This is a genomic window from Bythopirellula polymerisocia (assembly GCF_007860015.1).
In the GTDB taxonomy this organism is placed as follows: Bacteria; Planctomycetota; Planctomycetia; order Pirellulales; family Lacipirellulaceae; genus Bythopirellula; species Bythopirellula polymerisocia.
In genome coordinates this window covers 57,672-115,342 of sequence record NZ_SJPS01000008.1, presented here as the reverse complement: position 1 = coordinate 115,342, position 57,671 = coordinate 57,672, and the positions used below count along the sequence as shown (strand labels likewise).

Here is a 57,671-nt window from a genome sequence, read left to right as displayed (position 1 = left end):
CGATTACTCTCTCGCGGCCCTCGCTTCCGCATGGATGCCGAGATGGTCCGCGACTATGCCTTGGAAGCGAGCGGTTTGTTAGTCGAAAAGATCGGTGGTCCTAGTGTGCGGCCTTATCAACCGCCTGGAGTGTGGGAGGCCGTTGCGATGATCGGCAGCAACACGCGAGACTACCAGCAAGATGAGGGAGACGCTCTCTATCGTCGCAGTATGTACACCTTTTGGAAGCGCTCAGCCCCACCAGCCTCGATGGATATTTTCAATGCCCCTGCGCGAGAGCAGTGCACAACCCTCCGCGAGCGTACAAACACACCGCTGCAAGCACTGGTGACCTTGAACGATCCACAGTTTGTCGAAGCGGCCCGAATTCTTGCCAGCCAAGCTTTGCACCAGGCTGGCCAGCAGTTTAACGAGCGTGTCCAGTGGATCGCCGAGAAATTGCTGAGCCGCCATTTTCGCGATGAGGAACTTGCAGTGGTTCAGGCTTCTTACGATCAGTTGTCAACTCACTACGAGTCTCATGCGGAGGAAGCGAAAGAACTGATCGCCGTTGGTGAGTCACCGACTGATGAAACCATGCCCGCAACGGAATTGGCAGCCTGGACTATGACTGTCAACCAGTTGATGAATCTCGATGAAGTGCTGAATAAGTGAAATAGTGAGTAATTCACCATGACCAGTTTTAACGAATATCGCACCCAAGTTACCCGTCGCCATTTTTTCTCTCAAGGTGCCAATCTCTTGGGTACCGCTGCGATGGCTTCCCTGGGAGGAAGCATTTTGAGCAACAGGGCTGAAGGAGCCAGCACCTCGGCGAGCGCCTTGGCAGGTAAGTTCCATCTCCCGCCCCGTGCTAAACACGTGATCTACTTGCACATGGTGGGTGGCCCACCCCAAATGGATATGTTTGACTACAAGCCCGTCATGAAACAGTGGTTCGACAAGGACTTGCCTGAATCGGTCCGTATGGGGCAGAGGCTCACGACCATGACGTCTGGTCAAGCCCGGTTTCCTGTCGCACCTTCCAAGTACCAGTTTGAACGAGTCGGACAAGCGGGAATGTGGATGGGGGAACTCCTTCCTTGGCTCAAGCAGTCAGTCGACGACATGACGTTCGTCCGCAGCATGCACACCGAGGCGATCAACCACGAGCCCGCCATCACTCTCATGCAGACGGGCAATCAGGTCACCGGTCGCCCCTGTCTGGGTGCCTGGAGTTCCTATGGACTGGGGTCACTCAATGAGAATTTGCCGACATTCGTGGTGATGGTTGCTCGGCCCACGAATGTTGAGCAGGTACAAGCCATTTCGGCGCGGTTGTGGTCGTCGGGTTTCTTGCCAGGACAACATGCCGGAGTGAGCCTACGCTCGGCGGGGGACCCGATTCTCTACATCAACAATCCCCCTGGTGTCTCGCGCGAGGTGCGGCGCACCACACTTGACGGCATCGAAGCCCTCAACGAAATGAACTTTCAGCAACTCGGGGATCCGCAAACCGAGACCCGCATCCAACAATACGAAATGGCCTTCCGCATGCAAGCCAGCGTGCCGGAGTTGACCAATATCACCAGCGAATCAGAGTCCACCTTCCAGCTCTACGGCGAGGCCGCCCGCGAGCCAGGCACCTTTGCCTACACGGCCCTGATGGCCCGGCGCATGGTCGAGCGCGGTGTCCGTTTCGTGCAGATCTACCACAACAATTGGGACACCCATGGAAACGTCGCCGGTCGGCTTCCAGATCAGTGCCGCGATGTCGATCAACCTTGCCATGCCTTGATTCAGGATCTCAAACAGCGAGGCATGCTCGATGACACGATCGTTATCTGGGGCGGCGAGTTCGGCCGCACCATTTATTCGCAAGGGGGACTCACCGCCGACAACTATGGTCGCGATCATCACCCCCGCTGCTTCACAATGTGGATGGCCGGCGGTGGATTCAAGCCTGGCACGATCCATGGCGAGACGTGTGATTTTTCCTACAACATTGTCAAAGACCCGGTCCACATTCGCGACTTCCACGCCACGGTGCTGCACCAACTCGGCTTCGACCACGAACGATTCACATTCAAGAGCCAGGGCCTCGACCAAAAACTAACCGGCGTCCTCCCCGCAAGCGTTGTCACCAAGCTACTCAGTTAGTCCCATTAGAGCACCTAACACTTGCGTGTTCCGTATCCGTTATGCGTGAACCATCCGGCGAGATCCTGTAGAGTGACCGCTTGGAGTGCTTTACCGATGGCGGTGACCAACGTCCGCTTGGTGCGTGCAGCGAAACTGCGTAGTTGGCTTTTTACTTTGGACCACATCAGTTCGATCGGATTACAGTCGGGTGAGTAAGGCGGCAAGTACCTAACTTCGGCACCGACTGCTTCAATCGCTTCGACCACACAGCCCGCCTTGTGGCTGGAGAGGTTGTCCATCACGACGATGTCTCCGGGACGCAGTACTGGTGCAAGAAACTGCTCGACAAAGCCATGAAACACCAACGTGTTAGTCGCCCCCTCGGTCACCATCGCGGTAGCGACGCCTTCCAGACGAATCGCAGAAATCATCGTTGTGGTATTCCAGTGACCGCCTGGAACGGCATCGAAGAGTCGTTGCCCCTGAGGGGCGCGTCCATATTGCCGTGTCATGTTGGTCTTGGCTCCACTTTCGTCCAAGAAAACCAGGCGATTAGGATCGACCTGGCGGATCTTTTTCTTCCAAGCCTTGCGCTGCTTTTTCACCTCGGGGCGATCTTGCTCACTGGCACGTAGCGTCTTTTTTTTCGCGTGAATCCCAATTGCTTCAGCGCTCGTGACACCGTCATGTTACAGCACCGAATACGGCTGCACTTGCGAAGCTCGTCGAGCGTGGCGGCAGGTTTCTTTTCCACCAAAGTCTTCAGTCGCTCCAGGCGTTCCGGTGTGAATTTTGGGTCCCAGCCACCCGCATGCGGCAACGGCTCGATCGAGCCGGTCTTACGACGATGTTGCACGAGCAGGCGAATCCAACGTGTAGTCACGCCAAATGTTTCAGCTATTTCTCTACGCGTATCGATACCTTCATCTACCGCCAGCAGAACACGAGCACGCAAATCGATCGAATAGGCTTCCATTGCCAGCACTCCATAACAAATACGCCTCCCTGCAAAACGCCAAGTAAGATAGCCTAGGCACAGCGGAAAAAGCGAGAGTGATTTGCTCTAGCCGCGATGCGTAGCGCTCACGTTAGCCGCGATGCGGAGCGCCAGCGCAGCAGAGCGAGTCTTCCCTCAATCACCGCACAACCCGCGCCCCGCCGCCGCCCATCAACTTCTCGACTTCCTTGACCGTCGCCATCGAGGTATCCCCCGGCGTGGTCATCGCCAATGCCCCGTGGGCTGCCCCATAATCGACAGCTTTTTGGCCATCCCCCGTCGTGAGAAAGCCGTAAATGAGCCCGCTGGCAAAACTATCTCCTCCGCCGACGCGATCCATGATCTCTAGCCTGGGATAGGCCCGCGATTCATAGAATTTGCTGTCGTACCAGACGATCGCGCTCCAGTCATTCACTGTCGCGGTATGAACTTCCCGCAGGGTGGTGGCGGTCGCGACAAAGTTGGGGAACTCCGCGACCGCCTTTTCGATCATCCGCTTGAAATTCTCGACGTCGATGTTGCTGATATTTTCATCCACCCCCTCGACTTCCAAACCCAGACAGGCCGTAAAGTCTTCTTCGTTGCCGATCATAACGTCGACCGACTTGGCAATTCTGCGATTCACCTCTTGCGCCTTCGCTTGACCACCAATTCCTTCCCACAAGGAAGGGCGGTAATTGAGGTCGTAGCTCACGATCGTGCCATGTTTCTTGGCGGACTCGACCGCCGCGATGACCGTCTCCGGCGTCGTGGCACTAAGCGAGGCGAAGATACCCCCCGTGTGCAACCACTGCACGCCAAGCTTGCCGAATAGATGGTCCCAATCGATGTCCTCGGGCTTAAGTTGACTCGCGGCCGTGATTCCTCGATCGCTGCACCCCACCGCGCCACGGACACCGAATCCACGCTCGGTAAAGTTAAGTCCGTTGCGAACCGTGCGACCAATCCCATCGTACTTCACCCAGCGAATCAGTGAGGTATCGACCCCCCCTTGCAAGATGCAGTCCTCGACCAACCGCCCGACATCGTTGTCAGCAAACGCCGTAATAACTCCGGTCCGCATGCCAAAACACTTGCGCAACCCACGGGCGACATTGTATTCCCCGCCCCCTTCCCAAGCACGAAACTGTCGTGTGGTCCGAATACGTCCTTCACCCGGATCCAGTCGCAACATGACTTCGCCGAGTGAGACGAGATCATAACGGCAATCTTCCGCGGGTTTGATTTTTAGCTGCATGGATTTCCCCCTCACCATTCTCTCTCAGTGTCTTAATTGGAAGCTGCGATTTGCAACAGAGTGATTATTCGCACAATTTAACCTGAATGCATTCAGTCTCAAAGCCTTGAATTCGTAGCAAAACTGAGAAGGTAAGTAAATGGCTTTTGCAGTGGAAAGAAATGATAGTGTATAGGTCAACTTTCCTCAGTATGCAATCATAGAGTTATCCCTCACCTTACCTTTGATAATTGGAAATAGAAGTCAAGTAACATTCGATCTGCGTAATTCTCAAGTCCATAGGCTTTGCAAACATCCGTGCAGATTGGCTGGCAGAGTTCGAGGCTGCCCGCGCCCGGACTCTGGAAGAGCGATTTCGCTACAGTTTTATTCGCACCTATAAGCCTGTGCTGGACGATGGCACTTATCGCTCCTTCGACACGATGGCAGAGTATCGCCAATAGTGCGAAGAAAACCTTCCTGATTGGTTAGGCTATGGGCGCGTTTGAATATCGGCAAGATTTGCGTATATCCTTGGGGAAGGTATAATCCGATGAGGGCGACATTCATAGCGACCTCGAATATCTTCATCTTGATTTCCCAAATAACAGGGACTTTTTCTAATTTGGAGCGGACTATGGAAATCCAACTACCCACAGATCAACAAGCGATTGTCGAGGACATGGTGGCATCGGGTCGATTTTCTTCCGTGAACGAAGCTATCTCGGCAGGTGTTCGCTTGCTGGCATCGACCGAAGCACTACGACAAGAGGTGCAATTAGGAATTGAGCAGGCAGACCGAGGAGAAGTGATTGACCACGATACGGTATTCTCCCGACTAAGGACGGTGGCAGCCTCAGCCCAAGGCTAAATCGATAAGTGAGTAAACCATACTACACATCGGGTGCCGTTAGTGATTTGTAAGGCATCCTGACCTATATCTCGCGCGATAAGCCTAATGCTGCGTTGGCGTGGGTTGAGAAGATCGAGGCCAAGTGCCTTTTGATCGCATCTTCGCCAGACCTGGGAGTATCACAACCAGAACTCGGTGCTGGAATTCGAGCCAATGTTGTGGGCCGATATGTCATTTTCCACCGGAAAACCAATGAGCGGATAGAAACCTACGAGTCATCCCAGGCGATCGCAATATCACCAAGTTATAGCCCGGCTTTTTGCAAACATCTCCTTAGGGAATATCAGGAACCTCCGGCACAAACACGCCATTCTCATACGCATCCTTGTCCTCGGCATCCATCGGTTTCAGTAAGTCAAGACTGAGTGCTTGAGGCTCTGCCTGGCCTTCTTTCATGACAAAGAGAAGTTCCTTCTCTTGACCCTCCACGAGATTCACCTGCTGTGGCGTCGTATGAAACCCGCGCTTCTCCACGGTAACGACGAGCGGCTCATCGGGCAAGAGTTGCCACGAGCGCCAACGTCCATCGGGTTGCGATTCAAAGCGAGTGGGGCTTTCTGTTGAAGTAATGACAAGCGTACCGTCTCTAGCTAGCCGGCCATACCGCACGATGGGTGTGCAATATTCAACCGCTTTCCCCTCTTGGTCGACAGGCTTTACAAGTAAAATTGGAGCCACATATTGGATCACTTCTATTCCTGAGATATCATCCTTAACCGCCCCCAAACGAACTATGCGTCCAAGTTGAAGCGGGGCATCGTGTGATTTTCGCCAGCGAATCGAACTATGCTCGTTCGTGATGAAATCAATTAGAACATCCTGCAGTCCATACGGAACCTTAATTTCAAACTTGCCATCTTTCTCCAGCCTTGAACTCTGATCTGTGAAATTCTTGCCATCCAGATTTCCTCTCACAAACATTACATAGCCAGATCTTGGCACTCCAGCACTGCTTAAGTAGGTTCCCTTAATTCGTACCGAAGGTACGGCTCGAATCGTCAATTCCTCAGGAGTTGAGTCACCTGCAATCGAAATCGTGTGTTGTAGAAATATCTGTTCCAAAGGTGCTGGGTCGTAGCCGTCAGCGTTCGACTGAACCCCCAAAGTGTACTCACCATCTGGAAGCGAAACTAAATCAAATTCTCCAGATGTACCGGTTGCCGCTTTGCGTTTGATGTGGTTGGCAACCCCGATGTGCTTGAGAAAATCATCAACTTCTTCGCCATCTCTTTTTTTGCGTGCCTCCACTCGAGCTCCTATCACTGGTTCACCTTCGGTGTCCATTACGCGACCGGTCAGCGATGTACCTCGATGCATAGTCAATAGGCCCCAGTCCTCCTGTCGGTCGCCTATTCGGAAAGCCTGTGGAGAATACTGCTCAGGTTCGATCCACACGACCCCGTCACCAGAGTTGGGAAGGACGAGACGAAATTTGCCATTGGCATCGGTCGATGTTTTGTCGAAGGTACCCCGACCGTAAGAGTAGGAATCTGCTAGGTAAGGCGCCGAGCACATTGATATTGTTACGTCTGCGAGCGGTTCTCCTGCAGGCGAAACCACCGTACCGGTTATCGCCTTGCCTGGCCAGAGTTTTATGTGTGAGTAGAACGGAGGCTCACCAAGCGATAGGTTCTTCAAAATCATGGAGTAGGTATATCCTGACCGCCCAAAAGACGCGTAATCCGGATGATGAGCCTCGACCTCCAGATAGAGACTGCTCTCGCTCGCCTGTTCGGGAGAGAGCACAAAGCTATATTTGCCTTCGGAGTTGGTAGTATGCTCCGTCTTTTCCAGAGTTCGCCGCCCCCCCGTTTCAGGATCGCGGCTCAACTTACGATACACAGTGACTTTCACTCCAGGGATTGGCTCACCAGTGACAGCGTCAGTTACTACGCCGGTGAAGGTGGTGCCTTTTGATGCATCAGTGGTTACAGTTGGATATTCTGAATGAGACTTTTGCAACTCCGCCGGCGTCAGCGTCACCAGCGATAATCCCCCCGCCAATCCCAACAGCGTCACCAGCGACCCCACCCGCCACCTCCGTGAACAACTTCGCAGGATCGTGAGTTTTTCATCTAAGAGTAGCGCCAACCGGCGCTTGAGTTGCGAGCGGGTTTCCCACAAGCCGATCGAGGACGCCAGCCGCGGCACTCGGGTTTCACTTGCGTATCGGGCCAACTCGACCAACTCCTCGGCGTACACCGTGCGGCTGGTCAATTCCGCCGCAGCCGTGTCGGCCAGTACTTCTTGATCCAGTCGCACCCGGCGGCGCCAGAGCCAGAACAGCGGGTGTGCCCACAGCAGCACCATGAGTACCCGCAGCGCGGCCATCAGCCACAAGTCGCGGTGTCGCAGATGGGCCAGTTCATGGGCCAAGACGGTCCGCATTTGCTCGGTGCGGGCGTGTTTAACCAAATTGCGAGGCAGCAAGATGGCGGGCTTCCGCAGTCCCACCGCGACTGCCACGGGTAGATGGTCGAGCACTCCGACCGTGGGGAGCGGCATTCCTGTCGGAGTCAACTCTGAGAGCATTGCCAAGATGTTCTCGGCTGCGGGCTCGGCTTTTCTGCGTAACCGTCGCACTTGCCACGCCCCCAATGTCAGCCACACGACGACGATCACCGAGCAAGTTGCGAAAAGATACAGCACGAGGACTCCCCAATCGATCACTGAGATGGACTCACTGGGCTCAACTCGAAGAGGAGGTGCTGGCATCGACGAGCCTTCAGAAATCCGAGGTACCACCGGCATTGACTGTCGAATTGCTTGGCCGGCGATCGGCTGCAGGTTTTCAGCCCACACTGGAATCTCCGGGGCAGGGGAGAGCAAATGCACACTCGACCAACCAGGTAGCGCACACAACATTGCCAACACAATCAGTCCCCCAGCCGTCGCCCAAGCGAGGGCAATGCGCCGCGCGGGTTGGCCCGCAAAGAGGCACACCAAGAATTCGCCGCCCAGTAGCAAGGTCGCCAACAGGTAGAAATCTCCAAGCCACCGCGAACCATCGAGCGTGTTCATGGTTGTTTCCCTTTCTTCTTGCCGGGAGATTTTTCTTTGGCTTCAGCGAGCATTGCTTCAAGCTGCGCAATCTCGTCTGCCGTGATTCTTCGTTTACCCAGTGCGTGAACCAGATATTCATCCAGGGCTCCATCAAACACCCGGTCGAGAAAACCAGTGGCAAGTTGGCGGAGCGTGTTTTCCCGAGCGATCGCGGGGAGATAAATATAAGCTTTCCCTTCACTGCGATGCGTGACCAGGCCTTTTTGCTCCATCACCTGCAACAACGACAGCACCGTGGTATAGGCCAGACTCTCGCCCCCCTTGTTTAGTGCGTCGCACACCTCGCGCACTGATGCTTCGCCGCATTCCCACAACACCTTGAGGGCTTCTAATTCACGCTCGGTCGGTTGCACTTCGGGCACAATGAATCTCCTCGGAAAAGTGATTTCTACTGGTCGTCCAGTAGGTTCTACCCGCATTCTACTGGTTGACCAGTAGTTGTCAAGAAAAAATCGAGGAGGTGTTCAGAATCGGTGGCGCCTGGAGATTCAATAACGCTTCTGGCTCGCCCTGTAACAATGCCGCGGAATCTCCGCTTAATCGGGTAACAAACAACTCGCGCTCCCCCTCGTTTAGGAGATATCCCGATGAACCTGTCTGCCGTACTTAATTCGCCGTTCTTGCCCGCTGCCAGTCCTCGCTTTACCTGGTCGCAGCTGACCATGGCACCCTCCTCGGCGAGCGTCCATGCCGTGACCACTCGGCGTGACGTGGCCGAATTCATTGATCTCCCCAAGCGGATCTACCAATTCGACCCCAACTGGGTCGCACCTCTCGATATGCAGGTCCGCGAATTTCTCGACCCGCGTCGCCATCCGTTCTTCCGCCACGGCTCAGCGCAGGCCTTTCTCGCCCGCCGTGATGGGCATACCGTCGGACGCATCGTCGTGAGCGACGACCCCGCCTACAATCAGGTTCACGGCACCAACGTCGGGTGCTTTGGTATGTTTGAGTCAATCGACGACGTCCGCACCAGCCGGGCCCTCCTGGACCGGGCGAGTGCCTGGTTGCGATCCCGTGGCCGCACCCAAATGATGGGCCCCATCGATTTCTCCACCAACTATCCTTGCGGCCTGTTGGTTGATGGGTTCGATACACCACCCGCCGTGATGATGAACCACCATCCGCATTACTACGAGCGATTGCTCGCACGTTATGGACTCGAAAAAGCCAAGGACCTGTATGCCTGGTGGTTCAATCGCCACAACAACATGGACGCCCACTGGAGCGGCCGGGTACAAAGACTGTCAGAGCGTTACGGCGTGACGGTGCGCCCGATGGACTTCACAGACTTCGACGCCGAGATTGCCCGCTGTAAAACTCTCTACCACGAGTCGCTCGATCAGAACTGGGGCTTCGTGCGGATGAGTGATGCCGAGTTCGACCATTTGGCCCGCGATTTGAAGCGACTGGCTGTGCCAGAGTTGGTGCAACTAGCCGAAGTGGCGGGCCGCCCGGTTGGCGTTTCGATTATGCTCCCCAATCTCAACGAAGCGATCCAACCCCTGGGCGGTCGTCTCACTACGGCAGGAGTTCCTCTCGGTCTGATGCGACTTGCATGCAGAATGCGAAAGATTCGCACCGGTCGGTTGGCAGTGCTGGGCGTGATTCCCGGCTACCGCAAACGGGGCGTCGCCGAATCTCTGATTCAGCAATCATTCCTCAACAGCATCGAAAAGCTCGACTACCACGGCGCAGAACTAAGCTGGACCCTTGAAGATAATGCCTTAGTAAACCGCATGATCGAGCGCGTCGGTGGCCGGCGGTATAAGACTTACCGCATCTTTCAGAAGGAATTGTTTCCGGGCGGGAGGATTGGGACGCGGAGATAGGTGTGGGAAGTCCAGGTATAAGGCTGGGCACCTCTATAGCTTCCCAACCAATATCGAAGCATTGTGCCCACCAAAGCCGAAGCTGTTGTTCATCGCGCGGCGGATCGGGCGTTCTTGAGGAGTTTTCGGCGTGTAGTTGAGGTCGCAGTCCGGGTCGGGGGTGTCGAGATTGATTGTCGGCGGGGCGACCTGATCGCGGATAGCCAACAGGCACATCACCATCTCTACACCACCGCTGGCGCCCAAAGTGTGTCCCAGTTGGCTCTTAGTGCTGGAGACGTTCAGCTTGTAGGCGTGATCCTCGAAGACCCGCTTGATGGCGATCGTCTCGGCCTTGTCTCCCAACGGAGTGCTGGTGCCATGGGCGCTGATGTAGTCGACCTCCGATGGGTTCAGTCCCGCATATTCCAGGGCGTTGCTCATTGCCCTGGCGGCGCCGGTCCCTTGCGCGTCTGGCTGAGTGATATGCCCCGCGTCGGCACTGGCTCCGAAGCCGAGCACCTCGCCATAAATGTGCGCCCCGCGGGCCTTGGCAAATTCCATCTCCTCGAAGACCAGAATGCCTGCTCCTTCGGCGAGCACGAACCCATCGCGGTCGGCGTCAAAGGGCCGACTGGCACCCTGGGGGTCGTCATTCCGCATGGAGAGCGCCTTCATGTTAGAAAATCCGGCAAGCCCCATCGGGGCAACGGCGGCCTCGGAGCCGCCTGTGACCATCACCTCGGCCTCGCCGTAACGAATTGCCTTGAAAGCATCCCCCATGGCATTGGTGGCGCTGGCGCAGGCAGTGGCAACGGCACAATTGGGCCCGCGTAGTCCAAATCGGATCGAGATATGCCCACTCGCGGCATTGAGCATCAACTTCGGAATCGTGAAGACCGATACCTTGTCGGGGCCCTTCTTAATAAGACGGGCTTCTTGTTCTTCGATTTCGTTGAGCCCACCGATCCCCGAACCGACTATTGCGCCTAATCGAAAGGGGTCGTACTTTGTGAAGTCGATGCCAGAATCTTTTACGGCATCAACGGCGGCCACGAGCGCGAACTGAGAGAAGCGATCAAGCCGCTTCTCTTCTTTCGAGTCGATGTAACCCTCTACGGACCAGTCGGCGACATCGCCGCCGAATTTGACCTTATAGTCAGCCACATCGAAGAGGCTGATCTCGTGAATGCCACTCTGGCTATCAAGAATCTTCTTCCAAAGATCGGTAACCTCGCAAGAGAGCGAAGTGACGGCACCAAGTCCTGTTACGACAACACGTCGATTCATCGTTCTGACCCAATCGCTGAGGTGTCGAGAGAATGATGTTCAAATAAATCCTGTAGAACAGCCCCTGCTGTGAACTCAGCGCAGGGGACAACACGTTGAGGGAACCCAACCTCGCGGCAGTTGCCTGAAGCAATCGACCACGGTGGTCCCTGACTACTTATTCTGTTCAATAAACTCTACCGCCTGACCAACGGTTTGAATTTTCTCGGCAGCGTCGTCGGGAATATTGATATCGAACTCTTCTTCCAACTCCATGACCAATTCAACTGTGTCCAGTGAATCGGCACCCAAGTCGTTTACGAAGGAGGTTTCCGGAGTGATCTTGTCTTTATCAACTCCGAGTTGCTCCGCCACGATGTCAGTCACACGCTCTAGTATTGAGGCCACTTAGATGGTCCTCCATTATCCCGGTAAAAAAATATGCCCATGCGTCGCAAGGCTTGAGATGAGGCTTTCGCCCAACCCGATATTCTCGCGACAACAACTATGTAAGTTTGAATTCGCCCAGACTAGCACTAGTCTCCGAGTCCTAGAAGAGACGACTCGGAAAGGCGTGCTACCGTTGCCGAAGCTTCACAATAGACCGTCCAAGTAAAGTTGGTCAAGATTACCGTTTCTCCAGATGATTGTCTAGGTCGCCTCGGGTGATTCGTATCGGTGGCAACCTCAATCAGGCTAAGCAGTTAGGCCTCCATCTATCACGAGAGTTTGGCCCGTCAGATAGGCTGCCGAGGCACTGGCGAGGTAAAGTACGGCGTCTGCAATCTCCTCGACTTCACCCAGACGCTTCGCAGGAACTCGCTTCTTAACTTCATCCTGCACAACCGGACCCATCGCGTCGGTCATTTCGGAGGAAATAAACCCAGGGCAAATCGCATTGACTGTCACCTTGCGACCGGCGATTTCGCGGGCCACAGTCTGGGTGAGCCCAATGATTCCCGCTTTTGAGGCTGAATAATTCGCCTGCCCCGGATTGCCCATAATGCCCGACACGCTGGAGATGTTGATAATCCGTCCAGAGCGTTTCCGCATCATTTCTTGAATCGCCCCGCGAGTGAATATAAAGACGCTCCGTAGATTCGTGGCGATTACGTCGTCCCATTCTTCGTCGCTCATGCGCGGGATCAGCGTATCGCGGGTGATGCCGGCGTTATTGACCAGAATATCAAGTTGCCCCCATTCGGCGACAACCGCTTCGATTACCTTCTGCGAAGCCGCCGAGTCAGTTACATCACACGGGTAGACCGCTGCCGTGCCACCAGCGTCGCTGATAGCTTTTGCCGTTTCAGCGAGTTTTTCTTTGCTACGGGCAATGCAGGCGACCTTCGCACCGGCCGCAGCCAACGTGAGGGCGATCGACTTGCCGATGCCCTGGGAGGCGCCCGTGACGATTGCCGACTGGCCAGAGAGATCGACTTGAATTCTACGATTTGGTGTTTCACTCATAATTTGGTTATCCCTAAATTTCTTCTTAGGCTTCGACACTTTCAAACGGCAGCTTGCGGGAAATACGTTTCATGAGTCCACGCAACACACGCCCAGGACCGATTTCATAGCAGCTTTCGATGCCGAATTCACCGATGAGCCACTGTATGGAATTTTCCCACAACACTGGCTCAAGCACTTGTCGTTCGAGCAGGCTACGGATTTCTGCCGGGTCTTCATGGGGACGGGCATCGACGTTGGAAACCACGGGGATTCTAGGGGTCACAATATCCACATCTGCCAAGGCTGCCTGCAATCGTTCCACAGCTGGCTGCATCAGCGGCGTATGGAATGCACCAGCAACGGCGAGAGGTATCACTTTCATCGCACCGGCCTCCTCGGCGAGCGGTGTGATCCGTTCACAAGCAGACTTACTACCTGAAACCACGATGTTCCCAGGGCAGAGAAAATTCGCCAACTGCAAGACATCCGCACCCCGCGCCTGGTCAACGAGTTCTTCGACTTGAGCTCGATCGAGCCCCAGCACACTGACCATGCCGCTCGGTGCAGCATCCGAGGCGTCTTGCATCGCCTGTCCGCGCACTTGCACCACACGTAGTGCCGCATCAAATTTCATGGCACCGGCAAAGACCATTGCCGTGTATTCTCCCAAACTCAAGCCCGCAGAAGCAGAACAGGCCTCGACGACCTCCGGCGAATCTTGTTTGAGTTTTTCGAGTGCAGCCAGACTACAAACGAACAGCGCGGGTTGGCTATGGACGGTCGAGTTGAGTTTCTCTGGAGGGCCGGAGGTGCATAGCTCCAGGAGGTCGTAGCCTAAGATGTCGGCTGCTCGGTCGAAGAGACCCCTAGCCTTGGGTAGGGAACTTGCCAGCGCTGCCCCCATTCCCACCGATTGGGCACCTTGACCAGGAAACAGAAACGCGGTTTTTGTCACGACGGCGCTCAATCAGAGTTTTCGTGCAAGCAAGTCGCACAAGGTGAGTAGAAACGCGGGAACTAGTCCTCGGTTTCGACCATCACCCGGCCCATATACTGCCCACAGTTGGCACAGACGGTGTGGGTGGGTCCTGGAGTGCCGCACTTGGGACAAGACTGCAACTGCCGGGCGGTTAGTGCATTGTGCGAGCGACGCTTGCCACTGCGAGAATTAGAATGTTTGCGTTTGGGTACGGCCATGACTCACGGCTCCAACGAACCTGTTAATACTGACGGGGATCACTATGTGGGAAGCCCCCCAGGATACCGGCTTTTAGATTGACACGCAATGGTCGGAAAGTGGAAAAACCATAGCAAAAATAGGGGATTAGTACGAAATAATGCCCTGGTAGCTGCGACAAGACACCCCCCCAGAGGAGCACGTCCCTCGGACTCCTGCGTCGAAGGGATGCTAAGCTGTTACCTACTTACTCAGAAAACCAAGCGATATTTCCGATGTGCGATCCCGTAACCCTCCGTCGCTACCAATTGTCCGATGTCGATGCAATTTGGGAGGCCGTCCAGGAGTCTAGAGCAGAACTTTCTCGCTGGATGACCTGGTGCCATGAGGATTACTCCCTCGAAGACAATCGGAAGTGGGTGGAAGGGAGGCCGATGGCTTGGGATTCCAACGAGGAATGGGGTTTCGTGATCGTTGGCGAAAATGACCGCGTTCTTGGCACATGCGGAATCCATCGCATTGATCTCATGCATCATGTCGGCGAACTCGGTTATTGGGTTCGCACTTCAGCTGCTGGCCAAGGTGTTGCCACACAAGCAACCCAACAACTTTGTAATTGGGCATTTCGCGAAAAGTCACTGCGACGAATCGAGATTCTCACCGACGTCGAAAACCTGGCTAGTCAAAGCGTGGCTATCAAGTCTGGCGGAATCTACGAAGGCACGCTGCGACAGAGATTGTACGTGCAAGGTTTAGCACATGATTGTATGCTCTTTGCAGTGCTCGATGATGATTAAACAGCGGACGAAAATAGCGCCACGGCGTTTAGGTTCTAAAATATGAACATTCTCGCTCATATCGAGACCTTGAAACAACAGGCAGCACAATTCTCATCGCAGCTTGCAGAAACAGAACGACATTCCCGCGACACCCTAACAGTGGTGAGGCGAGCTAAACGACGAGTACTCTATTATCGGTTTGCCAGAGCACTGAGAGAACCTGCCAAGGATTACTCCTTATGGTTTCCAGGAGTCTTGGTTGTGGGTTTCGCCTTTGCAGCGGCATTAGCATTTGTCTTCCTCTTTCTCGTCGGCCTCTCTTCGACAACCATCGCAATCGGAATGTTAGTATCTGCCGTGGCAATGCTTATTCTTCTGGCGATGGCGATTTCCAGGCCCGCAACGGTTGAGTTGCCGGCTTTCCTCGAAGAACAACTAACATGTATTAGGCAACACAAACAAGAATTAGACCGCATCAACACCGATGCGAAGAAACTTCGCGAGCAAATTCTATCCACCAAAGCCACTATCAACGAACTCGCGGAATCGGATCGACTTAAGCGGCAACTTTTACTCAAAGAAAATTGGAAGACGTTGGAAGGCGCCCAATGGCAAGAGTATCTCGTCAAAGTGTTTGAGGCGCTCGGCGCAAGTGCGCAAACAGCTCGTACCTCCGGCGAGGAAGGAGTTGATTTAATCGTGCGCTTTGGAGAAATAATGATCGCAGTACAGACGAAGGGGTACGTCGGCAGCGTAGGCAAGGAAGCTGTTCAGCAAGTTGTGGCGGGTAAAGTCCACTACGGTTGCGACCGCGCAGCCGTCATTACAAACAGCCGCTTCACCGCTCCTGCAAGGTCGATCGCAATGGGCCAATCCTGCTTTTTAATCGGCGAACAAGAATTCCCTGCCTTCGTCATGGGGAGTAATCTGGAAATGTTTCGATGAAATATGAACACGCATCCCAAGTTTAATAACGAAACTCCTCATGACCGAGCAACTGATCGTACATCTTATCGCCATCGTGGTAGCCGGTCTTGTCGCGGGATTTGCAGGTGGGCTTTTTGGAATTGGCGGGGGAGCCATCCTCGTTCCCACATTTCTGGCACTTTTTCCCCATATGGGGGTGAGCCAAGACGTTGTGATGCACTCTGCTGTCGGTACTTGTCTTGCACTCGTCGTGCCTGCGGCGATTATGGCCACGAAAACGCATTATAAGCTTGGAAATCTCGATGCTCGCATGCTCCGGTCTTGGATGCCTTGGATCCTGCTTGGGACAGTGACGGGGGCGCTCACAATTCAGCTGCTCCGGACTCACGACCTTCAGGTCATCTTCACCCTTTATCTGTTCGCCAGCGCAATCTATGTGGCTGTCAAAAGTGCTTCTGAAACGAGAGGCGAAGGAGAACCGCCAAGCTCCGTCAAAGTTGGCGGCGGCTTTGTGATCGGCATGTTGTCAGTTTGGCTTGGCCTCGGAGGAGGTACATTTACGGTTCCCTATCTCTGCGCGTTTCACTATCCAATCAAGAAATCCATCGCAATCTCCTCCGCGACAGGAATCGTCATCGGCACGGGCGGCGCGATTGGAGCGGCCATCCACGGATGGGGCGCTCCTGGGCTCGCCCCTTATTCACTCGGCTACATCAACGGCATCGCCTTTGCTGTCATTGCCCCGCTCGTGATGGCCATCGCCCCGCTTGGCTCAAAGACGGCCTCCAAAGCTCCCGAGCGATTGCTCAAGTGGATTTACGTCGCCCTCCTCGCCACGATCAGCTGTTACATGGCGTATCGCACCTTTTTCTAGGAATGCGAAACATGCGAAACCAAGCAGGTTAGTAAATTTGTCGTTGCCAGGTAGTTAAGTAGATAAGCAGCTTGCTCGGCCAAATGCCGCTCAGCGGCAAGCCGCCCTACTCAAAAAGCCGTTCTTGCTCCGCGTCGATCGGCTCGGCGAAGGCGCTGCGGAAATCGACTGGTGGGGTTACGCCTAAGTGGTGATAGGCGGCGGCGGTCAGTTTGCGGCCCCGCGGAGAACGAACTACCAGCTCGGCACGCAAGAGAAACGGTTCCACTTCGTCAGTGAGAGTGTCGGTGGCCGTATTCAGGGTGTGGGCTACGGCTTCCACGCCAACTGGTCCACCGTGGAATACCCGCAGGATAGTCTCCAGGTACTTGCGATCCTGAACGTCGAGGCCCATGTGGTCGATGCCGAGCATCTTTAGCGCGGTCTGGGCGACGTCGAGCGTGATCTTTCCGTCAGCGCGACTGGTGGCGTAGTCGCGCACCCAGCGCAGCCGATTATTGGCTACTCGCGGGGTTCCTCGACTACATGAGGCGATTTTTTCAGCAGAAGCATCATCGATCTCGATACGGAGTTTGGCCGCGTTGCGGCGGACGATCTCGCTCAGTTCATCTTCGCTGTAGAACTCTAGATGTTCGCGGACCTGGAAACGATCTCGCAGCGGGGCCGATAGCATGCCGCTGCGAGTGGTAGCACCGATGAGCGTAAATGGTCGTAGCGACATGTTCACTGTACGCGCTGAGACCCCTTCGCCCAGTGTGATGTCAACACGAAAGTCCTCCATGGCCGGATACATAAATTCCTCGACAGCCTTAGGCAGGCGATGGATTTCGTCAATAAACAGTATCGAGCCTTCCTCGGCGTTCGTCAGATAAGGCAGCAGGTCCTTAGGTGCTGCGAGCGTGGCACCACTGGCAATTTGCAGCGAGACATCTAGCGCGCGGGGGATACAAGTAGCGAAAGTCGTTTTGCCCAGACCCGGGGGGCCATCGAGCAAGACATGTCCCAAAGGTTCGCCGCGAATCAGGGCCGCATCCACGGCGATCTTGAGCCGCTCGTAGACCTCTCGCTGCCCGACCATGTCCTCCATCCGCTTCGGCCGCAGAGCGACGTCTTCCTCGCGTTGCTGCGGATCTATGGCGGGCGCAACTTCCGGGGGAGCAGTATCTTCGGCGGAGAGAATCGGTTCGCGAGCCATAACGTCTCATTCAAAATGTGAACACTTGTATGCTAGGTCCAACAATATAACAAATCGCGTGTTTGCGAGGAAACCGCGAAATGCGATAATCCCTGGTATGAATTGGCAGCACTATTCGCGATTGAAATCCCGTGATCCCGCCTACCTGTGGCGGATGGTGATCGGAATCGTTGCGGCGGGAGTAGTTCTTGGCTGGCTCGCCCAGTCGCTCGCCGAGGGACAAGGGTTCTCCAGCAGTACTGTTGACACCAGTAAGCATGACCGACTCGAAGAACTGGCCAGCCAGGGCGAGTGGTGGCAAGTCTGGTGGGCGATCCCGCGGCTAATGTTCGTTGATTTGAGTCTGGGTGTCATCGCCTTGGCACTCTTCGCGGGTTGCTGCTGGCTTGTTTTCCTCCTGCAAGCACTCCGGGCGCACAAATTTCGCGACTGGCGGCTCTGGGGGGCAATGGTCGCAGTCTCGCTAGGGATACTCAGCATCTGGCCGACACGATTCTTCTCGCTCTGGCAGGAGTTTCGATGGCATCTCGACATTAGCGCCGAACTCTTGCCAGGATTGCGCTTCTTCGTGTTGGGAGTAGGGCTTCGTGAAGAACTGGCCAAGCTCCTCTGTTTGCTGCCGCTACTTCCGATATTTGTCCGCAAGCGAGACGAAGCGGCAGCACTAATTCTTTCGGGCTGCGTCGGTTTGGGATTCGCCATCATTGAGAACATGAACTATCTCACCGCTAGCCGAGGCAGCGCAACTCTGGGCCGCTTTCTCACGGCCAACCCCTTTCACATCGCTCTCACAGGTTTGATTGGACTTGCGGTGTATCGCGCCTGCCTGGATTTTCGCAATCAGGCTCCACAGGCATTGGCCATGTTTGGTGTGCTGGTCTTCGCTCACGGCTTCTACGACGCTGCAATAGTGCTGCCCGACTTGGCCGATTACTCCATGGCGGGAACGATCATTTTCGCACTGGTGATGTACCAGTTCTTCCACGAACTGCGCAGCCTGCGGACTAATGGGAATGAAATGATCAGCCTGACAGCGACTTTCTTACTGGGAATTTCATTGCTGACTGCTGCGACGTTCATCTACATCAGCGCTCTGGCAGGGACTGCTTCTGCCGCCGACAACTTGATGACCGACGTTATCGGCTTGGCAGTGATGGTATATCTGTTTCTGCGAGAGATGCCAGAGACGATGGTCAGCGTGTGAGATGGCAAGAACAGCTTTAATCTCGATTTTCAGCATCGATTGTCGTAAGGAAGTTACTGACGACTTCGCAGAAATCCGCAGTCAAGGGGTCGTTGTGATGGCCGTTAGGAAGTTCGATAAACTTCTTATTTTCATTGGTTACAGCGGCAATAAGTGGTCGGGCGAATTCGATTGGAATCAGCTCATCTGCTGTGCCGTGAAACTGGAGCACTGGTCCGCCGTATTGCTTAATCCGTTGCTGCGAACGAAAGGGATTCCTCATCAATAATCGAACGGGAACAAAGGGATACTGACTCGCCGCGATGTCGTCCATGTTGGCAAATGTACTATGGAGTATTAGAGCCTTTGCTCCGAGTTTCTCGGCAGCAGCCACTGCCACGCCACCTCCCAAGGAACGGCCAAAAAGGATCATTTCGCTAGGGTTGAGATCAGTCTTCTCTGCTAGCCATTGCTGTGTGGCTATCGCGTCGCTAATAATTCCTTCTTCGGAAGGTGAGCCTTCGCTGTGACCGTAGCCACGATAGTCGAAAACAAGTACCGCAGCATTCAAGCACTCCCGGAGATAGGCTCCTAGTTCAAGGTTCTGATCAGCATCTTCTCCATTGCCATGAAAATAAATGAGTGCCCTTGTTGAGCCGCTCTTGGGGAAATACCAACCGTGTAGTTTGGTTTGATCTTCGGAACGAAGCCACACCTCCTCGGCTCCTAATTCTTGAGCTTCACTTCGAGAATCGCTTGGCGGAGGAGGCAAGTAGATGAGGCGACTCTCCATGATCATGAGTAGCAGACAAAACCCCAAATAGGCGAGCAATACAATTCGTATGATTCTGACACCGGCTTTTGCAACTGACTTGTGGGAGGTACTCGACGTACTTCGTTCGGCGGGAGATTGACTCATAGGTTCTCAGCGCTACCGATATGCGTTGCCCACCGGTTCAAGTGAATCGATAAATTCTACCAACGCTTCATAACAGTAATCAGGTAGTGGGCCACTATGGTCGCCATCGGGGACTTCGATGAATCGCTTGTTTTTGCCGGGGGCCGCGTCGAACAACTGCTTGCCCATGGCGAACGGCACGATGGAGTCGGCCGTGCCATGGGTCTGCAGAAGCGGCCCATGATAATGCTTGATCCGCTCAAGTGACGAAAACTTATTCTGCATAAGCCAGCGGACAGGCAACCAAGGGTAATTGTGAGCCGCTGCGTCGACGAGCGAAGCGAACGTACGGTCGAGTGCCAGACCACGGACATGGTACTCGGCGGCCAATTCAACCGCGACAGCTCCTCCCAGCGAGCGGCCTATCAGTACGATGTCGGCTGGGCTGACCCCCGTTCTCTCAGCGAGCCACAAATGAGCCACTCGGGCGTCGGCGATGACATTCTTTTCGTGCGGTCGACCCTCGCTATGCCCGTAGCCGCGATAGTCCCAAGCGAACACCGTCACACCAATTCGTTCGCGAAGCACTCGAAGTCGATTGGCAAGTTGGGCAACATATTCGCCATTGCCATGGCAATAGAGGACGACAGCCTTGGGCTCCGGATGCGGCACGAACCAGCCGTGCAGTCGCGTGCCATCTTCGGCACGGAAGTAGATATCCTCAAATGGCAAGTCGGGGACGTCCCAGTCATCTTCGTTCACCGGTGGAGCAGGAAACACAAGCAGCCGTTCAAGAATGCTAAACATAGATGTCAGAATAAATCGAGAACGGGGGAAGGAGTTTTCTTATCTGCCTGCAGCTTATTGTAATCACGTCGGTTTGGGACCGTCGACACCATCGTTTAACGAAAAAAACTCGCCTACTTGGTGAATTGGAACTAGAGATTGTCGGGGAAACTAGGGAGAGATTCATCGAAATTGCCTGCCGGTAATGCTTGGCGCGGGGTACTGGTTATGGCTAACATAGAGATTGCTGCCGCGAGCTCATCGAGGCCCGTAGTCTTCTCAGCGGCAGAAATACATCTTGCGGAGGGCAGATGATGCGAGTTCTAATCAGCGGTTTAATCGGTGCGGCGGCTAGTGCGGCTGTTTGGTTCTATTTGGAATTTGCCACGAAGCATGAGATGGGATGGCTCGCCATTGCGGTGGGACTCGTAACCGGACTATGCGTCAACGCGGCCGCTGGCCCTTCTGCGAGAGAAAGTACGGGCCGAGCGGCATTGGCTGCGATACTAGCCTTGACGGCGATTGTGGGTGGCCGGGTTGTCTATGCCAAGGTGATGCAGAATATTAATCAGGTAAAGAATGTCGCCAATGTGGCTGCCGTGGTGGTAGAAGCCGAGGATGCCGAAGGAGATGAAGTCGCTGTGGGAGAAGTAGTTGCCGAGGAAGAGCCTGTAGCAATTCCTGCTGCCGGGCCAACCAAAGCGATGCGGCTTGAGAAACCCACGAAAGACACCGTATCCAACATTGACTTCGTCTATATGGGTGTTGCTGCATTAGCGGCCTATGTGACCGGCAAGGGACGAAACAAAGTAGAACCAGTTGACGTAGACGCCACTGCGCCAAATACTGATTCGGCGGGCGATGCAACGACGGCTTGAGTCTTGTAAAGAACTAAACGAGCTACTCTGATTGGACAGAATCAGGACTGGCGCTGTTCGTAAACTGCGTGCAGGAGTTCTTCAACGTCTTTATACTTTTTCTTGCGTTCAAGGGCTTCGTCCAGCAGGCGCCGTGCGTGTGATTCGCTGTGACCCAGCGCTCTTAATACATCGTAGGCTTCGCTTACTACGTCGCGAGGAACGTCGGCACTTGCAGGAATATCTCGCCCTACGAGCAGGGCAAACTTCGGCACCTTTCGCCTCAGCTTAGCAATAATTCGTTCTGCCGTTGCTGGACCCACGCCCGGTAGCGTGCTGAGCCCCTTCGCATCTTGGTCTTCGATCAGTTGCGCCACATCTTGAACGGGACGAACCATAGCCCGCAGCGCCTTGCGGACCCCGACTCCATCGACCTGGCAAAAAAGTTCGAAGAACTCCCGTTCGATACCGCTCAAAAACCCAATCAGCCGCGGCGTCATCCGGCCCTGCATGGGATTCCCTTCCAGATACTCGATCGTGTGCAGGCTCGTTTCCTTGCCTATCTTTTCCTGCAAGTGCCGTCGAGCAAACTCAGGAATCAGCACTTCGTATTCGAAGGCCCCCACAGACAGGGTTAGGATATCGCCTGAGACAGTCAGAGGTTTGCCGGTAATTTTTGTGATCATAGGAGGCCAATCCTAGTCGTCCGAAACCGATCTGGCAACGTGTTGTGCCCTCGCCACACAATAGTGGCAAAATGCGATGGCCAACGCATCAGCCACGTCGGCAGGCTCAGGGAGCGTGGCCAAGTTCAGTTCGCGCTGGATTGCCAGTTGCATCTGCGTTTTAGGAGCGCGACCGTTTCCAGTAAGTGTCTTCTTGACTTGAGTAGCGGCATAGTCTTCGACTTCGATCCCATGCTCCGCCGCGGCCAGACAGATTACTCCGCGGGCGTGTCCCATCAGGATCGCCGTCGTGGGGCGGTCGTAATGAGCATAGAGTTTTTCAAGCGCCAAGACGTCAGGCCGCAAGGATTCGAGCGTTTCGGTTAGACCATCGTAGATTTCTTGAATTCTCTCCGGCAGCGATCCTGATGGCTTGCTGCGGATAATCCCCGCCTCCACGAGTTGAGGCCGACGATCAACGATCTCCAACAAACCATAACCGGTGGTATTCAGTCCAGGATCAACGCCAAGGATTCGCATAAGTATTAAAGTAAGTTTTCGGCCGAGGTCTCTTCAGCGATCCGGGATGAATGCGACACCGAACGAATTACGCCTTCGTCCACTCCGTCCCGCCTGCCCGGTCTTCTAAAGTAACTCCCAGTGCAGCCAGTCGATCGCGAATTGCATCGGAAGTGGCAAAATCTTTGGTGGCACGGGCAGTCTGGCGAAGCTCGATCAGAAGCCGCATCACGGCTTCCAAGGCGTCCGCCCCTCCTCCCGACCACTCCGTTCCTCCGGCCCTATCTTCTAGCACGATGCCTATCGGACCGACGCCATCACGGATTGCATCGGCGGTGGCAAAGTTTTTCTTTGCGCGAGACTCAGCTCGCAAGTCTATAACCAATTGCATTACCTCCCCGAGAAGCGCTCCCTCTCCTTCCGTTTGCGGCTTAGCGACCGCACTACCAAACAGCCCCAAGATACTCGTCAGCTCTTTTAACGTGATAAGCGATCGCTCCAACGTCGCGATCGCAGGGGTATCCTGCTGGCCCGTCCCTTCTAGTTGGCTGTCGTCGCAATGTTTGTTGATGATTTTGGCCAGCTCGAACAATTCGCCAATCGCTCCGCCGGTATTGAAGTCGTCATCCATAGCTGTGAGGAACTTCTTCCGGCAATTGGTTGCGGCCGCGAGAACGGGATTGCTGTCCGCATTGATTTCGCCCTCTTCGCGAGTGAGTGGCGCGACCAGTTCATAAAAATCCTTCCCCGTGATTCGCGCGTATCGTTTGAAAAGACGATAAAATCCATCAAGTCCGCTTCCTGCTTCTTCGATTGCAGGTTCGTTGAACAGGACTGTGCTGCGATAGTGCGTGCGAAGTAGGAAGAAACGAATTCGCTCTCCACCCTGACGTTCAATGAGCTGCGCGAGGCCACCGGCCCCTTTGGAACGGCTCATCTTGCCGCTGACGGCTTCTTCGCCGGTTGCTGATGCGACCTCGCCTTCCCGCTCACCTCGGCCACCAACTTTGCCGGCGGCGCTCGATGCTCTTAAGAGTCCATTGTGAGCCCAATAGGTGACCATCGGCTTGCTGTGGCAGCATTCGCTTTGGGCGATCTCGTTTTCATGGTGGGGGAACACCAGGTCCAGTCCCCCGCCATGGATATCAAACGTCTCACCGAGCAACTTACGGCTCATAGCGGAACACTCGATATGCCAACCGGGTCTCCCTTTGCCCCACGGACTCTCCCACGAGGGTTCGCCTGGCTTGGCAGTCTTCCAGAGGGCAAAGTCGGCTGGACCACGTTTCAGCACCGCAGTCTCGCCCCCTTCTCCCTGCATCTGCTCAACATTGCGATTACTGAGCTTGCCATAGCCACGATCCTTGGAGACCTCGAAGTAAACGTCCCCTTGAGATTCGTACGCAAATCCTTGTTCGACCAACGAATCGATCAATTCAATGATTTCGTCCATGCAATCGGTTGCCCGTGGGAAGTGGTCGATTGTGTCAACACCCAGGGCTTGAAGATTGAAGTTGTAATCGGCGATGTTCTCCTCGGCCACCTCAAGCATGGTGATCCCGCGCTCGTTAGCCTTCTTGATCAGCTTGTCATCGACATCAGTAATGTTGACAACCCAAGTGACTTCGTAGCCACAGTAGCGCAAATAGCGTTTGATGCAATCAAAAATAACGGGACCAACCATGTGGCCGATGTGGGCCTTGTCGTAGACCGTCGGTCCACACAAATAGATACTTACCTTCCCTGGCTCGACCGTGCGAAAAGGTTCTTTCTTCTTGGATAGCGTATTGTACACATGCAAAGTAGGGTGCGGCTCGGAGAGCGCGGGGGCTTGTAACTTCGTTTCTGTCATGGTGCTCATGGGAAATCTATCGTTGTGTGGGCGGTGACTCTACGAGTCATCGGAGTTAATGCTTTTGTAGCAACGCCACGCAGCGTGCCTGAATAATCGATTGCTCGCCGACGGGACCAACCCCCTCGCCGGTTTTGGCTTTCATGTTGATTTGTTGGGGAGTGACTGCCAGGAGTTCTGCTATTCGTTGCCGAATCGACTGCTTGTAGGGTGCTAGTTTCGGTTCTTCGGCAGCTACGACACAATCGAGATTGACGACATGATAGCCCTCTTTCTGGACTGCATCGTATGCCAATTGCAGCATCTGGGCTGAATCACGGCCACGATTCTCCTCGGCAGTATTAGGAAACATTTCGCCAATGTCGACCAATCCCGCCGCTCCCAGCAGTGCATCGGTGACCGCATGCAAGAGAGCATCTGCATCGCTGTGACCCACCGCATGTTTGTCGTGTGGAATGTCGATCCCTCCGAGCCGCAAAGGGCCACCTGGCGTAAGCCGGTGGGAATCCTCGCCCAGACCGATACGCAAGTTCACGGGATTCGTCGCTCCTGACAATGAGGGTACCCCAATTGTTTCGCTCAACTCGGTAAACCACCTAATTTCCACTCCGCGCGGATTATACTGCGACCCCACGCCACGAACAACGTGAATTGAAAACTGACCCTCAAGCGAGGGCTAGCTGCCAGTTGATTTCGGGCTGCGAGCCGCCAGATCGATTGTCACCTGTGTGGAGCACTCTGCAGCAATTGCCAGTTTCAGGTCGAAGCGTGCCCCGTGGGACAGAGTTTGGACGATTTTTATGTCGGCAGCGGGGCCACCTGTCTGATCGACTTCGATTGCAGGACGGAAAGGGAGTGGCGGACAAAACCCGACGTAAGCTGTCGCGTAGCGTTGCCCGGCCTGAAATTCAGACTGCAGAGTCGCATAGATCGCTTCCTGGCCATCGGCCTCACGAACTCGGAAAATCTGCTGTGTGCATTCCGGCTGTTCCAATGAATTAGTCGCCGCGCCGACCGATTGGCTGTCAAGCAAGTCAATTTCAGTTTCGACTACATCATCCAGGTATAGCCCCGCCTGGTATTCAGGGTGCCCATCGTCGAAAAAGTCTTGCCTCCAAAATAGATCGATCACCAGAAGTGGGAGCCAGATCAACCAATCGCTGAGTTTCTCGCCAGGAAAACTACACCCCACCATGATCATCACCAGTGCGAGGGAAGAACCCCAGCCCACTAGCTGGTCACCCCACGAAAAGCTATAGCCAGTTTCAAACTGGTGAGGAAATATTTGTCGCCAGACAACGCGTGCAGACCCGGCGATGGCCGTTGATACGACAGCTGTCAACAAGAGCGCGCTCCGGGGCAAGTCGGCAGTAAAAGCCCCACCCAATCTCCGCACTACCAACAGCACGCCCAATAAGACAAGCAAGCCGAGCACCGCCAAAACAGCGGAGGCCAGCGTCTGCGAACGCGACCATTTCGCAGTGTGCTGTAAAGCTGGCCATGATTCACTAGCGGAAAGCGACATCGTGGAGGACCATGGGTGATGGCAAGATAGAATGACCGTTCTAACTTTACCGCACAACAACCCACGCAACCAACAGCACTTACCCTACCCAGATCCCTCTGCCCAATTCCCAAGCCGGACGCACACATGCCTCCGGTCCTGAGCCCACGCTCACGAACTTACTTGGCAGCGACAGCCGTCTCTTTGGCAGAAGCTGTCAACTTGCTCGCCATGTCGGTCTTCTCCCAAGTGAATTCAGGTTCGCTGCGGCCAAAATGTCCCCCTGCCGCTGTCTTGCGGTAAATGGGGCGGCGCAGGTCCAAGTGCTCGATAATCCCTGCCGGTGTCAACGGGAAAAACTGTTCGACCAGCTCGCAAATACGTGAGTCATCGATGGTTCCAGTCCCTTCGGTATCGACATAAATACTTACCGGCTCAGAAACACCGATTGCATAAGCCAGTTGCACTTCGCAGCGTTCTGCCAGACCCGCCGCCACGATATTCTTGGCCACATAGCGAGCCATGTAGGCCGCACTACGGTCGACCTTAGTGGGATCCTTGCCACTGAAAGCACCGCCACCGTGCCGTCCCCAGCCGCCGTAGGTGTCGACTATAATCTTTCGCCCCGTGAGCCCGCAGTCACCGTGGGGTCCGCCGACCACAAACCGACCGGTCGGGTTGATGTGGAAGATGATGTCGTCGTCGACCAATTCCTTGGGTAGTTCAGGCTTGATGACTTTATCGATGATGAATTTGCGAATTTCTTCGTTCTTCACATTGGGGCCGTGCTGCGTGGAAACCACCACCGTGTCGATCCGCACGGGGGTATTGCCATCGTATTCCACGGTGACTTGGCTCTTGCTATCAGGCCGCAGCCAATCAACTTCTTTTTTCTGGCGTGCTTCGGTCAACCGATTGAGAATCCGATGCGACAAAGCGATCGGCAGTGGCATCAGTTCAGGAGTGTCGTTGCAGGCATATCCAAACATCAAGCCCTGGTCGCCAGCACCAACGTCCTTGCCCTTGGTGGCGTCGTCATCGACTCCCATTGCAATATCAGGGGATTGCTCGTGCAGGGCCACCATTACGGCACAATGGTCAGCACTGATCCCCATGTCGGCTTCGGTATAGCCAACCTCGCGGACAACTTGGCGAACGACTTCCTGCATATCGACAGTGGCTGTGGTTGTCACTTCCCCTGCGATCACGCACAGGCCAGTAGTGACCATCGTCTCGCAAGCAACGCGGCTAAATGGGTCTTGTGCAAACAGTGCGTCAAGTACGCCGTCAGAGATTTGGTCAGCCAACTTGTCGGGATGCCCCATGCTGACCGCTTCGCTAGTAAATAGATATTTGCCTGATGCCACGAGAAAGCTCCTAAATATTTGAAACACCCATGACCGCACCGACCCCCATAGTGGCAGAAAATGATGCACACCAAGGCACATACCCCTAGTACAATGTTTGACTGGGATTTGCCGGTCGCGGACCCGAATCTGCCAGTATATTCAGAGAGTGTGCCCTAAGGCAACTGGTGGTCCTTTTCGTCTTTCCCGCGCAGGCGGGAATCCAATAGGCACCGACCCGATTGTCACCCTGATTTCCCGCCTACGCGGGCATGACTGTGGTCGGGCCTAGCCAATTGCGGTCCCGGATTCGATAATGGCTGTTTTTCAGCTACTACATCAGTTGCGAATGTCAGATGGCACGTTGGCCCCGTCATATTTGGACCTCTCTTTTTACCTACGGAATCATTTTCCTCTTGTTTCCGGCATTGTGCCTGCTGGCTTATGCCTGGGTGCAACAGTGGATTTTTTGAATGGCGAAACAGTCGATTGAAAAGCAAGACCTAGTCGACCGGCTCAAACCATTTGGTCAGGAGCATTTACTCGATTTTTGGGAAGAACTATCCTCCTCCCAGCGGCAGGCATTGGCCCAGCAGATCGAAGCGGTGGATCTCGGCCAAATCGACTCCCTCTTTCGCGGTGAAGTCGATCAGCCCGATTGGGCCGAGCTTTCTCGCATTGCTGAGCCACCTCCAGCAGTCCGCCTGCACGAGCAGACGGGCACTCGCAATCAGGCTGCCATCGACCGGGGCATCGAAGCACTTCGCGCCGGAAAAGTGGGTGTGATGATTACCGCAGGAGGGCAGGGGAGTCGCCTAGGATTTGAACTTCCCAAGAGTTTGTACCCCATCGGTCCGATTTCCTCGGCCAGCCTATTGCAGATTCACATCGAGAAAATACGGGCAAGCGCCCAGCGTTATGGGGTGGCTATTCCTCTCTACTTGATGACCAGTCCTGCTACGCATGACGATACAATTCGCTTTCTAGACGAAAATGATCGATTTGGTCTCTCTGCGGACGATCTGTTCGTGTTCTGCCAGGGGACCATGCCATCGGTAGATATTGAAACGGGTAAGCTACTGCTGGCGGAGAAAGATCAACTCTTTCTCAGTCCCGACGGTCATGGAGGAACCGTGGCCGCCTTGGATAAGAGCGCGGCACTGAAACACATGCAGAGTCGCGCCATCGATCAACTCTTTTACCTGCAGATCGACAACCCTCTGGTCCCCATTTGCGATCCACTCTTGATCGGTCACCATTTGTTAGCCAAGTCCGAGTTGACCTCGCTCACTGTGCAGAAGAAACATGCCATGGAGAAGTGGGGCAATTTTGCAATGATCGATGGCCACATGCACGTAATCGAATACAGCGATTTACCCGACGAGGTTGCCAAACTTTGTGATGCAGAGGGAAAACTGAAGTTGTGGGCAGGAAGTCTCGCGATTCATGTCTTCGAGCGAAGCCTATTTGAACGGGCACTGCAGAAAACCGACATGCTGCCGTTTCACGTCGCTCGCAAGAAGGTTCCATTTATTGCAGCTGACGGGTCACAAATGACCCCCGACATGCCGAATGCCTTGAAGTTTGAGAGATTCATTTTCGATTTGCTCCCGGCAGCAGAACGTCCTCTGGTTGTTGAGTACCGCGAAGAAGAATGTTTCGCACCGCTTAAGAACGCCCCTGGTGCCGAGATCGACACTCCCGAATATGTTCAGCAGATGATGCTCGACCAGCATCGGCACTGGCTCACTGCCGCCGGTGCCGTGGTTGCCCCCGGGGTCGATGTGGAAATCAGCCCGTTGTTTGCCGTTGATGCCGAGCAAGTCGCCGAGCGGATCAAACCGGGGCAGCGTTATGACAAGTCGCAATACCTCACCTGACCAACGCCAACGCCCAGGCCAGCAAAAAGAACCCAGCCAACCCCTGGGCGTTGCCAGAGACTCCATCATGCACATCGAAGTCGAGCAAAAGTATCGTGTCGCCAGTCATGCTCCTACCGTTGCTGCGTTAGGTGCCTGGGACGTTACACTTGGCGAGCCAGTCGAGCAAATTGATTGCTATTACCGCCACCCTCAACGAGACTTCGCCCAGACCGATGAGGCGTTCCGCTTGCGCACCGTGGGCAACCAGAATTTCATGACCTACAAAGGCCCGAAGCTCGACCAGACGACCAAGACCCGCCGCGAAGAAGAAGTCCGAGTCGCCGACGGCCCCGCAGCCCGTCAGTCATGCGAAGAGATTCTCCGCCACTTGAGTTTCGAGCCGGTTGCCACCGTCACCAAACACCGCATCACCTGCCATCTCAAGCGAGACGGTTTCGATGTCGAAGTCGCCCTGGACCAGATCAAAGAACTCGGCCCCTTCGTAGAAATCGAAATCGCAGTTCCCGTTAGCCGCGAGGCGGAGCGCAGCGAAGCCGAGCGCGTCGCAGCCGCCAATCGTGTCCTCGCCAACCTCGCCAACGAAATGGGCCTCAGCGATGTCGAACGCCGCAGCTATCTGGAACTGCTCTTAGCGAAACGCACCAAATAAAGACGCGACCGCAGGTCGCGCGAATCTCAATCATTTTTCAACGCAGAGTTCGCTGAGGCGCAAAGAAAGTTTCAAACAAATTCTCTGCGTCTCCGCGAACTCTGCGTTTCAACTTTTTTCCAAGCCTCGTGGCCAACAGTCGCGGCTTTTCGCCTGCCGAATTGAACTTCCCCTCCCTTGCCCAATCTGCCATACTTCGCCCCCGTTTTTTCTCAGCGAGGGTGTGGTATGCAAATCTTCTTTTCCGTAGGCGAACCGAGTGGCGACCTGCATGGTGCCAATCTCATCCGTGCGCTTCGCGAGCGGGATCCAGATTGTGAGTTCGTTGGCTACGGCGGGCCCAAGATGGCCGCGGCAGGTTGCCACCTGCATGCCGACCTAACTCAACTGGCCGTGATGTGGGTGGCCCAGGTGATTTTAAACTATGGCAAGTTTCTGGGGCTGCTGGCGGCAGCGGATCAATATTTCCGTAACTATCGGCCCGATGCGGTCGTGCTGATCGACTACCCAGGGTTCAACTGGCACATCGCCCGTAGGGCGAAGGCTCATGGTATTCCCGTCATCTACTATGGCACCCCGCAGTTGTGGGCTTGGGCCTCGTGGCGTGTGAGCAAGATGCGGCGATTCGTCGACCATGTACTCTGCAAACTCCCCTTTGAGGAGAAGTGGTTTCGCAAGCGGGGTTGCCAGGCGACCTTTGTGGGCCATCCCTTCTTCGACGAACTCGAAGCCCAGCAAGCCGACGAGGAAATCCTCAAGTCACTGAATTCGCAAAATACCCCTCTAGTCACAATTCTGCCTGGATCGCGCACCCAGGAAGTAAAAGGCAACCTTCCCGAATTTCTCAAAGCGGCGCAGCTGATCCGCCAGCGAGTTCCCCAGGTAAGCTTCGCGGTCGCTGCCTTCAAAGAACAGCATCGTGACATGGCTCGACAGATGATTGATCAAAGTGGCGTCGATGTCGAACTGTACGTCGGCCAAACCCCGGAATTAATCCAAGCGGCCAGATGCTGCCTGGCTTGTTCCGGATCAGTGTCATTGGAGCTCTTGTTTCATACCAAACCAACGGCGATTCTCTATAAGATATCGCGTTTGGGCTACTTAGTGCAGCGGGTTTTCCGCAAGGTACGGTACATCACTTTGGTGAACTTACTTACGGCCAAAGATCCCTTTGCCGAGCGTAGGGCAGGGCACTACGACAAGTCGGATTCCCGAGACAACCATGTGTTAATGCCCGAGTATCTTACGTGTCGAGATTGCACTGCCGATCTGGCAGACCATGTGGTTCAGTGGCTCACGTCAGCTGATGACCATGAGCGTAACGTGCAAGGACTCGCCGACCTGAAGGCCCGCATTGGCCACGGTGGAGCCTCACAGCGAGCAGCAGAGTATATTTCGCGTTTGCTTAGGGAATCGAACGAGAACGCAGGCGAAATGAATTCGGCAGCGTGATAAGATGCACTCTGGTCACCTGCGACGAATTCAAACCTTTGAGAGCTGCACCCGATGTTTCTGGTTGAGCCACCCCCCAGCCCAGGCGATTTGCATTTTCAAATGGGAGAAATCCCAGTTCGCATCCATCCTTTCTTCTGGCTGGTGGCCCTCATCATGGGGATGCAAGGCGACGCGGCCCCCGCTGCTGTCCTTAGCTGGATGGTTGCGGTTGTGGTGTCGATCATCGTCCATGAAATGGGTCACGCGATCTTTCAACAACATTTTGGAGGACGACCGCGAATCGTGCTCTATGGTTTGGGGGGATTGGCAATCTGCGAAGACTGTGACCGCTCGACTCGCTCTCAAATACTTATTTCTCTCGCAGGACCGTGCGCAGGTTTCCTCTTCGCGGTCGCAATAATGCTAATCATTCGGACTCTTGGCCATGGCATTGGCATGTTCATTGGCGATGGTGCCAAGCTTACCAGCGGCAACATTCTTGACCCGAAAGGGTTCAGTGTCTTCGGTTTGACCCTTTTTTGGGAGGAGTTTTCTTCGCCCCAAGTCAACAGAATGTTACTTGATTTACTGTGGATTAACCTGCTTTGGGGGGCAGTGAACCTACTGCCAATCTATCCCTTGGATGGCGGCAGAGTCGCTCGCGAAGTCTGTCAGTTGGGCTCCGCGCAGCAAGGTATCGTTCTCTCACTGCGAATCTCCATGGTGGCCGCGATCATGATGATCTTGGTGGGGTTTTCATGGCAATCTTGGTTTACTGCCATCTTTTTTGGCTACTTGGCCTATTCGAATTACCAAACCTTGACGGCTTATCGAGCGAGTCTGTGGTAAATAATCGATTCGTGGTGAAGAATATTTTCGTGTTATTTCTATACAACATCTAGCGCATCAATGCCTTGAATCAGGACTCGCATCAACATATATGGTCTCAGTTTGAGACTGTGAACGCGCCTCAGCGAGTCATCTTTTTGGGCGCCAGCAACCTTTCACGATCCTTTCCAACTGCCGTTGCGAGCGCGTACGCTACGTTTGGAACACCTCTTTCAATTCATTCGGCAATGGGGCCTGGTCGCGCTTATGGCATCGATTCGGGGTTTATGGGAAAAAAATTCTCGAAAATTTTTTCTTGTGGCATTTGGGAATCTTTGAGGCACGAGAACAACAATCGAACCATCGCATTTGTGACCGATGTGGGGAACGATTTGGCATACGAAGCACCTGCCGAAGCAGTTCTTGAATGGGTAACAGCGTGTGTTGTTCGGCTGCAATCGCATCAAGCTCAAGTAGTTCTAACATCACTGCCAATCACCCCGCTTGAGCGGTTGTCGCAGATGAGATTTCGCGTCCTTCGAGGCCTCCTCTTTCCCAAATGTCGACTGAAGTTGGTGGACTTTTTGGAACGTGCCCAAGAATTGAACGAAGGCCTGCTTAAACTTGCGGGATCTCGAAAAATAACTATTTTTACCGTGCCAAATGCCTGGTATGGCTTAGACCCCATTCACCCTCGACGTCGATTCTTGACGCAGATGTGGCGAGAACTTTTCGTACTAAGTGACGCGTCACTTCCGGTTTCTCTCAAGCCAGAGTTCTCATTGCCGCTCGCTCTTTATCTGCGCTGTTTGTCAGCACCAAACAACCATTCCAAAGCACGCGATGAGTCCCATTCGTTCAAGCGCGTGAAGCTCTTCGACGGAACGAGGATCATGCTTTATTGATCTCGGTCGTGCAGCGATGAGACTGCCTCGTTCAACCGATGCGGACATACTAAATCGCGGTTCCATTCAGAAGAAAAATCCTCGAACTTCAAAAAAAGTTCAATAAATGTGTTGCACAATTTTGACGAATTCGTACAAATACGATCAAGAGTGCAAGGAGGATTCATATTACTTTTTATATTTCCTGTGCCCGAGTCGGCTTTGCAAGCCTGTTTTTTTATCATCCAGTTGGGCTGAGACAACGAAGTCAATAACTAAGTGTGTAAGTCGTGACACCCTGGAAGGGTGACATGTTTTTCTTTCGGGGTGACTATTGTTCTGTGTTCAATTGAGAATTGAATAGAGCAAGTTACCACTGACCTTTGTGTTATGGAGGATTTGTTGTGGCGAAAAAGAAGAAGAAAGCTGCTACTAAGAAAAAAGTAGCCAAGAAGAAAGCTACCAAGAAGAAGGGTACCAAGAAGAAGGGTACCAAGAAGAAGGGTACCAAGAAGAAGGTAGCCAAGAAGAAGGTAGCCAAGAAGAAGACTGCCAAAAAGAAGGGTACTAAAAAGAAGGGTACTAAAAAGAAGAAGGCTACCAAGAAGAAAACCGCCAAAAAGAAAACGGCGAAAAGAAAGACCGCGAAGAAGAAGTAATTGGAGTACTTCGGTTCGTGAGTATCGGTGACCGCTGGTCAACCGATGTAGGTCGCATGGGACCGCTCTCTACCTTATTGGGGAGCGGTCTTTTTGTGCGCACAAACTATGGCCGATCCTGATTGAAAATCGAACTCCTAAGTTGGCTTGATAGCAAGCCAAACTCAGTGTGCAAAGTCTTGCTCACACAAGAGTTGTAGCGAGGTCCTCTGAGCCAAAGAAATAATCTGTAGACAAGTTATCCCCAGTGCGTGGCCACGCTCTTGAGACAGAAAGAACTCAGAGAACAGAAAGACTCGGGAGCGGCGGATTAACGGCTTTTTGCATAGCCAGGTTCTTTGTCAGGCTATAGCAGATACGTTGAAAATGGGGAGCCGCCTCTTGGTCGGCAAAGTTTCCAAACGAATCCCCAGCATCTCCTCGCTCGCGGATCTTGATTTGAATAGGGACTTCTCCAAGAAAAGGGACACCCAACTCCTCGGCTTTGCGCCTCGCGCCCCCTGAGCCAAAGATGTCGTAACGCTTTCCATTGTCGGGGCAAAGAAAATAGCTCATGTTTTCGACGACGCCCAAAATCGGAATATTCACTTTATTAAACATGGCTACAGCTTTTACCGCATCCAAGAGTGCAACATCCTGCGGAGTGCAAACAATAACCGCCCCTGTGAGTGGGATCAGTTGAGAAAGTGTGAGTGAGATATCGCCGGTACCGGGCGGCATGTCAATTATCAGATAGTCCAGATCCCCCCAGTTCGTATCACGAAGAAACTGTGTGATCGCTCCGTGCAACATTGGCCCGCGCCAAACGACCGCTTCGCCCGGCGGGACAATCAATCCCATGCTCATCATTTTCAGGCCCTGCACATCGATCGGTTGGAGCTTCTTATCGGTTGCAACGGGGCGTTCTGTGGTCCCTAGCAAGTGGGGGACACTGGGGCCATAGACATCGGCATCCAACAAACCAACCTTGCATCCTGACTGCTGCAGGCCACATGCCAAAGCTACCGCAATGGTGCTCTTGCCGACTCCCCCTTTCCCCGATCCCACGGCGATCACACTCTTCGCCGTGAGGCCAATACCGCCAATAGGCTCCGCAGGACGATCCAAGGGAACTATTTCCACCTTAACGGTAGGCTTGTCCGGGAGCGAACTCTGCAAGTGCTCAATGATATGTTCTCGCGTATCCTGCCAAAGTGGTGCCGAGTAGCTGGTCAATGCAATTGTGATTTCGATCTCATTCCCGTGAACTGAGATATTCCGGATTTGATCGAGTTGCCAAAGTGGTCTGCCTGTTTCAGGATCAGCAATGGTTTTGAGGGCACCGTCGACTTGTTCACGATTAATACTAGCTGCAGACATGGCGATTGAGTCTCGGCTCTTGTGGAGCAAATGGGGAGGGTGGTGGCTTAGCGGGTGAATTGGAGATTGGCTTGCGGCATTTCATCGAGCAGCAGGCACTCTCTAAACCATATCGCTGATCGAGCAATTGCCAAGGCCACAGCGAGCCATTCAATGTTAGTAGGAGCAGATTGGGGTGGGCGGCCATCATTCCCACATTGGCGGGAAATCAAGAAGTGCAAAGTAGATAAATTTTAGTTTCGCAGATTTGTGCCAAAGACCGAAAGGCAAATTCATGCTTGCCTGTAGCTTCATTTTGGCAAATAACTTAGAAATACAATTGCAAAGTAAGCAACCACATTTGCAACGAGAATGCGCGAATGTGAAAAATGCGCATAAAAAATCCCCCTGTGGGTGGGGCAGCAACCCACAGAGGGCGAACAACGCAGGAAGCCTACGTCTAGTCCGATTTTAGCGTTGCTGCGGGAGTTAATCAAATAGATTTTACGGATTTTCTTCTTGAAATCGCAAATATTTCAGAATAGACGCGTTTTCCCCAGGAAAATACCCATTTCAGCGAAAAAAGCCGTATGTCCCTATCTGCTCAAGACTTACTGCGAGAACTGCTAAGAATCCCAAGCATAAACCCCGTATTTGGGTCGGCCGACGGATCTGGGAGCGGGGAAGCCAAGCTCACTGATTTCCTGCAGGAGATTGTGGCCGGACAAGGGTGGAAGTGGCTCAGGCAGGAGGTCCATCCCCAAAGAGAGAATCTGGTCGCCTTGATCCCCGCATCGAATTCGTTCTCCGGCGATCCAGTAACCTTGTGGGAAGTGCATCAGGACACGGTTGGTATTGAAGGAATGCGGATCGATCCCTTTGCCGCAGAGCAGAGAGAGGGTCGCATCTACGGCCGCGGAGCCTGTGATGTCAAAGGGAGCATGGCGGCCATGATTGCTGCTATTTCCTTGGCTGCAGAGCAAGAAGCTTGTCGGGGGACTACGCTCCTCGCATTTGCCATCAACGAGGAATGCGGGTTTACCGGTGCCAAAGCCTTGTGCCGCCTATGGGAAGTTACCGCAGAGGTTGATGAAAAAACTCACGGAACGCTGTCCCTGGATGAGCTTCGGCCTCTCAGGCCGCAACGAGCTATTGTGGCTGAGCCAACTGACTTGAAAGTTGTAAAAGCTCACAAAGGGATCGTCCGCTGGAGATGCCACACCCACGGACACGCGGCACATTCCTCGCAACCTCAGCGAGGCAAGAATGCCATTTATGCAATGAACGAGGTCATCACAGCCATTCGCCAGTTTGATGCCGAAGCACTCTCTGGCCGTGGAGCGGATTGTATCTGTGGCAGACCAACCGTCTCGGTCAACACGATTCAAGGGGGCACCGGAGCCAACGTCGTGCCGGACCATGCCGTGATTGAGATTGATCGTCGGCTCATGCCTGGAGAAGAACCTGCGGATGCGCATCAAGAATTGATCGACTATATCGCTGCGCACATTTCAGCTGAGCAGGAGATCAAACATGAACCTCCTTGGAATCTGAGTCGCGGGCTTCAAGCTGGCGAGAACCTAGCTTGGGCCGAAGAGGTCGCCAAAGTCGCCCGCAGTGCAGAGGTCCCAAGTGATATCGTGGGAGTCCCCTACGGGACTGATGCCTGGGTGATCGCCGGTCTTGGCATCCCCACGGTCGTCTTCGGCCCAGGTAGCATTGCCCAGGCACACACTGATGACGAATGGATCGCAGTTGAGGAACTGGAGAAGGGCGTGGAAGTGTATCGCCGGTTGGCGGGAGGAGTTTCTTAGCAGGCCATGCTATAATTGAGTAGCCGTTGCCAGTTGCAAAGGGGTATCGTTTATAATGAGCAAGACGTCGTAGGTTCTTGAAAAGGTATTAAGCGGAACCTCAGACCCGAATATTAGATTCGATGAACTATGTAATCTATTGATCTCTTTAGGCTTCATGCATCGAATTCGATGTTCTCATCACATTTTTTCTCATTCGGAAATAGAAGAGATACTCAATATTCAACCGCGTAGTTCGCTGGCGAAAGCTTATCAAGTAAAGCAGGTGCGAAACTTAATATTGAAACATCAATTGGAGTTGAAATAATGGCTGCCCATATACGCTATGAGATGATTCTCTATTGGAGCGATCAAGACAAGTCATTCATTGCCGAAGTGCCGGAACTTCCAAGTTGTGCCGCGGATGGCGCGACCTATCAAGAAGCACTTGCAGCAGCTGAAGTAGTTATCCAAGAATGGATCGAAACGGCCAAAGAGTTAGGTCGACCCATCCCAGCTCCCAAAGGGCGACTTCTTTTTGCCTAGCTTTGACAACGAGTAATTTCAATTAACCATTATTCGTGGTAGATGCTAAACTACCCAGCTCACGATAGAAACACTTAAGAGAGCAAACCGCATTGCGATTGCTCTCTCAAGCGTCGAGGCGTAACAGGAGATGATTCGATTCAAGCAGCGACTCAGCCGTTGCTACTCACAATCAAAACACATCAAGATTGAAGTGGTGTCCGCTGTGATACATGCGGCGATTGGGGTAGTAGTTGTGCCAGCGCTGGTTGTAGACCGGGATCCGCATCTCGGGCGGATAACGGTAGTACAGGCTGTCGGCGCTGCGATAGTACTCATTTCCATAGAAATTCTGTGGGTAGTACACGTACGGATAGTGGTAAAAGCGTTGCCAATCCTGAGTAGTGTAGGTTTGGCCCCAGGAGCGTCCGTAGGCCTGTTGGGCCGACGCGGTCTGGGATTGGGCCAGGCAGCAGGCCAGGGCCCCTGCGCAGCAAATAGCGAATGTGATCCGGCGAACCATCGAATTCCCCCCTCGATCGTCGTGCGGGTAAGCGGGAAGCCACGGCGCACTCGCCGCGAGCTTAGTTACTGTCTACGAGTTAGAATCGGCATGCTGCAAACTCGATGTTGAGGGAATATCCGGTAGAATCGTCAGAATTGGCACAGCCAGACCTTTATGGCACTGGACCGCTTGCCAGCATTTTCTTTAGACAGTCAATTTCTCAACGGCCTTTCTCAGGCGGACTAGACCATCAAAGCCCCGCAGATAATCTAGTTCCTGTCTGCCTCCTTTGGCTCTTATTATCTGTACTAGCGCTTCCTGATCGGCAGTAGGCCAGCGTTGGAGGTCGTCTAGCAGGGCGACAATTGGTGACCAACGTTGCCATGCGAGTTTCTCTCCGGCCGACCAACCCCTGAAGCTAGCCACTCCTAAAGTGCTGGCAGCCTCGGCGGCTAACGCCTTTTCACCCTGCTCCCGCTCCCAGCCAAACCGCTTAGCAAAAAGGTCAGTGATCTTTAATCCTACTTTAGCAAGATCCAACACGCCCAATACGTCGTCGCGTCGCTTGTTCAAGTCGAGAAAGACATTCTCGGTCGCCAGTTGCTTAAGTACCGCTAGGGACGATCGATGTCTCGGTCGCCGCTTCATGGTGGACATCTCCTGTTCCATGAGCTTCTTCAATTTCTTGTCTCGCGGGAGATAGCCAAGTTTCTGGTAAAACCACCAAGCCCCTGATTTCAGCGCGTCGTCATTCTCCTCACCAAGCTGATAGGGAGTGATTGTGAAAGTATCGCAACCGAAAACGTGGTAAACCATTGCCAGGGTGCGCACATAGATTCGGGCCGACTCGCTGCCGCGGAAGCTATCAAGGATCGTGTAGGCGACTTCGGCAGAGTTAAATAAGCTAGTGATCGCCCCGTAGCTGATAGGTACGCCGTTTTTCAGTACCAGAAATCCGTAGAGAGATTCCAGCAGAAACCGGCGTTCAGGCACCACGCCGCAGAGAACAAATTGCAAGTCTCCGTCATCGAGCACGCTTACGTCGTTTGCGTCTGCGTAGGAAAAAGCATCCAAGTCGCGCTGCCGTGTAACCATAGCACATCGAGCGAGGTCAACGAAACGCGTGCCCTCGGCGTGATTGATAAGTTTGGGAGGCTTGAGAGATCTGTGGATCTCTTCCGAAGGAACAGGTCGCGTTCGTACTAGTGGGTCTGTCTGATAGTGGATAGGAGAATGGTCGCGCTTGGCCAAAGTGCGGCTGGGGACACCAGCGCCCGGAGAGAGAATCAAAGGGATGTCTAGCTCATCACATTGCTGCTCGTGAAGAAACTCATTAAAAAAAACCACTGCCAACCGCCGAATTACAAACAGGGCATCCGTCTCATGGGGACCTTTGAGGCGATTGATCCACTCAGGCAATTCCATCGTGATGTTATCGAGACCTGGCGTTTCGCTGTAGCTGGCCAAGAGACTCAGATACCCTTCCAATTTCTCTGCGTTCTCGAAATCCTCCCAATCAATGTGTAACTTTTCTGGCCAGCGGTCAGCCAGCCATTTTGTGGTGCCAGCATAGAAGCGGAAATTGATGGGAGTTCCGGCAATCCCACTATTGAGAAGCTCATCGGCATGTTTCTTCAGATCGGGGCGTTGTTCGAAACGCTCTAGCATCGCGTCCACTGAGGATAGAATTGCCTCGTTGTCGGGCCAGGCCTGCATGAAGCAAAGCACTTCGTGAAGTCGGGCGATCTGATCGGCGCTCTTGAGATGAGCCGATTTGAGCGCATCGAGGCAAGTTTTCTTTTGTTGCGCCGATTGTGAGTCGAATTCGCGTTTGAGAGATTCGAGCTGTTTTAGGGCAAGAATAGGATTGGTCATCCCTCTACCTCGGCTGCTTTCCCGCCACCAATTCTTTTTCCCAATCGTCCATCAGGGGCCAGTCGAGGGCGCAGGTGCCGAAGTCGGCCATGTGCAGATAGCCTTCCAGCCGGGAAATCGTTTTGTCGATCATCGCATTTTCTTTGCGAAAGGCTGGCCCATGACTAGGGAGCAGCCACTCGACATCACTCTCGCGAATTCGGGTTAGCGAAGCGATAAAATCAGAAATGCTGCTGCCATGGTGGGCATCAATCGCTCCCACGCAGCCGTCACGGAAAAGATTGTCGCCAGACAGGAGCAGATTTCCCAGTCGTAGGGAGAGCTGGCCATCAGTGTGCCCCGGTGTGTGCCAAACTTCCAGTTCCAGGCCACCAAGTTTGATGATATCACCGTCATTCACTTGGTGATCCACTTCAACCGCAGGCATCGCCATATGGATGTCCTGGGCCGCGATCTCGGCGAAGGTAGCCAGCTTGTCACCCGACTCCAAGTGCTTGGCCGACAGAGGATGGCAAGTAACTGTCGTCTTGAGAATCTGCTTCGCCTTAGATAATCCTTGGATATGGTCCACATCGGCATGGGATGCGACCAGGGTTTGGCACTTGCTGAACGGGAAGTCAAGTTGGCGGATTAATTCGATACACTCATCGACGGCGTCCTCATAGCCAATGTCCAATAGGAGCCAATCACTCTCGTCGTAGATCAGATACACGCAGCAGCTAATCCGTCTGCGCGCCTGGTGATTGAGCTCAATCACATGTGGAAATAGGGGAGTCCGTTCGATCATGGTCGGCCAGGAGGACAAAGCGAGGGAGGGGTAAAGTGCTAACCGCAATCTTGATAATAGAATAACGATCGGCTCAGACACCGGATTCTAAAGGTCGCGACTACCTGTGTGCAACCTACCGGACATATCTGCCCAATCGTCCTGTAAATCGATATTCAATCTCAATAGGAGTCAACCAGCGAGAATTGCGGCCAGCCCCTCTCGGTACTTCGAATGCTGCAGTTTGATCGAAAGAATCTCCATCATCTTGCGGTTGCTGATTCGCTTGTCAGAGCGGGCCCGCAGTGCGGCTGGGCTATCAGTCGAAGGAGAGACAAATCTCGGCTCGGCTGAGCCAATAAGCCGCGCCACCTCGCGGTAATAGTCCCCTCGCACGACGGGACTACCATCGCTCACGCAAAAAACCTCTGGCCCAGAATTCAACTTGCAGGACTCAGCCCATCGGCAAGCGGCCAATACGACCTCGGCGGCGTCATCAACGTGAATCAGGTTCAGCCACCCTTCACTCGGAACGGCCAGAGGCTCACCAGCACGCAGCTTGTCGAGATAGGGAATCCTCCCCGATCCATAGATGCCTGCCAAGCGGAGTATGACAGAGCTTGCGCCGATCTGCTGGGCCGCGAGCACCTGCTCGGCGGCTAGTGAAGCGTGGCCACCAGCGCGCTGAGGGTTGGGGGGCGTGAGCTCGTCAACCCATTCTCCCTCGGCAGGACCATAGACCCCCGTGCTGCTGATATAGATCACCCGCCCCGTCCCGGCTGGCAAAGAGTCCAGCACATTCGCCAAGCCAGGTGCATAGACCTCGCCGATTGGTACCGAGGAATTGCGATCGTAGCCCACGGCAAACAGAACGGAATCTACTTGAGGCAGATTGACTAGCGAATCACTCGCCATGATTTCGGCTACTAGTGGTAGGAAGCCTTGCGCGGCAAATTCCCGGGCACGCTCCTTCGAGCGAGTAACGACATGCACTTCAGCACCGGCAGTCTGCCACAGACGTGCAACCCGCTGGCCAAGATACCCACATCCGACAACTAGTGCTTTCATTCCAAGCCCTGGGGATTGCTTTGGCTGCGGGCTCCTGATTCGAGATAAGCCGCGAGCATGATCTGTGCGGCGAGTTGGTCGAGTCGCGCCTTACGGCGTTTCTTGGTAAAATTCGCTTGGCTGAGAATTCCCTCGGCCTCGGAGGACGTAAACCGTTCGTCGAAATAATCGACCGGCACGCTCGTAAGTTCCCCTAACCACTTGCCGAACTGCCGCGCTTCATACGATTTCTGGCTTTCCTGTCCATCGAGATGCACGGGTAGCCCAACGACGAATCTGATTAGCCGCTCGCCGGTAGCCATTTCGCGGAAATATTGGGCATCGAGTTCCGCGTTGCGCCGCGTGTAGGTTTCATAGGGTGATGCAATACCAATCTCCAGGTCAGCCGTCGCGACGCCGATCCGCACCGTACCATAATCGATACCCGCAATGCGTCCTTCAGGTGTTGTCATGGGCAAAATCTTTTTGGATTGGTCGCTTAAGCGACCAGTTCGCGGATGTGACGATTACAAGTATTCCGTCATCCCACGCTGCTCGAGCAGCTTGACGATATTACGGATCGATTCTTCATCGTTCTTGTTGGCGACCAGTGTTGCATCAGGAGTATGTACTACCAGGCAATCCTTAAGTCCTAACGTGACAACCAAGTGGTCGTCCGACGAGCGGATGATAGAGCCCCGGGTGTTCATGCCAAGGTGTTTGCCCACGATCGTGTTCTCGTCTCGGTCCGTGCCTAGAAGTCGGGCTAGCGACAGCCAGCTTCCCAGGTCATCCCAATCGTAGGGTGCCACGATTACCGCCACATTCTTCGCATGCTCCATCACCGCGTAGTCAATCGAGATCCCCTCGATGGCAGTAAACTCCTTTTCAAACACCTCGGCTTGTTTATCGGTTCCCCAGACGGCAACGATCTTGTTGAGATGTTCTAGCATCTCAAGTTGCTGTTCCGTGAGCGCGTCGAGAATAGTCTGCGCTTTCCAGATGAAGATTCCCGAGTTCCAAAAATAATCTCCTGAGGAAACATACTCTGCGGCGGTCGCGGCATTCGGCTTTTCGCGAAAGTGCTTCACCATGTACGAAGGTGCCGAGTCGCCACGAGTGTCGATGGCGGCCCCCCGGTGGATGTAGCCGAAAATTTCCGCCGGATAGGTCGGCTTAATCCCAAAGGTTACGATTCGAGCTTGACCCTTGCTAACCATTTCCACGGCCTGCTTTACCGCTGACTGAAAATGGTTGCTGGAACGAATCACATGATCGGCAGGCATCACGAGCATCGTGGCGTCTGGATCATTGCGACTCACCAACAAAGCTGCCAACCCAATGCAAGGGGCAGTGTCACGTTTGCAAGGTTCCCCCACAATCTGCGTGGCTGGGAGTTCAGGGATTTGCCCTGTGATAGGCGCGACAAGCTGCTGATTGGTAACAATCAGTGTTTGCTCAGGAGTCACCAGCCCCTCCAGCCGATCGTAAGTCTGGCGAATCATGGTCGCCTTTCCCACCAATGGCAAGAGTTGTTTAGGAGTCGCGGCACGACTAGCGGGCCAAAAACGAGTGCCGGTACCACCGGCCATGATTACAGCGTGAAGCATAGGAATTTAAATTATGGATTGTGGGAAGGAACACGAGGCGAGCCGGAAGCGTCAGCGCCAGGAGTCTCTCATGTTACCGCATTGTGATTGCGGCGCGCAGGGTGGGAAATGGGCTAAACACAGAGTTCGCGGAGCCGCCGAGAGAATCTTCCGGGGTGCTGCTATTCTCAGCAGTTACTTTAGATTCTAATATTCTCCCACTATTCTCCCACCAAACCAGGACTCAGCTAAGGGAAAAAATGACTTTGTCAGATCAAGAAAAAGCGATTGCCGAATCAATTGGTTTCGATTTAGAAGTCTGCGAAGCGATTAGAAGGATCAGTGGAAGGAAATTGGGTCGTTTGATTTCGCTAAATGATGAGTATGAGCCTGTAGGGGCAGATGGACTATCGATTAGCGTTGAACGCGAGAAAGTTCAATCCCTGCTCAATGAACTTCAAGTTGAATTAGCAAATGCTGGTTATATGGCATTCTGGAGTGAATCGGTTGATCATGAGGAATCTGGTGATAGTGTTGTCGTATTGAAGACGTCTGACCCCTACGAAATAATTCTAACTCTAAAAACGGACGGATCAAACTACGAAATAGCCAATAAAGATATCGTTCAACGACTTAGAGATTGGGAAACCCGTTGCAGCTTCAAAATTATCGGTGCTGCCAATAGCTGGGTCGCCGTCCGTTTTGAGAAATTACCGGAAAATATCTGCCTGTTTGCCGAAGAAGTTTATGAATTCTGCCCCGATACTGTTGAGCAGGGTGTTGGGCTGATGAATGAGAATGAAAGCCCCGAACTATTTGAAGAAGCTTGTCGACTTTACCCAGAATTATCGAAAAGAATGCAAGAGATGTTAGATGAACAAGATTCTGAGTTCGAGAAAATGGACATCCCTCCCGAACTTCAATCTGTTCTTGAATCCGGAAGCGGAGGATTTACAACTTCGACCGCCATGGGGATACGCTTGTTAGCATATAGCATAGAATCGTCAAAAGAACTTTTTTTATGGTGGGATTGATTCATCCCTAGTTAAAGTATTGAGTAAAACCGTCAACGCTGCACGCGGATTATCCGCCCCAACCACCGCCCCACTCACCGCCACCCGTGTGATCCCCGTCTTCAATACCTCAGGCAGACTTTCTAACGTGAGCCCGCCAATCGCAAACGCCGGGAGCGAAATTTCCGCTGCCACTTGTTTGAGCAACTCCGTCCCAGGAAACTGATCAAACGATTTGGTCTGCGAAGGAAACGTCGGCCCCACGCCTATGTAGTTCGCGCCGTCGAGCACTGCCGCGCGGGCCTGCTCAATGTTATGCGTTGAAACACCGATCAGCTTGCGCGGCCCGATGATCGCGCGGGCCGCTTTCACGTTCAAGTCATCTTGCCCGAGATGTGCCCCGTCGGCATTTGCAGCTGTGGCGATGTCGGCCCGGTCGTTGATGATCACCAGCGGAGCGGGTTCGTGTGAACATGAGATTTCGCGAAGGAGGGATGCTCGCTTGACTAACTCCCGATCGCCGAGAGTTTTGTCGCGCAGTTGAATCATATCGACGCCGGCATCCGCCAGTTGCTGAACTAGCTCTGCGAATGCCTCGATACTTTCTCTGCCATCAACCAGCACGCAGAGCCGAACGTCGCCAAGCCGCGAGCGGCTGGTGTGGGTTGCGGATAAGGATTTTTCTATCGTGTACCACTGGTAGCGGAGTGCTTCGAATCGAGATGCGATTTCTGGCGAGATTGTTTTGCTGAATTCTTCCAGGCTACGCAATGACTGCTTCACTCGCTCAGAACTTGCCTGACAGACATCCCACGCATCTGTCCGAGTGGCCTCACTCGGAGTCGAAATCTCTGTCCCTATATCCTGCTGCGTCTCACGCTGGGCGTGGCGACTTTCGCGGGGCAAGGTGACGAGTGCCGGGGCCAAATCGTGCCGAAGCTCTTTGACTAACCGGGTGAGATGGGCATCGTCGAGCACGAACCGGCAAAAGTCCTCGACTACACGCGCACCTTCGAGCGCCCGATTGGCGGCGGCATCAAGAACGCGAAAGGTGGAATTGTCACTCATAAAATTGTGCAAGATCATGCTAGCAATCGTAATTCCCTATTATGACTGCTTCGCGAGCCTCGCCCAGATGTCCAGTTTGGTACTCAGCAACCTAAACCGCCCTCGTCGCCTGCCACTATTATCGTTATCTTCCCCATCAGCGAACTGTCCTAGGCCGACTCTCCCACTTGTCACTCTATTTATCAGACAATTCGAAAACCTTTGAGATGCCCTAAAATGTGACCCCGTTTGAGGTTGCCTTGCTTTGAAACCGCTGCGGGCTACACTTTCGAGACTGTTTTGACGCTGATCTGGCAATGCCAGGAATTGGTATCAAGGAGTCCGCGCGGTATTGGAAATGTTCATGGTACCAACGCGAAAACTAGCAAGGATAGCGTGTTTTTATCCAGGATTGCCCCAACTGTGGAATCGGGGGTCTTGGGTAGGACTGGTTGTGGCGGTAGGATTTACCGCATTGGCCAACACGCTATTGCTGGCGACCTGCGTATATGATGAGTGGATCCCACCGCAGCATATACTAGGTGGCACGATTGCTTTGGCCGTTGTCTGGTTATTTTCATTGTGGCGAAGTCGCGTCGACTTGCGACGTAGCGGGAATCAGGAAATTGCCAGCCAGATGCCTCATGATGAGTCAGCAACCAGTGTTGCTGTTGCCTTAGGAAGGCAGGTGAGAGAACAATTGTTCATCGATGCCCAAAGGGTGTACCTGGCGGGCGATTGGGTGGCCACGGAGCAACTGCTCCTCAAACTGCTCAAAGAGGATGCCCGCGACGTGCAGGGCCGATTGATGCTTGCCACGCTGTGGCGGCGTCAGGGCAGATATAGCGAAGCACTTCGCCAACTAGACAAACTCGCTCGGCTGGAAGCTGCCGACGAGTGGCAATACGAAATCGCAGCGGAGCGACAGGAAATTAACGAGCGACAGGAACTCGCCGCGACGACAGTATCATTTGAACAAGAAGCCAATAACGAACACACAAACGAAATCTCTGCTGAAGAACCTAGCGATCAGCAAGAGATGAACAACGAAACCAACCGACGCCTGGCAGCGTAATCCACAATGAGGAAACTTGCCAGTTGCGGATTGGCAAATAGTCCCCGGGAGAAGACCCATGTACGAACGTTTCACAGACCGCGCCCGCAAAGTGATGCAATTGGCCAACCAAGAGGCCCAACGATTCAATCACGAATACATCGGCACCGAGCATATCCTCCTAGGATTGATCAAAGAGGGGAGCGGTGTCGCGGCCAACGTGCTGAAGAATCTAGACGTCGATCTCCGCAAGATCCGCCTTGAGGTGGAGAAGCTTGTGCAGAGCGGCCCTGACATGGTGACCATGGGCAAACTGCCTCAGACACCGCGTGCCAAGAAAGTCATCGAGTATTCGATGGAAGAGGCCCGCCATCTGAATCACAACTACGTCGGCACTGAACACATCCTGCTGGGCCTCCTCCGCGAGCAAGAAGGTGTCGCCGCTCAAGTACTTATGAACCTGGGCCTCAAGCTGGAAGATGTTCGCGAGGAAGTATTGAATTTGCTAGGTCACGGCCTCGAGGGGGAAGACTCTCCGCGTGGTGGTCGTGTTGGCGAAGGGGGCGAAGAGGAACGCGAGAGCCGTAAGAGCAGCAAGAGCAAGACTCCTGCCCTAGATAGCTTTGGCCGCGACCTGACCGAACTTGCTCGACAAGGCAAACTCGACCCGGTGATTGGCCGCGAGAAGGAAATCGAACGGGCGATCCAGGTGCTCTGCCGCCGCACGAAGAACAATCCCGTGCTGTTGGGTGAAGCTGGTGTTGGAAAAACCGCCATTGTCGAAGGATTTGCCCAGCGTGTGGTCGATGGCAACGTGCCGGAACTATTGCTCGAGCGTCGAATCGTGGTGCTGGACTTGGCGATGATGGTCGCGGGTACGAAATATCGCGGCCAATTCGAAGAGCGCATCAAGGCCGTCATGAACGAAGTTCGCCGCGCGAAGAACACAATCCTGTTCATCGATGAATTGCATACCCTCGTGGGTGCTGGTGGCGCCGAAGGTGCCATTGATGCCTCGAACGTGCTAAAACCTGCCCTCGCTCGCGGCGAGATCCAATGCATCGGTGCCACGACTCTGGATGAGTATCGAAAATATATCGAGAAAGATTCGGCACTGGCCCGCCGCTTCCAGGAAGTGCTGGTTGAGCCGAGTAGCCCTGAGGACACCGTCAAAATTCTTGAAGGGCTACGCGACCGCTACGAAGAGCATCACCGCGTTCAAATCACCGATGACGCCATCAAGGCGGCTGTGGAATACTCCGACCGTTACATCACCGGTCGCTGCCTGCCAGACAAGGCGATCGACGTGATTGACGAGTCCGGTGCCCGCGTACGTCTCAAGACGATGAGCAAGCCGCCCAATCTCAAAGAGATCGACGACGACGTCGAGCAACTCAACCGCGAAAAAGAAGAGGCGGTTGCGAACCAGGATTTTGAAAAGGCCGCCGCTCTCCGCGACCAGGCCGATAAGCTCAAGAAAAAGAAGCAGCAGATCACCAAGGATTGGCGAGATAAGTCTCGTGAAAATGGTGGTGTGGTCGATGAGGAAGTCATTGCGGAGGTCGTCTCAAAGATGACCGGTATCCCACTCACGCGCATGACCACGGAAGACACGCTCCGCCTGATGAAGATGGAAGAGGAACTGCACCAAAGCGTCATCAGCCAGGACGAAGCGATCAAAGCTATCGCCAAAGCAGTGCGCCGCAGCCGCAGTGGTTTGCAGGACCCCAAGCGTCCGACAGGGTGCTTTGTCTTTGCCGGTCCAACAGGCGTCGGCAAGACCTTGTTGGCCAAGGCTTTGGCCGAGTTCATGTTTGGCGATCAGGATGCACTCATCCAGATCGACATGAGCGAGTACATGGAAAAGCACAACATTAGCCGACTGATTGGTGCCCCTCCAGGTTACGTGGGTTACGAAGAAGGAGGTCAGCTTACCGAGCAGATCCGCCGACGTCCTTACGCCGTAGTGCTTCTGGACGAAATCGAGAAGGCACATCCTGAAGTTTTCAATATGCTGTTACAGCTCATGGAAGAAGGCCGGCTCACCGACAGCTTTGGCCGCAACGTCGATTTCCGCAACGTGATCTTGATCATGACAACCAATGCAGGTGCCGACGCGATCAAGAACGAAGCCGCTTTTGGCTTCCAGAAGCCCGACGAAGATGCCTCCTACGACAGCATGAAGAAACGCGTTGTCGAGGAAATCGAAAAGGTATTCCGTCCTGAATTCATCAATCGCGTGAACGACATCATTGTCTTCCGTCATTTGACGCAAAAGGACTTGAAGGAAGTCGTGGAACTGGAACTCAGCAAGATTCGCAGTCGTCTACAAGAGCGAGGTCTCTTGCTTGAGCTTTCCGACGAAGCCAAAGAATTCCTCGTCAAGAAAGGTTCGAACACCGATTATGGTGCGCGGCCATTGCGGCGTGCGATCGAGTCCTTCGTCGAGGATCCCCTGGCTGAAGAACTCCTTAAGGGCGAATTCAACGGCAAAGACATCATCCGCGTGAGCGTGAAGAAAGTCGCCGACAAGAAGCAATTGGCTTTTGAAGGAATACTATCTGGCGAATCCGAGCCAGAGCCCGTAGGTGCCATTGCCGAAGGTGGTGACGACGACGAGAGTGGCGAAGGCTAATAGTTAAGCGAGCCGGGGGCGTCCTCGCCCCCGACTCTTATCACTTCGCTATGGCCAAAACTCGCACCTTCATCGCCGTGGAAGCCTCTGACGGGGTTCATACCCAGGCCCAACAGGTCATTTCACGGCTCAGGCCACATGCCGAGCAGGTGAAGTGGGTTGAGCCCGAGAACCTGCATTGGACCTTGCAATTTCTGGGCGATCTAACCGACGAAGAAATCGCCGAGGTCTGCCGGCGCGTCCAGAGAGTCGCAAGCCGACTAGAGCCGTTTTCTCTCGCAGCACGGGGAATAGGTGCCTTTCCCAAGTCGGATCGTCCTCGCACATTGTGGCTCGGGGTTGGCGAAGGATCCGACGAGTTCTGTCAATTGCAGGCAGCCATTGAGCGAAATTTGGAAGATCTCGGGTTTCGTGGTGAGCTTCGCAAATTTGTGCCCCATCTCACTCTGGGCCGCGTAGGCTCCAGAACTGGAAACCAGGCCGGCTTGATTAGCGAATTGAACCACCTCTCCGACTTCGACGGGGGAGCAATGAGCGTCGACGAAGTGGTAGTCTTTGCCAGTAGACTCTCTCGCTCTGGTGCGACCTATGTCCCGTTATCACACTCGCGACTAGGTGAATAGGCCCATCGAGCGTGGCAAACTTTACGGTTTGTAACGGATGTCGGGTGGGCTCGTTTTCATTGCGTTCGGCATAACCGATACTACCGGCACCGCTAGCATGGAATCTTTGCGCCACGCGTTGTAATCCTCTCAATCAGCGTGTCTGGTCCCCCGATGCATGAGAATGTGGCGGCCAACCTCTGGCGTGCTTTGAAGATGGCTCCACACTCCCCATGGATGGGGAGTAATCCGCAGAGGGTATTTCGCGTGAGTCCAGGGAGGGCTTTGACGATGTTCGATTGCAGACGATTGCGCACATGCTGCGCTGATTGGGTGACAGTAATAGTTCTATTCTCACTCCCGCTCGACTCCGTCTGGGCGGCGGATCAGCAGATCGACTCGCTGCTTGGCGACCCGGCCAGTTATTGGTCACCCGCAATCGTCGACTCATCGACCGAAGAACTCCACGAGTTGCCCCTCATCGAAGATAGCAATCTGGAACTAGCGCAGATGCTCGCCCCCCAGCGGCGTCCTGGCATGCAATTGGCCCAGAGACAACAATCATCTAGCGATTCCTCCCGTGATTCCGGGCTCTCCAGCGTACCCTTCATGATTGGTGACACGGGGGCTGGTGCCTGCTTGTCGTATGGTTCTTTCCTGGATGTCGATCTAGGTCATCCTACGATGGCTTGCAGCAGACTCAATATTTCCGAAGCCAATACCCCATTGCCCACCGATCGAGTCTACTTCAGCTACCGTCATTTTGAGAACGCGACACCGACGCGCGTCTTCGATTTTTCTGAAGATTTTAACATCGACCGCTTCACGCTTGCCGGCGAAAAAACCTTCTTCGATCGCATGATGTCGATGGAAATCAGGATGCCTCTCGATTATCGCTTGAACTCTCAGATAGGCTCCTACGCTGTAAATCCCTTCGATCAAACCGTCGGTTTTGCTCCTGGATTTGATCCGCTCTTTGGATTCAACAGCGATCGTCGAGTAGAGTTGGGCAACATCTCCATGATCTTCAAAGCCTTGCTTTGCGAACGTGAGAACTATGCCATCTCGGCCGGGCTTGGCGTGACCTTGCCCACGGCTCGGGACGTCACCTACGACGCGACCATCGATGAATACATCACCTTTACGGACCCAGATCTTTTGGCCAGATACGCCATTCAGATTTCGTCTATTGCCTCCAATGAGACTGTCTATCTTTCACCCTACCTGGCGTGGGTCGTCCAACCAACCGAACGGTTCTTCCACCAAGGGTTTATGCAAGTGGAAGTAGCTGCCAACAGTTCATTCTTCACGGTTGGCGGTGGAGGACTGGCGACTTACGATACCAATGGAAGTGGCACCGTAAGCAACAACTTTCCCGAAGCAGGGGATACTCAATACGGATTCATCACTCCCTTCCCCATTGGAGTGGGGAAAATCATCCCTCAAACCCTTATGCGACTTAACCTGGGATGGGGCTATGTGCTGGCCGAGGATCCCAATGCAGATTTTATTCAAAGACTTTCGGGATTGTTCGAGGTACATTACACAACCACTCTCAACGATGCCAGCTTGGGAGAGGTCCCCTTGGTCACGGTCTCTGGCTCCTCCATTACAGGCTTTGATACCATCACAGTCGGCAACCGCAACAATCGCGTTGATATCGTCAATCTTGTAGGAGGCGTGTCAGCCAACGTAGGCAACTGGGTAATAACCAACGGTATCACTGCACCTGTTACCACGGGTACCAACCGCGGCTTCGACTTTGAGTACAATCTCCAGCTGCAACGGATCTTCTAGGAATAAGCTAGCCGCAACTCAACGAGTTGCCGGGCCCAAGTAGCGGATCGGCCTTTGCAACATCACTAGTGGCTTCGTACACTACAGTTCGTACTGAAAAATGTCACTAGTCCGCCGTAAGTCGCAGCCATGGCAACTGCTTCCGCCGATCGAAACTTGCTCTTTGGGGTGCTGGCGGTGCAGCTTGATTTTGTCTCTCGCGATGATCTTATCGCTGCCACAAGCCGCTGGATACTCGACAAGGAAACGCCCCTGAGCGAGGTCTTTGTCGAGCAAGGGATGCTCAGTCGTGAAGAGAGCCAGCTCATCGATGGAGTCGTTCGCAAACATCTCGAGCGCAACGGTGATGATCCCCGGCAGAGTCTTAAATCGCTCGAAGCTTTCGAAGCGGTGCGTGCCACGCTCAAAGGTATCGATGATACCGACGTAAAAGGAACCGTCGAGTTCGACACATTGGCAACTCCTAGCACAGATCAATACACAACCCTGGCTCCGGTTACGAGTGAGATCGCCGACTCGAAACAACGATTCACCTTCCTAAGAGTTCATCAGAAAGGGGGGCTAGGTTGTGTATCTATTGCACTAGACGAAGAACTCCACCGCGAGATTGCCCTCAAAGAGATTCTCCCGGCCCACGCAGACCACGAGGAGAATCGTAATCGCTTCATCCGCGAGGCGGAAATCACGGGAGCACTCGAGCATCCAGGTGTCGTCCCCGTCTACAGCCTGGGCCATTTTGCCGATGGTCGACCCTTCTATGCGATGCGGTTCATTCACGGTCTGAACCTGCAAGATGCAGTCACTGATTTCTACAAGGACACCTCTCCTCCCGCCGAGAAGCAGTTGCAATTTCGCCAGTTGGTGGCCAAGATCATCCACGTTTGCCACGCCCTTGACTATGCCCATAGCCGGGGCGTCATCCACCGCGACATCAAACCAAGCAACATTATGTTGGGGGACTACGGCGAAACGTTGGTCGTCGACTGGGGCCTTGCCAAGACGCTCACCGATCCAACCCAGACTGACGAATCCATTGTCCCGAAAGTGCAAACCACCCAGCGAGCCAGTTCCACCAGCACCCAGATTGGCCGCGTCGTTGGTACCCCCTCGTTCATGAGTCCCGAGCAGGCGGCGGGGCGACTCGATGCGCTTGATGCCACCAGCGATATCTACAGCCTAGGGTCTACCCTTTATCACGTTTTGACTGGTTCCCCTCCCTTCAAGGGGAACGAAGAAGAAGTCCTGGGCAACGTCCAGATGAGTCGCTTTCCCAAGCCTCGCGAGATAAATCCTCAGGTTCCTCGCGCTCTCGAGGCAATCTGCCTCAAAGCCATGGCTCGCCTGCCACAAGATCGCTACCAGTCGGCCCGCGGGATGTCCGATGACTTGGAACGTTTCATGGCCGACGAGCGAGTCCTTGCCTACCGTGAGCCCTTGCCGGCCCGTGCTTGGCGCTGGATCCGCAATCACAAAGCCCTTGTCCTTAGCTCGGCTGCTGCCCTCACCGTGGCCGTCACTGCCCTCACCATCGGAGTCGTTCTTCTCAGCGCCGCGAACGTTCGCGAAAGGACGGCCCGGGAACAGGCGCAAAGCAACTTTGTCGAGGCAACCCAACAACGTGAACTCGCTCAGCGTAACTTTGACCTGGCCCGTAGCGCTGTCCGAGGTTTTCTGACTGACGTGAGCGAAAACACGCTAATCCAACAGCCTGGCATGCAAAACCTCCGCCAGGAGCTCTTGCGTCGGGCACTCGTCTATTACCAGGACTTCCTCGAACAACGGCAAGACGATCCTTCCTTGCAAGGAGAGGTGGCCGAGGCTAACTATCTGGTCGGCACGATTGTGCAGTTAGTCGACTCCCCCAAAGATGCCCTACCTCATTTTGAGCGTGCGGTTGAATTGCAAGAGCAACTACTGGAGTCGTCTCCCGACAATTCAGAGGTACAACGCAGTTACGGTCAAACGCTCAACGCGATGGGCGGGGCACTCTTGCGGCTGGGGCGCATTGAAGAATCTCGCGACTATTTCCAGCAATCCGCCGACGTCCGCGAAGAACTCGCCAAGAACGCCCCCGAGGATGTCGAGGCGGCTCGCATGTTTGCCAGTAGCGTCATGAACATTGGCAATACCTATCGCGCCGTGGGCGAATGGGACAAGGCACTTCCACTCTTTGAACGTGCGCAAATGATTCGCATGGCCAAGGTCGACAAGATCGACACGACCGATCCCAAGTTGCAGCGAGACCTCGGCATGGGTTATTACAATCTGGCCGTAGTACGCAGGATTTCGGGAGACGATGTCGTCGCAGAAACCAATTTCCTTGCCGCAATCGATCTGTTTTCTAAGCTCCATGCGAGTGAACCCCACGAAATGAGCCATCAACGAAACTTGGCACTCTGCCTGCGAGGGGAAGCCGATCTCAAAGTCAACCGAGAGGAGCCAGAAGCAGCGATTGAATACTACCAACAAGCGATTGAGCTCTTGGAAGAATTGAAGTTGCGAAACCCGGAGGTCCACAGCTACGCCTTTGAGTTAGCAGGGGTATACATCAATCTGGCGAGTCAATGGCAGACGCAAGAAAACAATACTGTTTGCATCAAGTCTGCCCAGCGAGGAGTGAATTTGCTCGAAGAGTTGGCAGCCCTGGCCGACTCGATGCCAACCTACCGTCGCGACCTGGGCATTGCCCACCGTCTACTGGGTGAACTGCAAGATGCCAACGGCGATACCGACTCCGCCGAGCAGGAACTCCTCGCCTCGAAAGCAGTCTTCTCGAAACTACTTTCCGAAAACCCCGCTAACGAAAATTACGCACAAGAACTCGGCCTAACCATGGACCGCTTAACAGCCCTCGAGCTAAGCCGCGTCCCGCAGGGAAACGAGGATTCTCCCCCTTAGCCGCGACGCCTCCAGTTAGCCGCGACGCGGCGGCCGAGTCCTGCTCGACCAGAGCGGAGCGCGCCATCTTCCAAGTCCCAATTGCCCCGTTGATCGAACTCCACTGAATTCACAACCCCTTCCGCATTTTCCAATGCCGAATCGTTACCTCGACAAACGGTTCCCCCACCTGCTGGTAATCCAGCTTTTCATAAAATACCTTGGCAGAGTCACGAGCGTTAAGCGTTATGATCGTAAAGCCTTCCTCGCGGGCGACGGCTTCTGCAAACTCGATGAGCCCACGACCGATTCCCTGCCTTTGCAAGTGGGGTACGACCACGACTTGCCTCATTCTGACGTCTTCTTCGTCCTGCGGAACCAACACCAGGCAGCCGACAACCCGGCCGTCCTCCAAACAGACCAAATGATAGAAATCGCGCTCAAGCACCAAATCTTCGTCAGAAAACCGGAGTCCCAATGGCTTGCGGAGAACTTCGTCTCGCAGCACAAGACTCTGCTCGTATTCAGCCGATCCATGTTCGATTAATAAGAACTTCCGTTGCGTCATCAGCTTCCCCGAGCCCCGTTACCCGCGCCGCATAGTTCGTTCAGCCGCGATGTGCCCGGCCGATCCTAATAAAAACTGGTGCTCGCCAGAGCGGAGCGTGCCAAACGATTTCCCTATTCTTCGCGCCCCAATCCGGCGATCTCAGTGACGAAGAAGCATTTCCAATTTTGGCTAATGGCTTACCTCATGGTAGCCCGTGGCAACGCCACAGGAATAGGTCTTTTCAGCCACGCAGTGGCGACAGTCAATAGCCAGGGTGCGTAAGCCCCTGGAAAGAAAGAAATAAGAATGAACAGCCCTGAAGCGGGCGACAGCTTCTCTTCTCTCCCGAGTTACCAAACCATAATTTGACCGACCGGTCACTTTGCATTGTCGTTCTTCCCAGACTTGTATAGTTCATGGCGTCGCTGTTCGAAATGTACGCGGATCGCCCCACCAACAAGTAGCAAGAAAGCGATTGCAACAAAAAAGAACGCAAGACCAAATTAGGATGTTAATCCGGTTAACGGGCATTGAGTATCCAACCGACGCTTTTTTTAGTCATTTGATTGGTGCAGAGTCAATCGTGCCATTTAGCGTTCAGCAATGTATAATTGAAGAATAAAGAAGTCAGAACTATCTATCCGGCCCTATCTCCTTCTTCGGTCTCCCGCGCTCTGTGTGACTCTCGCAAGATCCAATCTCGTCGCCAACCGTTTTACACAAATTTCGTTTCCGTATGGAAGCATCGGGCTGTTGGGTCGACGGATTTGATTGGGCAGCGAACCACCTGCAAGTAGGATGGGTGGTTCTGCTGGCGGGGGGACGTTGCACATTCCAATAGACTCTCCGCCAGCAGGATCACCCATCTGCCTTGGCAGGAAGCCGAAAGATGGGTGCGAGCACCCATCCTACCAAACGAATGCGTGATCACCACAACAAAGTTTCCCTAAGTCGCTGTGCATAGTTGTGCTGTAGGCGGAGACGGGAGACCCGCGCACAGCACTGAATCTCCGATTTTTCACTCGCTTTTGGACCACTGAGTTTGATAGGGTGCGTGACTGTCTAGATCCAGCATCAAAGCGGGCAGCCCAGGAGAATTGCAATGTCGAATAATTGGCCAATTAAAAATGGCCACAGAGATCCCAGCGCGGCACCTAGCCGCAACCGAAATATTTTTCTCGCAGAGACGCGGAGACACAGAGATAAACGATTTTATTCACTGCTGTCTCTGCGTCTCTGCGAGAGACTATCTTCTTTCCAGATGACGAGTTGGGATATTGTGAAATGTATTGTGTGTAAAATGTTTGTCAGGATTCAAATATTCCAAACGTTAGTAGCACAGAGATCTCAGAGCACAGAACGCAAGGAATTCTCAGTGCTCTCGGTGTTCTCTGTGGCACCAATGTTTCAAAGTTTACTCAAACTATATGGAACAGGAGATAACTGAGAGAACGGAGGAAATAGAAGACCGGCGTAGATTTGCGTTCTTCTCACTCAATTTCTCTTCTTCTCTGTTAGCTCTGCTGCCTCCTGTTCCACGATTTCTGGTTGCGGCCACGGTCGCGTTGGGACCGTCATTTCCTTTCAGCACCCTTTTTCACACTCACAACATGTCTACTTCCAGAAAACCAGAAAACATCACCAAAAACCCACCAGGGCGCCCTCGCGCACTGGCTGATCCGTTCCGCCGGCGCGAAGTCTGCTCGCTGATTGGGGTCGGCGCGGGATACGATGAGGCGGCGCGGCATGTTGGCTGCACTGTGGCCACCATTCGTAATGAGGCGGGCCGCGATCCGGTGTTTGCCGAGCAGTTGGCCGCCGCGGAAACGGCTGCCGGGTTGTCGCCGCTGCGGGCCCTCCGCACAGCCGCCAACTCCAATTGGCGGGCCGCTGCTTGGCTGCTCGAAAGAACCTGCCCCGAACGTTTTGCCCAACGCAAGCCGGACTCCCTCCCACCGAGCGAGGTCCGCACACTCCTCGACGAGGTCGCCAGCATTATGGCCGACGAATGCACCGACGAGGCCCAACTCCAGCGGATGTGCTCTCGGCTCGACGAGTTGCAGAAAGTGCGTTTTGGCCAATACCGCTCAGCCCTGCAAGGGGACCCCGCTCCAAAACCTGCCGAAGAGCGTTTTTACGACAAGTTGCGGCGCGACATCGAGGAGATCACCGGCGGTTTCGACACGGATGTCGCGGCTGCCATCAAAGCAATCGAGGCCAGCGATCACCGCCGCGAAACTGAGCGGAGGAATAATATTTGTTTATAAAACCCCCCTGGGTCGCCACCTGCTGGAATGACGTAAGCCTTGGATCGCTAACAAGTTGGAGCGATTCTGGCAGGCGAAATGAGAGGGGGTTTTTTAATAAAAAAAAGTTCCGTCAAAAACTAAACAACTCACCACGGGAATGGGTGCCCCCATCTGTCACTCCGTTCGCCGCGAGCCCACGGCGTTTAGCCGCAATCCGCAGGGGAGCGCGTTTCCCCCGCTCCGACTCCCCGTCCCAACCGAAAATGCCATAAAACCCGCCAAAAAAACACCTCTTGAACCGACTAGTGAACACCGATATACTATTCGTGCGTACAGTAGTTATCGTGCCGCCCGGCGGCTTGCATTTCCGCCTTTTCTGATGGATAAAGGGACCCCAGTTATGGTGACAGCAGTAGCCAGCAAGAATTCAGCACCGAAAATCAACACTTCGAAAAACAACACCGCTTCGAGAACCACGATGGCCAAGAAAGAGAAGTCGAAATCCACCAAAAAAACCGCCCCCTCCGCGGTTACTAAGATATTTTCTAATAGCCCCGAACTCCGCAACACAGTTGAAGCCATCGAAAAGCAGTTCGGCGAAGGGTCGATTATGCCTTTGGGGGCCGACCATATTTGCCGCATTGAGGGGATTTCGACTGGCAGCCTGTCGG

At 54.0% G+C, this 57,671-nt stretch carries 54 protein-coding genes (2 of these 54 cut by a window edge); 26 read left to right on the top strand and 28 right to left on the bottom strand.

The features are described from left to right. Positions 1-654, top strand: the 3' end of a protein-coding gene (locus Pla144_RS21150; RefSeq protein ID WP_146452689.1) for a DUF1553 domain-containing protein. Its footprint begins 2,523 nt before the window's first position; 654 of the gene's 3,177 nt are visible here — the last part of the coding sequence; the start codon falls outside the window, past its left edge; the stop codon is at positions 652-654. Positions 655-672: 18 nt separating this feature from the next. Continuing rightward, complete coding sequence (locus tag Pla144_RS21145; protein ID WP_146452688.1) at positions 673-2,139, top strand: DUF1501 domain-containing protein; 1,467 nt, start codon at positions 673-675, stop codon at positions 2,137-2,139. A gap of 14 nt (positions 2,140-2,153) precedes the next feature. Here the strand turns inward: Pla144_RS21145 and Pla144_RS21140 are convergent, their stop codons facing one another. From Pla144_RS21140 to Pla144_RS21130, 3 genes are all read right to left on the bottom strand, one after another. Beyond that, the gene (locus Pla144_RS21140; RefSeq protein ID WP_231936480.1) at positions 2,154-2,726 is read right to left on the bottom strand and encodes an IS630 family transposase; all 573 of its coding nucleotides are present in this window, start codon (positions 2,724-2,726) and stop codon (positions 2,154-2,156) included. After that, positions 2,723-3,097, bottom strand: a complete 375-nt coding sequence (locus Pla144_RS21135; RefSeq protein WP_146452686.1) for a helix-turn-helix domain-containing protein — start codon at positions 3,095-3,097, stop codon at positions 2,723-2,725. Before Pla144_RS21135 ends, Pla144_RS21140 begins: the two co-directional genes overlap by 4 nt. Positions 3,098-3,257: 160 nt before the next feature. Beyond that, positions 3,258-4,355, bottom strand: a complete 1,098-nt coding sequence (locus tag Pla144_RS21130) for a sugar kinase (protein ID WP_146452685.1) — start codon at positions 4,353-4,355, stop codon at positions 3,258-3,260. Positions 4,356-4,971: 616 nt separating this feature from the next. Here Pla144_RS21130 and Pla144_RS21125 point away from each other — a divergent pair. Together Pla144_RS21125 and Pla144_RS25625 are read left to right on the top strand one after the other, a co-directional pair. Beyond that, positions 4,972-5,205 (top strand): ribbon-helix-helix domain-containing protein, encoded by a 234-nt coding sequence (locus Pla144_RS21125; protein WP_197530889.1) that lies wholly within the window; start codon positions 4,972-4,974, stop codon positions 5,203-5,205. 56 nt (positions 5,206-5,261) lie between these two features. Further along, positions 5,262-5,612: a type II toxin-antitoxin system RelE/ParE family toxin gene (locus Pla144_RS25625; RefSeq protein WP_146452711.1), complete on the top strand. Its 351-nt coding sequence runs from the start codon at positions 5,262-5,264 to the stop codon at positions 5,610-5,612. Here the strand turns inward: Pla144_RS25625 and Pla144_RS21115 are convergent. Next, on the bottom strand, positions 5,521-8,268 hold the full coding sequence (locus Pla144_RS21115) for a carboxypeptidase regulatory-like domain-containing protein (RefSeq protein WP_146452683.1): 2,748 nt from the start codon (positions 8,266-8,268) through the stop codon (positions 5,521-5,523). The two genes, Pla144_RS25625 and Pla144_RS21115, sit on opposite strands and share 92 nt — an antisense overlap. After that, positions 8,265-8,672, bottom strand: coding sequence for a BlaI/MecI/CopY family transcriptional regulator (locus tag Pla144_RS21110; RefSeq protein WP_146452682.1), 408 nt, complete (start codon positions 8,670-8,672; stop codon positions 8,265-8,267). Before Pla144_RS21110 ends, Pla144_RS21115 begins: the two co-directional genes overlap by 4 nt. 225 nt (positions 8,673-8,897) lie before the next feature. On the opposite strand from Pla144_RS21110, the gene Pla144_RS21105 reads away from it, so the two are divergent. Next, positions 8,898-10,142, top strand: coding sequence for an N-acetyltransferase (locus Pla144_RS21105; protein ID WP_146452681.1), 1,245 nt, complete (start codon positions 8,898-8,900; stop codon positions 10,140-10,142). 33 nt (positions 10,143-10,175) lie between these two features. On the opposite strand, the gene fabF is transcribed toward Pla144_RS21105, so the two are convergent. The 5 genes from fabF to rpmF form a co-directional block, all read right to left on the bottom strand. After that, positions 10,176-11,411, bottom strand: coding sequence for a beta-ketoacyl-ACP synthase II (fabF, locus tag Pla144_RS21100; protein WP_146452680.1), 1,236 nt, complete (start codon positions 11,409-11,411; stop codon positions 10,176-10,178). Positions 11,412-11,564: 153 nt separating this feature from the next. After that, positions 11,565-11,798 carry an acyl carrier protein gene (locus Pla144_RS21095; RefSeq protein ID WP_146452679.1) on the bottom strand — a complete coding sequence of 78 codons (234 nt, stop codon included), beginning with the start codon at positions 11,796-11,798 and terminating at the stop codon, positions 11,565-11,567. A gap of 288 nt (positions 11,799-12,086) precedes the next feature. Then, positions 12,087-12,857, bottom strand: coding sequence for a 3-oxoacyl-[acyl-carrier-protein] reductase (fabG, locus tag Pla144_RS21090; protein WP_146452678.1), 771 nt, complete (start codon positions 12,855-12,857; stop codon positions 12,087-12,089). Positions 12,858-12,882: 25 nt separating this feature from the next. Further along, a complete protein-coding gene (gene fabD, locus Pla144_RS21085) occupies positions 12,883-13,794 on the bottom strand; it encodes an ACP S-malonyltransferase (RefSeq protein ID WP_146452677.1) in 912 nt (303 codons plus the stop codon). A 62-nt stretch (positions 13,795-13,856) separates the two neighbouring features. Continuing rightward, positions 13,857-14,036 carry a 50S ribosomal protein L32 gene (gene rpmF, locus Pla144_RS21080; RefSeq protein WP_146452676.1) on the bottom strand — a complete coding sequence of 60 codons (180 nt, stop codon included), beginning with the start codon at positions 14,034-14,036 and terminating at the stop codon, positions 13,857-13,859. 255 nt (positions 14,037-14,291) lie between these two features. On the opposite strand from rpmF, the gene Pla144_RS21075 reads away from it, so the two are divergent. Genes Pla144_RS21075 through Pla144_RS21065 form a run of 3 tightly spaced genes read left to right on the top strand, consistent with a single transcriptional unit; the run spans position 14,292 to position 16,596 of the window. Next, entirely contained in the window at positions 14,292-14,813 is a 522-nt protein-coding gene (locus tag Pla144_RS21075) for a GNAT family N-acetyltransferase (protein ID WP_146452675.1), read from the top strand. A 42-nt stretch (positions 14,814-14,855) separates the two neighbouring features. After that, positions 14,856-15,740, top strand: a complete 885-nt coding sequence (locus tag Pla144_RS21070; RefSeq protein ID WP_146452674.1) for a restriction endonuclease — start codon at positions 14,856-14,858, stop codon at positions 15,738-15,740. Between the two features lie 40 nt (positions 15,741-15,780). Next, positions 15,781-16,596, top strand: coding sequence for a sulfite exporter TauE/SafE family protein (locus Pla144_RS21065; RefSeq protein WP_146452673.1), 816 nt, complete (start codon positions 15,781-15,783; stop codon positions 16,594-16,596). Between the two features lie 106 nt (positions 16,597-16,702). On the opposite strand, the gene ruvB is transcribed toward Pla144_RS21065, so the two are convergent. Next, a complete protein-coding gene (ruvB, locus tag Pla144_RS21060; protein ID WP_146452672.1) occupies positions 16,703-17,791 on the bottom strand; it encodes a Holliday junction branch migration DNA helicase RuvB in 1,089 nt (362 codons plus the stop codon). Positions 17,792-17,888: 97 nt separating this feature from the next. Between ruvB and Pla144_RS21055 the strand changes: the two genes are divergently transcribed. Further along, positions 17,889-18,995, top strand: a complete 1,107-nt coding sequence (locus Pla144_RS21055) for a PrsW family glutamic-type intramembrane protease (RefSeq protein WP_197530887.1) — start codon at positions 17,889-17,891, stop codon at positions 18,993-18,995. Between the two features lie 16 nt (positions 18,996-19,011). Here the strand turns inward: Pla144_RS21055 and Pla144_RS21050 are convergent, their stop codons facing one another. Both Pla144_RS21050 and Pla144_RS21045 read right to left on the bottom strand, forming a co-directional pair. Further along, positions 19,012-19,893 carry an alpha/beta hydrolase gene (locus tag Pla144_RS21050; RefSeq protein ID WP_146452670.1) on the bottom strand — a complete coding sequence of 294 codons (882 nt, stop codon included), beginning with the start codon at positions 19,891-19,893 and terminating at the stop codon, positions 19,012-19,014. 12 nt (positions 19,894-19,905) lie between these two features. Then, a complete protein-coding gene (locus Pla144_RS21045; RefSeq protein WP_146452669.1) occupies positions 19,906-20,679 on the bottom strand; it encodes an alpha/beta hydrolase in 774 nt (257 codons plus the stop codon). A 290-nt stretch (positions 20,680-20,969) separates the two neighbouring features. On the opposite strand from Pla144_RS21045, the gene Pla144_RS21040 reads away from it, so the two are divergent. Continuing rightward, the gene (locus Pla144_RS21040) at positions 20,970-21,536 is read left to right on the top strand and encodes a hypothetical protein (protein ID WP_146452668.1); all 567 of its coding nucleotides are present in this window, start codon (positions 20,970-20,972) and stop codon (positions 21,534-21,536) included. Positions 21,537-21,577: 41 nt separating this feature from the next. On the opposite strand, the gene ruvA is transcribed toward Pla144_RS21040, so the two are convergent. From ruvA to metK, 6 genes are all read right to left on the bottom strand, one after another. Beyond that, positions 21,578-22,201, bottom strand: a complete 624-nt coding sequence (ruvA, locus tag Pla144_RS21035; RefSeq protein WP_146452667.1) for a Holliday junction branch migration protein RuvA — start codon at positions 22,199-22,201, stop codon at positions 21,578-21,580. Positions 22,202-22,213: 12 nt separating this feature from the next. After that, a complete protein-coding gene (gene ruvC, locus Pla144_RS21030; RefSeq protein WP_146452666.1) occupies positions 22,214-22,720 on the bottom strand; it encodes a crossover junction endodeoxyribonuclease RuvC in 507 nt (168 codons plus the stop codon). Between the two features lie 67 nt (positions 22,721-22,787). Next, complete coding sequence (gene cysS / locus Pla144_RS21025; protein ID WP_231936478.1) at positions 22,788-24,560, bottom strand: cysteine--tRNA ligase; 1,773 nt, start codon at positions 24,558-24,560, stop codon at positions 22,788-22,790. Positions 24,561-24,606: 46 nt separating this feature from the next. Next, positions 24,607-25,086 carry a 2-C-methyl-D-erythritol 2,4-cyclodiphosphate synthase gene (ispF, locus tag Pla144_RS21020; RefSeq protein WP_197530886.1) on the bottom strand — a complete coding sequence of 160 codons (480 nt, stop codon included), beginning with the start codon at positions 25,084-25,086 and terminating at the stop codon, positions 24,607-24,609. Positions 25,087-25,227: 141 nt separating this feature from the next. Then, on the bottom strand, positions 25,228-26,076 hold the full coding sequence (locus Pla144_RS21015; protein WP_146452665.1) for a hypothetical protein: 849 nt from the start codon (positions 26,074-26,076) through the stop codon (positions 25,228-25,230). Positions 26,077-26,234: 158 nt separating this feature from the next. Then, positions 26,235-27,422, bottom strand: coding sequence for a methionine adenosyltransferase (metK, locus tag Pla144_RS21010; protein ID WP_197530885.1), 1,188 nt, complete (start codon positions 27,420-27,422; stop codon positions 26,235-26,237). Between the two features lie 452 nt (positions 27,423-27,874). Here metK and Pla144_RS21005 point away from each other — a divergent pair, with 452 nt between their 5' ends. The 6 genes from Pla144_RS21005 to Pla144_RS24835 all read left to right on the top strand — a co-directional run bounded on the left by Pla144_RS21005 (position 27,875) and on the right by Pla144_RS24835 (position 33,738). Next, on the top strand, positions 27,875-29,281 hold the full coding sequence (locus Pla144_RS21005) for a UTP--glucose-1-phosphate uridylyltransferase (RefSeq protein ID WP_146452663.1): 1,407 nt from the start codon (positions 27,875-27,877) through the stop codon (positions 29,279-29,281). Further along, positions 29,256-29,933, top strand: a complete 678-nt coding sequence (gene cyaB / locus Pla144_RS21000) for a class IV adenylate cyclase (RefSeq protein WP_197530884.1) — start codon at positions 29,256-29,258, stop codon at positions 29,931-29,933. Before Pla144_RS21005 ends, cyaB begins: the two co-directional genes overlap by 26 nt. Positions 29,934-30,161: 228 nt before the next feature. After that, entirely contained in the window at positions 30,162-31,385 is a 1,224-nt protein-coding gene (gene lpxB, locus Pla144_RS20995) for a lipid-A-disaccharide synthase (RefSeq protein ID WP_146452661.1), read from the top strand. 54 nt (positions 31,386-31,439) lie between these two features. Next, the gene (locus Pla144_RS20990) at positions 31,440-32,216 is read left to right on the top strand and encodes a site-2 protease family protein (protein WP_146452660.1); all 777 of its coding nucleotides are present in this window, start codon (positions 31,440-31,442) and stop codon (positions 32,214-32,216) included. Between the two features lie 314 nt (positions 32,217-32,530). After that, a complete protein-coding gene (locus tag Pla144_RS20985) occupies positions 32,531-33,100 on the top strand; it encodes a hypothetical protein (protein ID WP_197530883.1) in 570 nt (189 codons plus the stop codon). 383 nt (positions 33,101-33,483) lie between these two features. After that, entirely contained in the window at positions 33,484-33,738 is a 255-nt protein-coding gene (locus tag Pla144_RS24835; protein ID WP_197530882.1) for a hypothetical protein, read from the top strand. A gap of 279 nt (positions 33,739-34,017) precedes the next feature. Here Pla144_RS24835 and Pla144_RS20975 read toward each other — a convergent pair whose 3' ends face one another. Next, positions 34,018-35,097, bottom strand: coding sequence for an Mrp/NBP35 family ATP-binding protein (locus tag Pla144_RS20975; RefSeq protein ID WP_146452658.1), 1,080 nt, complete (start codon positions 35,095-35,097; stop codon positions 34,018-34,020). Between the two features lie 569 nt (positions 35,098-35,666). Here Pla144_RS20975 and Pla144_RS20970 point away from each other — a divergent pair. After that, a complete protein-coding gene (locus Pla144_RS20970) occupies positions 35,667-36,890 on the top strand; it encodes a M20 family metallopeptidase (protein WP_146452657.1) in 1,224 nt (407 codons plus the stop codon). Positions 36,891-37,196: 306 nt separating this feature from the next. Beyond that, positions 37,197-37,415 (top strand): type II toxin-antitoxin system HicB family antitoxin, encoded by a 219-nt coding sequence (locus Pla144_RS20960; protein WP_146452656.1) that lies wholly within the window; start codon positions 37,197-37,199, stop codon positions 37,413-37,415. Between the two features lie 172 nt (positions 37,416-37,587). Here Pla144_RS20960 and Pla144_RS20955 read toward each other — a convergent pair whose 3' ends face one another. The 6 genes from Pla144_RS20955 to Pla144_RS20930 all read right to left on the bottom strand — a co-directional run bounded on the left by Pla144_RS20955 (position 37,588) and on the right by Pla144_RS20930 (position 43,197). Continuing rightward, positions 37,588-37,917 carry a calmodulin-binding protein gene (locus Pla144_RS20955; RefSeq protein ID WP_146452655.1) on the bottom strand — a complete coding sequence of 110 codons (330 nt, stop codon included), beginning with the start codon at positions 37,915-37,917 and terminating at the stop codon, positions 37,588-37,590. A gap of 186 nt (positions 37,918-38,103) precedes the next feature. After that, positions 38,104-39,774: a hypothetical protein gene (locus Pla144_RS20950; RefSeq protein WP_146452654.1), complete on the bottom strand. Its 1,671-nt coding sequence runs from the start codon at positions 39,772-39,774 to the stop codon at positions 38,104-38,106. Positions 39,775-39,778: 4 nt separating this feature from the next. After that, entirely contained in the window at positions 39,779-40,561 is a 783-nt protein-coding gene (locus Pla144_RS20945) for an MBL fold metallo-hydrolase (RefSeq protein ID WP_146452653.1), read from the bottom strand. 171 nt (positions 40,562-40,732) lie between these two features. Further along, positions 40,733-41,608 carry an SDR family oxidoreductase gene (locus Pla144_RS20940; protein WP_146452652.1) on the bottom strand — a complete coding sequence of 292 codons (876 nt, stop codon included), beginning with the start codon at positions 41,606-41,608 and terminating at the stop codon, positions 40,733-40,735. Then, positions 41,605-42,060, bottom strand: a complete 456-nt coding sequence (gene ruvX, locus Pla144_RS20935) for a Holliday junction resolvase RuvX (protein WP_146452651.1) — start codon at positions 42,058-42,060, stop codon at positions 41,605-41,607. The genes Pla144_RS20940 and ruvX overlap by 4 nt, the downstream gene beginning before the upstream one ends. Before the next feature lie 54 nt (positions 42,061-42,114). After that, positions 42,115-43,197, bottom strand: coding sequence for a mannose-1-phosphate guanylyltransferase (locus Pla144_RS20930; protein ID WP_146452650.1), 1,083 nt, complete (start codon positions 43,195-43,197; stop codon positions 42,115-42,117). Between the two features lie 245 nt (positions 43,198-43,442). Here Pla144_RS20930 and Pla144_RS20925 point away from each other — a divergent pair, with 245 nt between their 5' ends. Continuing rightward, a complete protein-coding gene (locus Pla144_RS20925; RefSeq protein WP_197530881.1) occupies positions 43,443-44,210 on the top strand; it encodes a DUF4253 domain-containing protein in 768 nt (255 codons plus the stop codon). On the opposite strand, the gene Pla144_RS20920 is transcribed toward Pla144_RS20925, so the two are convergent. After that, the gene (locus Pla144_RS20920; RefSeq protein ID WP_146452648.1) at positions 44,196-45,275 is read right to left on the bottom strand and encodes a thiamine phosphate synthase; all 1,080 of its coding nucleotides are present in this window, start codon (positions 45,273-45,275) and stop codon (positions 44,196-44,198) included. The two genes, Pla144_RS20925 and Pla144_RS20920, sit on opposite strands and share 15 nt — an antisense overlap. 325 nt (positions 45,276-45,600) lie before the next feature. Between Pla144_RS20920 and Pla144_RS20915 the strand changes: the two genes are divergently transcribed. The 5 genes from Pla144_RS20915 (at position 45,601) to Pla144_RS20895 (ending at position 54,222) form a co-directional block, all read left to right on the top strand. Continuing rightward, on the top strand, positions 45,601-46,311 hold the full coding sequence (locus Pla144_RS20915) for a hypothetical protein (RefSeq protein ID WP_146452647.1): 711 nt from the start codon (positions 45,601-45,603) through the stop codon (positions 46,309-46,311). Between the two features lie 58 nt (positions 46,312-46,369). Further along, positions 46,370-48,925, top strand: coding sequence for an ATP-dependent Clp protease ATP-binding subunit (locus Pla144_RS20910; protein WP_146452646.1), 2,556 nt, complete (start codon positions 46,370-46,372; stop codon positions 48,923-48,925). Between the two features lie 50 nt (positions 48,926-48,975). Then, on the top strand, positions 48,976-49,548 hold the full coding sequence (gene thpR, locus Pla144_RS20905) for an RNA 2',3'-cyclic phosphodiesterase (protein ID WP_146452645.1): 573 nt from the start codon (positions 48,976-48,978) through the stop codon (positions 49,546-49,548). A gap of 270 nt (positions 49,549-49,818) precedes the next feature. After that, a complete protein-coding gene (locus Pla144_RS20900; protein WP_146452644.1) occupies positions 49,819-51,324 on the top strand; it encodes a hypothetical protein in 1,506 nt (501 codons plus the stop codon). A gap of 129 nt (positions 51,325-51,453) precedes the next feature. Continuing rightward, positions 51,454-54,222 carry a protein kinase domain-containing protein gene (locus Pla144_RS20895; protein WP_146452643.1) on the top strand — a complete coding sequence of 923 codons (2,769 nt, stop codon included), beginning with the start codon at positions 51,454-51,456 and terminating at the stop codon, positions 54,220-54,222. Positions 54,223-54,331: 109 nt separating this feature from the next. Here Pla144_RS20895 and Pla144_RS20890 read toward each other — a convergent pair whose 3' ends face one another. After that, positions 54,332-54,769: a GNAT family N-acetyltransferase gene (locus tag Pla144_RS20890; protein WP_146452642.1), complete on the bottom strand. Its 438-nt coding sequence runs from the start codon at positions 54,767-54,769 to the stop codon at positions 54,332-54,334. Positions 54,770-56,361: 1,592 nt separating this feature from the next. On the opposite strand from Pla144_RS20890, the gene Pla144_RS20885 reads away from it, so the two are divergent. Together Pla144_RS20885 and recA are read left to right on the top strand one after the other, a co-directional pair. Next, positions 56,362-57,018, top strand: coding sequence for a hypothetical protein (locus tag Pla144_RS20885; RefSeq protein ID WP_146452641.1), 657 nt, complete (start codon positions 56,362-56,364; stop codon positions 57,016-57,018). A gap of 460 nt (positions 57,019-57,478) precedes the next feature. Further along, positions 57,479-57,671: the beginning of a recombinase RecA gene (gene recA / locus Pla144_RS20880; RefSeq protein WP_146452708.1), read on the top strand. 920 nt of this gene lie beyond the right edge of the window; only the first 193 of its 1,113 coding nucleotides appear in the window; its start codon is at positions 57,479-57,481; the stop codon falls past the right edge of the window.

Excerpts from the sequence above, each read along its gene's own strand:
- Pla144_RS21145 (WP_146452688.1), top strand. The coding sequence starts at position 673 with ATGACCAGTTTTAACGAATATCGCACCCAAGTTACCCGTCGCCATTTT.
- Pla144_RS21135 (WP_146452686.1), bottom strand. The coding sequence starts at position 3,097 with ATGGAAGCCTATTCGATCGATTTGCGTGCTCGTGTTCTGCTGGCGGTA.
- Pla144_RS21130 (WP_146452685.1), bottom strand. The coding sequence starts at position 4,355 with ATGCAGCTAAAAATCAAACCCGCGGAAGATTGCCGTTATGATCTCGTC.
- Pla144_RS21125 (WP_197530889.1), top strand. The coding sequence starts at position 4,972 with ATGGAAATCCAACTACCCACAGATCAACAAGCGATTGTCGAGGACATG.
- Pla144_RS21115 (WP_146452683.1), bottom strand. The coding sequence starts at position 8,268 with ATGAACACGCTCGATGGTTCGCGGTGGCTTGGAGATTTCTACCTGTTG.
- Pla144_RS21105 (WP_146452681.1), top strand. The coding sequence starts at position 8,898 with ATGAACCTGTCTGCCGTACTTAATTCGCCGTTCTTGCCCGCTGCCAGT.
- fabF (WP_146452680.1), bottom strand. The coding sequence starts at position 11,411 with ATGAATCGACGTGTTGTCGTAACAGGACTTGGTGCCGTCACTTCGCTC.
- fabG (WP_146452678.1), bottom strand. The coding sequence starts at position 12,857 with ATGAGTGAAACACCAAATCGTAGAATTCAAGTCGATCTCTCTGGCCAG.
- rpmF (WP_146452676.1), bottom strand. The coding sequence starts at position 14,036 with ATGGCCGTACCCAAACGCAAACATTCTAATTCTCGCAGTGGCAAGCGT.
- Pla144_RS21075 (WP_146452675.1), top strand. The coding sequence starts at position 14,292 with ATGTGCGATCCCGTAACCCTCCGTCGCTACCAATTGTCCGATGTCGAT.
- Pla144_RS21070 (WP_146452674.1), top strand. The coding sequence starts at position 14,856 with ATGAACATTCTCGCTCATATCGAGACCTTGAAACAACAGGCAGCACAA.
- Pla144_RS21065 (WP_146452673.1), top strand. The coding sequence starts at position 15,781 with ATGACCGAGCAACTGATCGTACATCTTATCGCCATCGTGGTAGCCGGT.
- ruvB (WP_146452672.1), bottom strand. The coding sequence starts at position 17,791 with ATGGCTCGCGAACCGATTCTCTCCGCCGAAGATACTGCTCCCCCGGAA.
- Pla144_RS21055 (WP_197530887.1), top strand. The coding sequence starts at position 17,889 with ATGAATTGGCAGCACTATTCGCGATTGAAATCCCGTGATCCCGCCTAC.
- Pla144_RS21050 (WP_146452670.1), bottom strand. The coding sequence starts at position 19,893 with ATGAGTCAATCTCCCGCCGAACGAAGTACGTCGAGTACCTCCCACAAG.
- Pla144_RS21045 (WP_146452669.1), bottom strand. The coding sequence starts at position 20,679 with ATGTTTAGCATTCTTGAACGGCTGCTTGTGTTTCCTGCTCCACCGGTG.
- Pla144_RS21040 (WP_146452668.1), top strand. The coding sequence starts at position 20,970 with ATGATGCGAGTTCTAATCAGCGGTTTAATCGGTGCGGCGGCTAGTGCG.
- ruvA (WP_146452667.1), bottom strand. The coding sequence starts at position 22,201 with ATGATCACAAAAATTACCGGCAAACCTCTGACTGTCTCAGGCGATATC.
- ruvC (WP_146452666.1), bottom strand. The coding sequence starts at position 22,720 with ATGCGAATCCTTGGCGTTGATCCTGGACTGAATACCACCGGTTATGGT.
- cysS (WP_231936478.1), bottom strand. The coding sequence starts at position 24,560 with ATGAGCACCATGACAGAAACGAAGTTACAAGCCCCCGCGCTCTCCGAG.
- Pla144_RS21015 (WP_146452665.1), bottom strand. The coding sequence starts at position 26,076 with ATGTCGCTTTCCGCTAGTGAATCATGGCCAGCTTTACAGCACACTGCG.
- Pla144_RS21005 (WP_146452663.1), top strand. The coding sequence starts at position 27,875 with ATGGCGAAACAGTCGATTGAAAAGCAAGACCTAGTCGACCGGCTCAAA.
- cyaB (WP_197530884.1), top strand. The coding sequence starts at position 29,256 with ATGACAAGTCGCAATACCTCACCTGACCAACGCCAACGCCCAGGCCAG.
- lpxB (WP_146452661.1), top strand. The coding sequence starts at position 30,162 with ATGCAAATCTTCTTTTCCGTAGGCGAACCGAGTGGCGACCTGCATGGT.
- Pla144_RS20990 (WP_146452660.1), top strand. The coding sequence starts at position 31,440 with ATGTTTCTGGTTGAGCCACCCCCCAGCCCAGGCGATTTGCATTTTCAA.
- Pla144_RS20975 (WP_146452658.1), bottom strand. The coding sequence starts at position 35,097 with ATGTCTGCAGCTAGTATTAATCGTGAACAAGTCGACGGTGCCCTCAAA.
- Pla144_RS20970 (WP_146452657.1), top strand. The coding sequence starts at position 35,667 with ATGTCCCTATCTGCTCAAGACTTACTGCGAGAACTGCTAAGAATCCCA.
- Pla144_RS20960 (WP_146452656.1), top strand. The coding sequence starts at position 37,197 with ATGGCTGCCCATATACGCTATGAGATGATTCTCTATTGGAGCGATCAA.
- Pla144_RS20955 (WP_146452655.1), bottom strand. The coding sequence starts at position 37,917 with ATGGTTCGCCGGATCACATTCGCTATTTGCTGCGCAGGGGCCCTGGCC.
- Pla144_RS20950 (WP_146452654.1), bottom strand. The coding sequence starts at position 39,774 with ATGACCAATCCTATTCTTGCCCTAAAACAGCTCGAATCTCTCAAACGC.
- Pla144_RS20945 (WP_146452653.1), bottom strand. The coding sequence starts at position 40,561 with ATGATCGAACGGACTCCCCTATTTCCACATGTGATTGAGCTCAATCAC.
- Pla144_RS20940 (WP_146452652.1), bottom strand. The coding sequence starts at position 41,608 with ATGAAAGCACTAGTTGTCGGATGTGGGTATCTTGGCCAGCGGGTTGCA.
- ruvX (WP_146452651.1), bottom strand. The coding sequence starts at position 42,060 with ATGACAACACCTGAAGGACGCATTGCGGGTATCGATTATGGTACGGTG.
- Pla144_RS20930 (WP_146452650.1), bottom strand. The coding sequence starts at position 43,197 with ATGCTTCACGCTGTAATCATGGCCGGTGGTACCGGCACTCGTTTTTGG.
- Pla144_RS20920 (WP_146452648.1), bottom strand. The coding sequence starts at position 45,275 with ATGATCTTGCACAATTTTATGAGTGACAATTCCACCTTTCGCGTTCTT.
- Pla144_RS20915 (WP_146452647.1), top strand. The coding sequence starts at position 45,601 with ATGGTACCAACGCGAAAACTAGCAAGGATAGCGTGTTTTTATCCAGGA.
- Pla144_RS20910 (WP_146452646.1), top strand. The coding sequence starts at position 46,370 with ATGTACGAACGTTTCACAGACCGCGCCCGCAAAGTGATGCAATTGGCC.
- thpR (WP_146452645.1), top strand. The coding sequence starts at position 48,976 with ATGGCCAAAACTCGCACCTTCATCGCCGTGGAAGCCTCTGACGGGGTT.
- Pla144_RS20900 (WP_146452644.1), top strand. The coding sequence starts at position 49,819 with ATGTTCGATTGCAGACGATTGCGCACATGCTGCGCTGATTGGGTGACA.
- Pla144_RS20895 (WP_146452643.1), top strand. The coding sequence starts at position 51,454 with ATGGCAACTGCTTCCGCCGATCGAAACTTGCTCTTTGGGGTGCTGGCG.
- Pla144_RS20890 (WP_146452642.1), bottom strand. The coding sequence starts at position 54,769 with ATGACGCAACGGAAGTTCTTATTAATCGAACATGGATCGGCTGAATAC.
- Pla144_RS20885 (WP_146452641.1), top strand. The coding sequence starts at position 56,362 with ATGTCTACTTCCAGAAAACCAGAAAACATCACCAAAAACCCACCAGGG.